This window comes from Chitinophaga chungangae (genome assembly GCF_017742215.1).
Taxonomy (GTDB): domain Bacteria; phylum Bacteroidota; class Bacteroidia; order Chitinophagales; family Chitinophagaceae; genus Chitinophaga; species Chitinophaga chungangae.
The window spans coordinates 819,094-875,788 of sequence record NZ_JAGHKP010000002.1; the positions used below are offsets into that span (position 1 = coordinate 819,094).

Annotated in this window: 55 protein-coding genes and 1 tRNA gene (2 of these 56 running past the window's edge); 30 read left to right on the top strand and 26 right to left on the bottom strand. The window is 51.2% G+C overall.

Features of this window, described 5'->3' with window-relative positions; genetic code table 11:
• From polA to J7I43_RS11470, 3 genes are all read left to right on the top strand, one after another.
• On the top strand, positions 1–83 hold the 3' end of the coding sequence (polA, locus tag J7I43_RS11460) for a DNA polymerase I (protein ID WP_209145811.1). It extends 2,749 nt beyond the left edge of the window; only the last 83 of its 2,832 coding nucleotides appear in the window; its start codon lies off the left edge, out of view; the stop codon is at positions 81–83.
• 122 nt (positions 84–205) lie between these two features.
• On the top strand, positions 206–766 hold the full coding sequence (locus J7I43_RS11465) for a GNAT family N-acetyltransferase (RefSeq protein WP_209145812.1): 561 nt from the start codon (positions 206–208) through the stop codon (positions 764–766).
• A 47-nt stretch (positions 767–813) separates the two neighbouring features.
• The gene (locus tag J7I43_RS11470; RefSeq protein WP_209145813.1) at positions 814–1,962 is read left to right on the top strand and encodes a C1 family peptidase; all 1,149 of its coding nucleotides are present in this window, start codon (positions 814–816) and stop codon (positions 1,960–1,962) included.
• A gap of 50 nt (positions 1,963–2,012) precedes the next feature.
• Here the strand turns inward: J7I43_RS11470 and J7I43_RS11475 are convergent, their stop codons facing one another.
• Entirely contained in the window at positions 2,013–2,630 is a 618-nt protein-coding gene (locus tag J7I43_RS11475; protein ID WP_209145814.1) for an L-threonylcarbamoyladenylate synthase, read from the bottom strand.
• A gap of 129 nt (positions 2,631–2,759) precedes the next feature.
• Here J7I43_RS11475 and mtgA point away from each other — a divergent pair, with 129 nt between their 5' ends.
• A complete protein-coding gene (gene mtgA, locus J7I43_RS11480; RefSeq protein ID WP_209145815.1) occupies positions 2,760–3,467 on the top strand; it encodes a monofunctional biosynthetic peptidoglycan transglycosylase in 708 nt (235 codons plus the stop codon).
• Between the two features lie 46 nt (positions 3,468–3,513).
• On the opposite strand, the gene J7I43_RS11485 is transcribed toward mtgA, so the two are convergent.
• The 4 genes from J7I43_RS11485 to J7I43_RS11500 all read right to left on the bottom strand — a co-directional run bounded on the left by J7I43_RS11485 (position 3,514) and on the right by J7I43_RS11500 (position 7,007).
• On the bottom strand, positions 3,514–4,029 hold the full coding sequence (locus J7I43_RS11485) for an AAA family ATPase (RefSeq protein ID WP_209145816.1): 516 nt from the start codon (positions 4,027–4,029) through the stop codon (positions 3,514–3,516).
• Positions 4,026–4,649 (bottom strand): nicotinamide riboside transporter PnuC, encoded by a 624-nt coding sequence (gene pnuC, locus J7I43_RS11490; RefSeq protein WP_209145817.1) that lies wholly within the window; start codon positions 4,647–4,649, stop codon positions 4,026–4,028. Before pnuC ends, J7I43_RS11485 begins: the two co-directional genes overlap by 4 nt.
• A 3-nt stretch (positions 4,650–4,652) precedes the next feature.
• A complete protein-coding gene (locus J7I43_RS11495; RefSeq protein ID WP_209145818.1) occupies positions 4,653–6,323 on the bottom strand; it encodes a PNGase F N-terminal domain-containing protein in 1,671 nt (556 codons plus the stop codon).
• Between the two features lie 102 nt (positions 6,324–6,425).
• Positions 6,426–7,007, bottom strand: coding sequence for a NifU family protein (locus tag J7I43_RS11500; RefSeq protein ID WP_209145819.1), 582 nt, complete (start codon positions 7,005–7,007; stop codon positions 6,426–6,428).
• A gap of 91 nt (positions 7,008–7,098) precedes the next feature.
• On the opposite strand from J7I43_RS11500, the gene J7I43_RS11505 reads away from it, so the two are divergent.
• Positions 7,099–7,551 carry a methylglyoxal synthase gene (locus tag J7I43_RS11505; protein ID WP_209145820.1) on the top strand — a complete coding sequence of 151 codons (453 nt, stop codon included), beginning with the start codon at positions 7,099–7,101 and terminating at the stop codon, positions 7,549–7,551.
• A gap of 159 nt (positions 7,552–7,710) precedes the next feature.
• On the opposite strand, the gene J7I43_RS11510 is transcribed toward J7I43_RS11505, so the two are convergent.
• Positions 7,711–8,724, bottom strand: a complete 1,014-nt coding sequence (locus tag J7I43_RS11510; protein ID WP_209145821.1) for a DUF3500 domain-containing protein — start codon at positions 8,722–8,724, stop codon at positions 7,711–7,713.
• 190 nt (positions 8,725–8,914) lie between these two features.
• Between J7I43_RS11510 and J7I43_RS11515 the strand changes: the two genes are divergently transcribed.
• The 5 genes from J7I43_RS11515 to J7I43_RS11535 all read left to right on the top strand — a co-directional run bounded on the left by J7I43_RS11515 (position 8,915) and on the right by J7I43_RS11535 (position 18,342).
• A complete protein-coding gene (locus tag J7I43_RS11515; RefSeq protein WP_209145822.1) occupies positions 8,915–10,453 on the top strand; it encodes a glycoside hydrolase family 10 protein in 1,539 nt (512 codons plus the stop codon).
• A gap of 284 nt (positions 10,454–10,737) precedes the next feature.
• The gene (gene gltB, locus J7I43_RS11520) at positions 10,738–15,267 is read left to right on the top strand and encodes a glutamate synthase large subunit (protein WP_209145823.1); all 4,530 of its coding nucleotides are present in this window, start codon (positions 10,738–10,740) and stop codon (positions 15,265–15,267) included.
• A gap of 36 nt (positions 15,268–15,303) precedes the next feature.
• Entirely contained in the window at positions 15,304–16,779 is a 1,476-nt protein-coding gene (locus J7I43_RS11525; RefSeq protein ID WP_209145824.1) for a glutamate synthase subunit beta, read from the top strand.
• 163 nt (positions 16,780–16,942) lie between these two features.
• The gene (gene ypfJ, locus J7I43_RS11530) at positions 16,943–17,791 is read left to right on the top strand and encodes a KPN_02809 family neutral zinc metallopeptidase (RefSeq protein ID WP_209145825.1); all 849 of its coding nucleotides are present in this window, start codon (positions 16,943–16,945) and stop codon (positions 17,789–17,791) included.
• Positions 17,788–18,342, top strand: a complete 555-nt coding sequence (locus J7I43_RS11535; RefSeq protein ID WP_209145826.1) for a putative glycolipid-binding domain-containing protein — start codon at positions 17,788–17,790, stop codon at positions 18,340–18,342. Before ypfJ ends, J7I43_RS11535 begins: the two co-directional genes overlap by 4 nt.
• Here the strand turns inward: J7I43_RS11535 and J7I43_RS11540 are convergent.
• Positions 18,339–19,385, bottom strand: a complete 1,047-nt coding sequence (locus J7I43_RS11540; protein ID WP_209145827.1) for a lipase family protein — start codon at positions 19,383–19,385, stop codon at positions 18,339–18,341. The two genes, J7I43_RS11535 and J7I43_RS11540, sit on opposite strands and share 4 nt — an antisense overlap.
• Positions 19,386–19,496: 111 nt before the next feature.
• Between J7I43_RS11540 and J7I43_RS11545 the strand changes: the two genes are divergently transcribed.
• From J7I43_RS11545 to corA, 7 genes are all read left to right on the top strand, one after another.
• Complete coding sequence (locus J7I43_RS11545) at positions 19,497–19,994, top strand: GNAT family N-acetyltransferase (protein WP_209145828.1); 498 nt, start codon at positions 19,497–19,499, stop codon at positions 19,992–19,994.
• A gap of 7 nt (positions 19,995–20,001) precedes the next feature.
• Positions 20,002–20,370 carry a septal ring lytic transglycosylase RlpA family protein gene (locus J7I43_RS11550; protein WP_209145829.1) on the top strand — a complete coding sequence of 123 codons (369 nt, stop codon included), beginning with the start codon at positions 20,002–20,004 and terminating at the stop codon, positions 20,368–20,370.
• 99 nt (positions 20,371–20,469) lie between these two features.
• Positions 20,470–21,000, top strand: a complete 531-nt coding sequence (locus J7I43_RS11555) for a hypothetical protein (RefSeq protein ID WP_209145830.1) — start codon at positions 20,470–20,472, stop codon at positions 20,998–21,000.
• A 76-nt stretch (positions 21,001–21,076) separates the two neighbouring features.
• Positions 21,077–22,348 (top strand): DUF3472 domain-containing protein, encoded by a 1,272-nt coding sequence (locus tag J7I43_RS11560; protein ID WP_209145831.1) that lies wholly within the window; start codon positions 21,077–21,079, stop codon positions 22,346–22,348.
• Between the two features lie 110 nt (positions 22,349–22,458).
• Positions 22,459–22,908, top strand: coding sequence for a hypothetical protein (locus J7I43_RS11565; protein WP_209145832.1), 450 nt, complete (start codon positions 22,459–22,461; stop codon positions 22,906–22,908).
• Positions 22,892–23,092, top strand: coding sequence for a helix-turn-helix transcriptional regulator (locus J7I43_RS11570; RefSeq protein WP_209145833.1), 201 nt, complete (start codon positions 22,892–22,894; stop codon positions 23,090–23,092). The genes J7I43_RS11565 and J7I43_RS11570 overlap by 17 nt, the downstream gene beginning before the upstream one ends.
• Positions 23,093–23,198: 106 nt before the next feature.
• Positions 23,199–24,296: a magnesium/cobalt transporter CorA gene (gene corA / locus J7I43_RS11575; RefSeq protein ID WP_209145834.1), complete on the top strand. Its 1,098-nt coding sequence runs from the start codon at positions 23,199–23,201 to the stop codon at positions 24,294–24,296.
• A gap of 66 nt (positions 24,297–24,362) precedes the next feature.
• On the opposite strand, the gene J7I43_RS11580 is transcribed toward corA, so the two are convergent.
• A complete protein-coding gene (locus tag J7I43_RS11580; RefSeq protein WP_209145835.1) occupies positions 24,363–24,866 on the bottom strand; it encodes a DUF2480 family protein in 504 nt (167 codons plus the stop codon).
• Positions 24,867–24,996: 130 nt separating this feature from the next.
• Entirely contained in the window at positions 24,997–27,123 is a 2,127-nt protein-coding gene (locus J7I43_RS11585) for a peptidylprolyl isomerase (protein WP_262898701.1), read from the bottom strand.
• Between the two features lie 753 nt (positions 27,124–27,876).
• On the opposite strand from J7I43_RS11585, the gene nadA reads away from it, so the two are divergent.
• On the top strand, positions 27,877–28,884 hold the full coding sequence (gene nadA, locus J7I43_RS11590; RefSeq protein ID WP_209145837.1) for a quinolinate synthase NadA: 1,008 nt from the start codon (positions 27,877–27,879) through the stop codon (positions 28,882–28,884).
• A gap of 961 nt (positions 28,885–29,845) precedes the next feature.
• On the opposite strand, the gene J7I43_RS11595 is transcribed toward nadA, so the two are convergent.
• The gene (locus J7I43_RS11595) at positions 29,846–30,076 is read right to left on the bottom strand and encodes a FeoA family protein (protein ID WP_209145838.1); all 231 of its coding nucleotides are present in this window, start codon (positions 30,074–30,076) and stop codon (positions 29,846–29,848) included.
• 132 nt (positions 30,077–30,208) lie between these two features.
• Between J7I43_RS11595 and ybeY the strand changes: the two genes are divergently transcribed.
• Positions 30,209–30,634, top strand: a complete 426-nt coding sequence (ybeY, locus tag J7I43_RS11600; RefSeq protein ID WP_209145839.1) for an rRNA maturation RNase YbeY — start codon at positions 30,209–30,211, stop codon at positions 30,632–30,634.
• Positions 30,635–30,845: 211 nt separating this feature from the next.
• Here the strand turns inward: ybeY and J7I43_RS11605 are convergent, their stop codons facing one another.
• Positions 30,846–30,995 (bottom strand): hypothetical protein, encoded by a 150-nt coding sequence (locus tag J7I43_RS11605; RefSeq protein WP_209145840.1) that lies wholly within the window; start codon positions 30,993–30,995, stop codon positions 30,846–30,848.
• Positions 30,996–31,157: 162 nt separating this feature from the next.
• Here J7I43_RS11605 and mnmG point away from each other — a divergent pair, with 162 nt between their 5' ends.
• The 3 genes from mnmG to J7I43_RS11620 all read left to right on the top strand — a co-directional run bounded on the left by mnmG (position 31,158) and on the right by J7I43_RS11620 (position 35,168).
• Positions 31,158–33,026: a tRNA uridine-5-carboxymethylaminomethyl(34) synthesis enzyme MnmG gene (gene mnmG, locus J7I43_RS11610; RefSeq protein WP_209145841.1), complete on the top strand. Its 1,869-nt coding sequence runs from the start codon at positions 31,158–31,160 to the stop codon at positions 33,024–33,026.
• Between the two features lie 385 nt (positions 33,027–33,411).
• Positions 33,412–33,990: an RNA polymerase sigma factor gene (locus J7I43_RS11615; protein WP_209145842.1), complete on the top strand. Its 579-nt coding sequence runs from the start codon at positions 33,412–33,414 to the stop codon at positions 33,988–33,990.
• Entirely contained in the window at positions 33,987–35,168 is a 1,182-nt protein-coding gene (locus tag J7I43_RS11620; protein ID WP_209145843.1) for an outer membrane beta-barrel protein, read from the top strand. Before J7I43_RS11615 ends, J7I43_RS11620 begins: the two co-directional genes overlap by 4 nt.
• Here J7I43_RS11620 and J7I43_RS11625 read toward each other — a convergent pair.
• The 3 genes from J7I43_RS11625 to J7I43_RS11635 are packed head-to-tail and all read right to left on the bottom strand — an operon-like array spanning position 35,165 to position 38,004.
• Positions 35,165–35,698 carry a CopD family protein gene (locus J7I43_RS11625; RefSeq protein ID WP_209145844.1) on the bottom strand — a complete coding sequence of 178 codons (534 nt, stop codon included), beginning with the start codon at positions 35,696–35,698 and terminating at the stop codon, positions 35,165–35,167. The two genes, J7I43_RS11620 and J7I43_RS11625, sit on opposite strands and share 4 nt — an antisense overlap.
• Before the next feature lie 42 nt (positions 35,699–35,740).
• A complete protein-coding gene (locus J7I43_RS11630; RefSeq protein WP_209145845.1) occupies positions 35,741–36,691 on the bottom strand; it encodes a carotenoid biosynthesis protein in 951 nt (316 codons plus the stop codon).
• Positions 36,692–36,702: 11 nt separating this feature from the next.
• Positions 36,703–38,004, bottom strand: a complete 1,302-nt coding sequence (locus J7I43_RS11635) for an MFS transporter (RefSeq protein WP_209145846.1) — start codon at positions 38,002–38,004, stop codon at positions 36,703–36,705.
• A gap of 47 nt (positions 38,005–38,051) precedes the next feature.
• Between J7I43_RS11635 and J7I43_RS11640 the strand changes: the two genes are divergently transcribed.
• Complete coding sequence (locus J7I43_RS11640; RefSeq protein WP_209145847.1) at positions 38,052–38,234, top strand: hypothetical protein; 183 nt, start codon at positions 38,052–38,054, stop codon at positions 38,232–38,234.
• Here J7I43_RS11640 and J7I43_RS11645 read toward each other — a convergent pair.
• Positions 38,231–39,304 carry a winged helix DNA-binding domain-containing protein gene (locus J7I43_RS11645; RefSeq protein ID WP_209145848.1) on the bottom strand — a complete coding sequence of 358 codons (1,074 nt, stop codon included), beginning with the start codon at positions 39,302–39,304 and terminating at the stop codon, positions 38,231–38,233. The genes J7I43_RS11640 and J7I43_RS11645 overlap by 4 nt on opposite strands.
• A 29-nt stretch (positions 39,305–39,333) precedes the next feature.
• Here J7I43_RS11645 and J7I43_RS11650 point away from each other — a divergent pair, with 29 nt between their 5' ends.
• Positions 39,334–40,584, top strand: a complete 1,251-nt coding sequence (locus J7I43_RS11650) for a hypothetical protein (RefSeq protein ID WP_209145849.1) — start codon at positions 39,334–39,336, stop codon at positions 40,582–40,584.
• Positions 40,585–40,630: 46 nt separating this feature from the next.
• Here J7I43_RS11650 and J7I43_RS11655 read toward each other — a convergent pair whose 3' ends face one another.
• The 5 genes from J7I43_RS11655 to J7I43_RS11675 form a co-directional block, all read right to left on the bottom strand.
• Positions 40,631–42,040: a Gfo/Idh/MocA family protein gene (locus J7I43_RS11655; protein WP_209145850.1), complete on the bottom strand. Its 1,410-nt coding sequence runs from the start codon at positions 42,038–42,040 to the stop codon at positions 40,631–40,633.
• 21 nt (positions 42,041–42,061) lie between these two features.
• Positions 42,062–42,817 carry an SDR family NAD(P)-dependent oxidoreductase gene (locus J7I43_RS11660; RefSeq protein ID WP_209145851.1) on the bottom strand — a complete coding sequence of 252 codons (756 nt, stop codon included), beginning with the start codon at positions 42,815–42,817 and terminating at the stop codon, positions 42,062–42,064.
• Positions 42,818–42,822: 5 nt separating this feature from the next.
• Positions 42,823–44,193 (bottom strand): putative oxidoreductase C-terminal domain-containing protein, encoded by a 1,371-nt coding sequence (locus J7I43_RS11665; protein WP_209145852.1) that lies wholly within the window; start codon positions 44,191–44,193, stop codon positions 42,823–42,825.
• 15 nt (positions 44,194–44,208) lie between these two features.
• A complete protein-coding gene (locus J7I43_RS11670; RefSeq protein ID WP_209145853.1) occupies positions 44,209–45,009 on the bottom strand; it encodes a ThuA domain-containing protein in 801 nt (266 codons plus the stop codon).
• A gap of 338 nt (positions 45,010–45,347) precedes the next feature.
• The gene (locus J7I43_RS11675) at positions 45,348–46,352 is read right to left on the bottom strand and encodes a class 1 isoprenoid biosynthesis enzyme (protein WP_209145854.1); all 1,005 of its coding nucleotides are present in this window, start codon (positions 46,350–46,352) and stop codon (positions 45,348–45,350) included.
• A 45-nt stretch (positions 46,353–46,397) separates the two neighbouring features.
• On the opposite strand from J7I43_RS11675, the gene J7I43_RS11680 reads away from it, so the two are divergent.
• The 3 genes from J7I43_RS11680 to J7I43_RS11690 all read left to right on the top strand — a co-directional run bounded on the left by J7I43_RS11680 (position 46,398) and on the right by J7I43_RS11690 (position 47,426).
• Positions 46,398–46,613, top strand: coding sequence for a hypothetical protein (locus tag J7I43_RS11680; protein ID WP_209145855.1), 216 nt, complete (start codon positions 46,398–46,400; stop codon positions 46,611–46,613).
• Positions 46,614–46,684: 71 nt separating this feature from the next.
• Positions 46,685–46,915, top strand: a complete 231-nt coding sequence (locus J7I43_RS11685; RefSeq protein WP_209145856.1) for a helix-turn-helix transcriptional regulator — start codon at positions 46,685–46,687, stop codon at positions 46,913–46,915.
• 139 nt (positions 46,916–47,054) lie between these two features.
• A complete protein-coding gene (locus J7I43_RS11690; RefSeq protein ID WP_209145857.1) occupies positions 47,055–47,426 on the top strand; it encodes a hypothetical protein in 372 nt (123 codons plus the stop codon).
• Here J7I43_RS11690 and J7I43_RS11695 read toward each other — a convergent pair.
• From J7I43_RS11695 to recQ, 3 genes are all read right to left on the bottom strand, one after another.
• On the bottom strand, positions 47,397–48,200 hold the full coding sequence (locus J7I43_RS11695; RefSeq protein ID WP_209145858.1) for a hypothetical protein: 804 nt from the start codon (positions 48,198–48,200) through the stop codon (positions 47,397–47,399). The two genes, J7I43_RS11690 and J7I43_RS11695, sit on opposite strands and share 30 nt — an antisense overlap.
• A gap of 263 nt (positions 48,201–48,463) precedes the next feature.
• Positions 48,464–48,536, bottom strand: a tRNA-Phe gene (locus J7I43_RS11700).
• Between the two features lie 85 nt (positions 48,537–48,621).
• Positions 48,622–50,823 (bottom strand): DNA helicase RecQ, encoded by a 2,202-nt coding sequence (gene recQ, locus J7I43_RS11705; protein ID WP_209145859.1) that lies wholly within the window; start codon positions 50,821–50,823, stop codon positions 48,622–48,624.
• Between the two features lie 171 nt (positions 50,824–50,994).
• Here recQ and J7I43_RS11710 point away from each other — a divergent pair, with 171 nt between their 5' ends.
• The gene (locus J7I43_RS11710; protein ID WP_209145860.1) at positions 50,995–51,969 is read left to right on the top strand and encodes a KpsF/GutQ family sugar-phosphate isomerase; all 975 of its coding nucleotides are present in this window, start codon (positions 50,995–50,997) and stop codon (positions 51,967–51,969) included.
• A 3-nt stretch (positions 51,970–51,972) separates the two neighbouring features.
• The gene (locus tag J7I43_RS11715) at positions 51,973–53,064 is read left to right on the top strand and encodes a mannose-1-phosphate guanylyltransferase (RefSeq protein WP_209145861.1); all 1,092 of its coding nucleotides are present in this window, start codon (positions 51,973–51,975) and stop codon (positions 53,062–53,064) included.
• A gap of 66 nt (positions 53,065–53,130) precedes the next feature.
• Here J7I43_RS11715 and J7I43_RS11720 read toward each other — a convergent pair whose 3' ends face one another.
• From J7I43_RS11720 to J7I43_RS11730, 3 genes are all read right to left on the bottom strand, one after another.
• A complete protein-coding gene (locus tag J7I43_RS11720; protein ID WP_209145862.1) occupies positions 53,131–53,802 on the bottom strand; it encodes a carbonic anhydrase family protein in 672 nt (223 codons plus the stop codon).
• 70 nt (positions 53,803–53,872) lie between these two features.
• On the bottom strand, positions 53,873–55,522 hold the full coding sequence (locus J7I43_RS11725) for a SulP family inorganic anion transporter (RefSeq protein ID WP_209145863.1): 1,650 nt from the start codon (positions 55,520–55,522) through the stop codon (positions 53,873–53,875).
• A gap of 242 nt (positions 55,523–55,764) precedes the next feature.
• Positions 55,765–56,016, bottom strand: a complete 252-nt coding sequence (locus J7I43_RS11730) for a hypothetical protein (RefSeq protein WP_209145864.1) — start codon at positions 56,014–56,016, stop codon at positions 55,765–55,767.
• 405 nt (positions 56,017–56,421) lie between these two features.
• Here J7I43_RS11730 and J7I43_RS11735 point away from each other — a divergent pair, with 405 nt between their 5' ends.
• Positions 56,422–56,695: the 5' portion of a PadR family transcriptional regulator gene (locus tag J7I43_RS11735; protein WP_209145865.1), read on the top strand. The gene runs 65 nt beyond the window's last position; 274 of the gene's 339 nt are visible here — the first part of the coding sequence; the start codon lies at positions 56,422–56,424; its stop codon lies beyond the right edge, outside the window.

Genomic DNA, 56,695 nt, shown 5'->3' on the forward strand with positions numbered 1-56,695 from the left:
GCAACGCCATGCCGAAGCTGGCCGAAAAACTGCCCATCGAAGCGGAGATCGGCACTGGTAAAAACTGGCTGGAAGCACATTGATCTCACTTGAAATAATGGCAGGGGACATCGTTAGTACCCCTGCCAATATGCCCCCAAAAAACTGTCAATTCTTTCCTGGCATACCCCTTGCATTTCCGGAAATCGTTTACTAGTTTTCGTATATGATCCAAACCACGAGGTTACAATTGTTGCCCTGCACGTTAAAATATTTCGAAGCGGTTTTGCATGGGAATGAAGCATTAGCGCAATTACTGGGGGCAGATGTGCCTGAAGACTGGACGGAATTTCCTGAGATGGTGCTGGTAGCGTATGATAAAATGCGCAATGATCCGACTTTGTTGGGATGGTTCTTTTACCTGGCCGTTCACCGGGCAGACAACCGGTTGATCGGTACCGCCAGTTTTAAAGGACGGCCGGATGCCAACGGCGCGGTAGAGATCGGTTATGAAGTTTCTTCCGCATACCGGGAACAGGGTTATGCCACCGAAATTGCACAAACGCTTATCCGTTTTGCCTTCAGCCATCCGCAGGTAACGAAGGTGATCGCCCATACGCTCGAAGAATATAACGCTGCGGTGAAAGTGCTGCAAAAAGCAGGCATGCATTTCGCCGGCACGGTGAATAGCACCGATGCGGACGAGCTGTGGCGCTGGGAGATCGCGCGCGAACAATACGAAACCAGTAACGATAATACCGCTCATCAATCCGCCGGAGGCCAGTAAACACCCGCTTCTTACATTTGCTTTTCTAAACCAACTAAAGCAAGCGCATGAAGAAATTGTTGATGAGCGCAGCAGTATTATGGAGCATTACTGCCGCAGCGCAAACCACCCTTCCGCAAACCAACCGGGAAGGCAGCCAATACCAGTTCACCGTTCTGAAAAATATCGACGCCTATGCCGTGCAGAACCAGGGCCACACCGGCACCTGCTGGTCTTTCTCCGGACTTTCATTTTTTGAATCAGAGCTGCTCCGCAACGGGAAAGGCAATAATCTTAATCTCAGCGAAATGTTCGTGGTACGTAAGATGTACCCGCTCAAAGCCGCCAACTACGTGCGTATGCACGGCAAAGCCAATTTCGGCGAAGGCGGCGGCTTCCCGGACGACCTGCTGTGCCTCCGCAAATACGGCCTCGTACCGCAGGACGTGTACGACGGCAACCGTGAGAAAACTTATAACCACTCCGAAATGCTCGGCCTCCTGGAACCGATGCTGAAAAAGATCGGCGAGGCGCAAACCATAAATCCCAGCTGGCAAAAAGCCCTGGACGGCGTGCTGGACGCATATATCGGCGCTACACCCGAAAACTTCCAGTACAACGGCAAAGCTTACACCCCGCAGTCTTTCGCCAAAGAGCTCGGCCTGAATGCAGATGATTACGTGATCGTTTCTTCCTTCACCCACCACCCTTTTTATCAGCAGTTCGTGCTCGAAGTACCGGATAACTGGAACTGGGAAAAAGTATACAACGTGCCGCTGAACGAATTCACCAACATCGCGGAGCAGGCCGTCATGAACGGCTACACCATTGCGTGGGCGGCAGACGTGAGCGAAAAAGGATTTTCTTTTAAAGACGGCCTCGCTATCGTTCCTGAAAAAGACTGGGCGGACATTTCGCCGAAAGAACGCGAAACGCTGTTCACCCAGCCCGCGAAAGAAAAAACCATCACGCAGGAAAACCGGCAGCTGGCTTTCGACAACTACGAAACGCAGGACGATCATGGCATGCACATCACCGGCCTGGCAAAAGACCAGCAGGGCAATAAGTTCTTTATCGTGAAAAATTCATGGGGAACCGCCAATTCCTGCGGCGGTTACTTCTATGCTTCCGTTCCGTATTTCGCCTACAAAACCACCTGTTACATGGTGAACAAAAAAGCGATCCCGGCAGCGCTGGCGAAGAAAATGGGGATCTGATCCTCCGGAGAAGAAATTTTGAAAGTCCCGGCGCAGTGCCGGGATTTTTTTTATGCGATGGCTTCCCAGCTGCCCGCGCCTTCCCTGATCAGTTCGGGCTCGGGGCCGGTGCAGTCTATTACCGTGGAAAACACCATTCCGCCGGGGCCGCCGTCTACCACGATATCTACCAGGTTGCCAAATTTGTCGTGAATGATCTCCGGGTCGGTGTATTCTTCCACGTATTCGTCTACCGGCAATGAAGTGCTCATGATCGGGTTGCCCAGTTCTTTCACGAGCGTGCGGCAAATAAGATTATCGGGCACGCGGATGCCCACGGTATCGCGTTTGGTCTTGAGCATTTTCGGCACCTGCCTGCTGGCGGGCAAAATGAAAGTGTATGGCCCGGGAAGGGCTTTTTTCAGAAGGCGGAACAGCGGTGTGTCCACGCTTTTGGTGTAATCGGTGAGATGGCTGAGGTCGTAGCAGATAAAAGAAAAATGCGATTTTTTCGGATCGATGCCTTTGATGCGCGCGATCTTTTCCACGGCTTCGTGTTTGAAGATGTCGCAGCCCATGCCGTACACGGTGTCTGTCGGGTAAATCACCACGCCGCCGTCGCGCAGGCATTCGATGATGATCTTCAGATTTCTTGGGTTCGGATTTTGCGGATGCAGTTCTAGTCTCATGAGCCTTGGTTTGTATTATAATAACAAATTACTGCGTTGTTATGTTGCCGGTGGAAATTACGCATTCGCGCGCAAAGATAAAATCCAATAATCTTGTTAACTTTCCGCCCGGTTACAGAAAACTACCCGATGAAATTAAAAGGTATCGTCCCCAGAACCTGGCGGCTGTTTAAAAAAATCTTCCTCATACTGTTCGTTGCGCAACTGTTGTACATTATCCTGCTACGCTGGGTGAACCCGCCCGTTACCGTTACCATGATCAGCAGCTGGTTCAGCCTTTGGGGTACCGATAAAAGTTTCAAAAGGGATTATGTGAACCTCGAAGAAATGAGCCAGCATGTAAAACTGGCGGTTATCGCGAGCGAAGACCAGCTGTTTCCCGACCACGACGGGTTTGATTTCAAATCTATCGAAAAGGCGATGAAACACAACCAGAAAAGCAAAAAGATCCGCGGGGCCAGCACGATCAGCCAGCAGGTGGCGAAAAACGTGTTTCTCTGGCAGGGCCGCAGTTATATCCGGAAAGGGCTGGAAGTATATTTCACTTTTATGATCGAAAAAATCTGGGGGAAAAAACGAATTCTTGAAATGTACCTGAACGTGGCGGAAATGGGGGAAGGCGTATTTGGCGTGGAAGCCGCTGCACAGGCGAACTATCATAAACCCGCATCGAACCTCAACCGGGAAGAATCCGCCATGATCGCGGCCTGCCTGCCCAACCCGGTAAAATATACCGTAAACCCACCGGCACGCATTACGGCCGCGCGCCAGCGGAAAATACTGGTGCAGATGCGCAACCTCGCGCCTGATCCGGATGTGGCGGCTTTAGTTGAATGATCCTTCTTCCGTGTTTTGTAATTTTTCGATCGTGTCCCTGTAAAAGCTAGCGTATCTGGTTTGCAGCTTCCACCGCAATTTCCAACCGCTGTTCATAATCCCCGCGAACGTCCGCCCAGGGAATGCCGGAGTTGATCACAAGGTCGCGGTAAATGTTGTAAAAATATTCCCTTTCAGACGGCAGCGGATGTTCGCGCAGCGGGTCATCCGTCCAGGGGATGTCGATATAGGTGAGCAGGTAAAGATCGTATTTCCGCTCCGCGATCATTTGCAGGATGCGGGCATCGCATTCGCCGTATTTCGCTTCGCTCCACACTTTGATCACGTACAGGTCGGTATCGCAAACGATGAGCTCCTTTGCGCGGGAAGCGGTTTCGTCTTCCGATTGCAGCTGCCCTTTCGCGATCTGGAGCAGGTCGTGCTGTTCATACGGCCTGCCGAGACTTTCGAGGTATTCACGCGCGTATTCCCGCACCCATTCGGTTTTGAAATGCGCGGCGAGCTGTTCGCTCAGTGTGCTTTTGCCGGTAGATTCCGGACCTATGACTACGATCCGCTTCACGCTTTATTTTCGTTTAGCTGTTGACGGTAGAGCTTTTTCCAGTGGAAATAACCGTTCACCGCAACAATAAAAAGGAATATCGTTAAAAGCGCCGTCAGCGCATAATGTTTGTAAAATAACAGCGGCACGGCCACGAAGTTGGAAATGTTGAGCAATATCCAGTTTTCAATTTTTCTTTTGGCCAGCAGCCACATGCCGCTCCATGCGGCGGCAGACACGAACGCGTCCATCACCGGCACGTCAGAATCAGAAAACTGGCTCAGCAGCAGGTAAATTATTCCCCACCCGATAACCACAATGCCCACCGCAATGCCAAGCTCACGGCGGGTTACCGGCGATATGCCCAGGTGGTCGCCGGCGGCGTTCCTCGCTCGGCTCCAGTTGTACCATCCATAAACGCTCATGATAAAATAATATACGTTCAGCCCGGATTCCGCGTACAATTTCCCCTGCGCCATCACGTAAATGTAAATGCCGGTGCTGACGATCCCCGTCGGGTACACCCACACGCTGTTCTGCCGCGAGCACAAAACGCTGATCACGCCGAAGAGCACCGCGATGCCTTCGAGCCACGTCATCTGCTGAAATCCTTTGATTATTTCCTGGTAGATCTGTTCCATATGTTATTCCTTATCGCCGATCAGCACGCCCGAAACGTTCCAGAAACTGAAGCTGCCGCCCTCCGGCTTGCCCAGTGGAATGGCCACCTGCAGCGTATGTTTACCCGGCGTAAGCTCCGGCAGCGGAATGTCTACCGGCAGCGTAAGCGTGCCGGGGCACCAGTTGCTCCTGCTCAGGTCCGACGAAGAAAGCCCGTTGCCGAAGTTGCCCGACGCGGGATTGAGCAAACGGTATGTCGCACAGTCTTCCCGCCATGGGAAAAAATGATATGTTCTTTTACCGTCCGCGAATATTTCGTTGAGTTTGGGATTAAATTCATCGCCGCCGCCCCAGCCGCCGTGGCCGGTGGTGATGTAACGCAGCTTCAGGTTTTTAACGCCCTGCGGAACGTCTACCGTTACGGTCAGCGAATCCAGGTCGAACAGCGTGGCGTATTCCTGGCCGGCCATTTCCATGAGATTAGTGGAATTAAAAACGGGCATCACCCATTTTTTGTTTTCCGTTGCGGCTTCGTCGCCATTGTAACCGGGGTAATATTTGAAGCTGAGACTGGCTGTATGGCCGCCTTTGTCGTAGTTGCCGATGTACACGCCGATCCATACTTCGCCCTGCAGTCGCGGCGAAAGATCGGTGATGTCTTGTTTATACACGGCGGAATCCGCCCAGTCGTAACCTTTGATGCGGGCCTGTGCGTTGAAATGCCTTACGCCGAAGGGCGTGAAAAAGCGCATCAGTTCGAGCGGCGCCACGTAGTTGTCCGTCGTAATGTAACCCTGGTATTTTTTCCCGTTGCGGCCGGTGAAGACGGGCAGCACGGACGCGTTTTGCCGCAGGCCGTTGAGGAAGGAAATTTCTTTGTCTGTGGGGATCATAAAAACAGAGCCGGTGCGGTCGTAGGCGTCGCCGTTGGAATATTGCACGAGCTCGGCGAACAGGCGCTGGCCGGGCTTTACGGCCGGCAGTTTTACTTTTTTGAGGATCACCGTGCCGCCCGCGAATTTGTAAGTGGCGTTCAGCGTTTCGCCGTCGGGGTTTTTAATGTCATTGCCCCAGCTGATCTGTTCCCGTTCGAAAACAGGCAGCGTTACATAACGGCTTTCGATCACCTGGCGCTGGTAGGCAGGTTCGTCTACGATCTTTCCTTTATTGGCGGGCCATTTCAGCTCGTCCGCCGTTATGGTTCTATATTCGATCTTTTTGGCGTAGGTTTCCGAGTTGCCGTTACGGATGGTTTTGAGCACGAGGCCCAGGCCCGGCGCAATGGAAATGGACGGCGTGCCTTTTATTTTGAGATCGTTGGTGTACCAGATCTCGATGGTGTTGGAGCGGATGATCGCTTTGGCTTTTTTGCAGGGAATGCCGGCAATGGTGTCTATACCGGGGATCAGTTCCGGTTTGATGTATTCGGAAAAGGGTTTCTTCAGCGTAAACACTTCCCCTTTGCTGTCGAGCACCTGGTAGCTGGCTTTTTCGCCGTAATGAAGGAATTGCTGTTCGGTTTGCCTGCCCATGGGGGCCAGCCTCACCTGGTTGCCTTTGATGTACAGCTGCTGTTCCCCGCGGGATTCTTTCCCGTTGTTTTTGAAGCCGTAGGTAATTACCGCTTCAGACTGCTGCGCAAACAAAGACGCACTGGTCATTACCAATGCGCATCCCAATAAAATCCCTCTCATAAACATTTTTTGATGATTGCAGGCTGTAAAGCTAAGGATCAAAAACGAAAAAGCGCAGCCTGAGGCTGCGCTTTCTAACACTATCATTCACTCAACTATGGCTTATTCTGCTTCGGCCACTACCTCTTTTACTTCCGGGATCATGCGTTTCATCATGCCTTCGATGCCGGCTTTGAGCGTGATCATGGAAGAGGGGCAGCCTGAACATGAGCCCTGCAGCATAACGGTCACCACGCCTTCGTGGTAATCTTTGAACTGGATGGCGCCGCCGTCCATTTCCACTGCGGGTTTCACGTAGTTTTCGAGTAATTCCTTGATCCTTTGTACAACGTCGCTTTCGTCGCCGCTGAACACGGGAGTGGTCACAATTTCTTCTTCGTTGATAACTGCGCGGTTGTCTTCCAGGTATTCCTTGAGGAATTGTTTGATGGTGGGGATCACGTCCGCCCAGTCTGTATCGTTGGTTTTAGTAAGCGTTACAAAGTTGCTGCAGATAAATACGCCCCTGATGAAGGGGAAAGTAAACAGTTCTGCGGCCAGGGGAGACGGGGTGGTGCTGGCAGCATCGGGGAAATCGATAGATTTATTCGGATACAGGAGCTTGTTCACCACAAACTTCATCGTTTCCGGGTTCGGCGTCATTTCCGTATAGATACTGATAATGGGATTTCCTGTTTTAATCATTATATACAATTTTCTCCTGCAAAATTAACAAAAAATGGCGAGATCGGCCGGTTAATCTTGCAGTGTTGGGAAAGGCGTCTATTTTTGCACCATGGTACACACTAAATCCCTTCATGCCCGCAAAAGGATTGCGCTGATCGCTCACGATCATAAAAAAGCGGAATTGCTGGAGTGGGCGATTTACAACAAAACGGTGCTCACCCGGCATGAGCTGTATGCCACGGGCACTACGGGCAAACTGCTGGAGGAATCGCTGGACGTTTCCGTGCGGAAACTGCTGAGCGGCCCGCTGGGCGGCGACCAGCAGATCGGCGCCGCGGTTGCGGAAGGGCGTATTGATGTGATCATCTTTTTCTGGGACCCGATGGAGGCCCTGCCCCACGACCCGGACATCAAAGCCCTGCTGCGGCTGGGTGTGGTCTGGAACATCCCCATGGCCAGCAACCGGGCTTCAGCCGATTTCCTGATGACCTCGCCGCTGATGCACCAGGAGTACACCGTGATACTACCGGATTACAGCCAATACCTTGGCCGCAAGGTATAACCGGCGTGCATTTTCTGTCAATAATTCCACATACGGCCTGTGAAAATACGGCTGCGGAAAAAGACCTCCGCCGGCCTGGAATCGTTTTTTCTTGTATTATTTTAGGATAGATATAGAATAGGTATAGGAGAAGCGAAATAGAACAATGGTAAAATACCATCAGTTTTTAGCGCTGTGTGCGCTTTCATAATGTTCTTTCAGCAAATCTTCCCCAAAATCGTTCTTTAAATCGCGGAAGGTAGTATGCACATGGTTGCCGTTGTTCTGTGTATTGTCGTATTCGATAATAAACGATGGCCCCTGGATGCGGTAATAATGACCGGTTCCCCAACTGTTGCCGCCCGCCCAGGCGAAATGCACGTTTTCCCAGCCTCCGTCCGCAATTTCTTTCCAGAGGATGTCCGCCATCAGTTTGGTGTAACGGTCTACATACACCGCCACCAGCATTTTCAACTGCTTTTGCTGCGCCGCGCTGAATTGGGGGAAACCGAGGCCGGGAGGTTCCTGCAGCCATGCTTTTCTTTTATTGCCGGTGATGATGTCTGCCGGGGCTTTTTCAGCCACCACGGCCTCTTTCCGCTGCTGTTCGTTCAGCCCGCGGAGCAATTCGAACGCCATCGCCGTTTCTTCCTTCAATATTTGCTGCCCTTTTTTCGGCCCATCCGGCACAATGCCGGGGTTGGAACCGAGGAACATCGGGCTGCCGGTCATCCACTTGTTTTCCACGGCGGTAAAGTTAAGCGACAAATGATGCCCTTCCACCCGCCAGCCCCAGGGTTTTCCCGCCACGGGCTCGCCGAATACGGAGAAATAATACTTGCCCGGGTCGCGGTAATCGTCGTTTTCGCCACGGCCTTCCAGCGCCCGCAGCACGTATTCCATTTGCACGATGGCCGTGGCTTTGGCGTAACCGCCGTTGCTCATGCAGCGTTTGAGCAGGGCATAAGCGGCCGAGCGCTGGGCCTCGTTCATTTCCTTCAGCGGCAGGCCTTTGCGGGCGCGGGGCACAAAGTGCCAGTTGAAACGTTCGGCATCGTCCCAGGAAAATAATGTTTTGGAACGCTGCGCGGTGTCGAGCGAGCGAAGGAACTGCTGCGCGGTTTTTTCGGCGGTTTGCGCCGGGGCCTCGCAACAAAGGGCGGCGAAGACGATCGTGAGGAAAAATCTGTGCATATCCGTGGAATCTGTTCCGTTAAAGTACAAATCTTTTACGGTGGTTTTATTCGTTACTCCATGTGCGGTTTGTTCCCGGGAAAATTTGTTTTGCAACTGGCCTTACTTTTGAACATAAGCTGTTCATCCCATTGGGGATTTCGCTTTGGAATTCTATTTTCGCAGTTTACGGTTTTTAAAGTATCAGGAAATGGTGAAGTACTTACTGGCAGGATTACTCTTTTTCAGCCTCGTTCAGCAGTCGTACGCACAGCTGCCGCCCAAGCGGGAACTGCGCGCCGTGTGGGTCGCGACGATCGAAAACATAGACTGGCCTTCGCGCAAAGGGCTTAGCCCGGATGAACAGCGGCGGGAATTTATCGCCCTGCTGGACCAGCATCAGCGCAATGGCATGAACGCGGTCGTGTTCCAGGTAAGGCCTGCGGCCGATGCTTTTTACCCGTCGCCATACGAGCCCTGGAGCGAATACCTCACGGGCAAACAGGGCCAGCCGCCCATTCCGTACTACGATCCGCTGGAATTCATGATCACGGAAACGCATAAACGGGGCATGGAATTTCACGCCTGGTTCAACCCCTACCGCGCCGTGGCCAACACCCGCTCCAGCAGCGTAGCCGCCAATCACATCACCCGCACGCGGCCGCAGTGGTTCGTTACCTACGGCACTATAAAATATTTCGACCCGGGCATTCCCGAAGTGCGCAGCTTTCTTACGGACGTGATCCGCGATGTAGTGAAACGCTACGACATCGACGCCGTTCATTTCGACGATTATTTTTACCCGTACCGCATTCCAGGCCGCAATTTCCCCGATAACAATTCTTACCGGCTCTACGGCAATGGCCGTTACCTCGACGAATGGCGCCGTTTTAACGTAGACACCATTATCCAGATGCTGAGCACCGCCATTAAAGCGGAGAAACCCTGGGTGAAATTCGGGATCAGCCCCTTCGGCGTTTGGCGCAACCGCGACCAGGACCCGGATGGCTCGGCCACCCGCGCGGGCGTTACCAATTACGACGATCTTTATGCGGACGTTACCAAATGGCAGCGCCTGGGCTGGATCGATTACCTGACCCCTCAGCTTTACTGGGAGTTCGGCCACCGGCTGGCGCCTTACGAAACGTTGGTAACCTGGTGGTCGGCGCACGCATACGGCCGCCACATCTACATCGGCCACGCGCCTTACCGCATCGGCAGTACGGCCGGCTGGAAAGACCCGCGGGAAATGGGCCGCCAGATCACCGCAGCCCGTTCGCTGGCCAATGTGCAGGGCAGCGTGTTTTTCAGTTCCAAATCTTTCAACGGCAACCCGCTGGGGTTTGAAGACACTTTGCGGAACAACCTGTACCATTACCCGGCTTTGCGGCCCACCATGCCATGGATAGACAACTCCGCCCCCGCCGCCCCTTATTTCATCGACGCTTTCGAAAAGCCCGAAGGGCTTGAAGTTCGTTGGGCAGACAATGATACTTCCCACGAAACCAAACAATACGTGCTGTACCGTTTTAAGGAGGGGGAAGTGGTCAATGTGAACGACCCGACGAAGATCATCGCCATAGTTCCGCAGATGCCGGACCCGGTGCATATGGACAGAACATACATTAAAGGACAGGCATATATTTATCTCGTTACTTCACTTGACCGTATGCAAAACGAAAGCATGATCAGCGATCCGTTGCGGGTAGAAATCGTGAATGGCAGGACCCGGTTCGAGTTCGAGCCCTGAGCCTGAGAGTTTTACACAATTTATTACCACGGCCGGGAATTGCTCCCGGCTTTTTTCGTCCCGAGGGGGCTTCGGGCGGGGTTCAATTTTTGTTTTTTTCAAATGAAAGAACGGCCATTTTTAAATTTTTCTAAATTTTGGCCCTTTAATAGAACTTTCTGTAAAAAATACCGCATTCTCTTAGTATCTTTAAACCGTTCCCAAAGCAATTACGGTACCTAAGCCTGGGGCATAAACGCCTGCGGGAGGAGTGTATCTGATAAAAAGGAAAAATTAGAAAGCCAATGGAAAAAGTGAGCCAAGAGTTGGGTTTGTATCGTGCGGAGTTTGAACATGATGCGTGCGGTACGGGCTTTACCGCCCATATTAAAGGTAGGAAGTCGCACCAGATTATCCGTGACGCGCTGACCATGTTGGAAAACATGGAGCACCGCGGTGCGTGCGGCTGTGAACGTACTACCGGTGATGGGGCCGGCATTCTCATCCAGATGCCGCATGAATTTCTGTATGCGGAATGTCTGAAATTAGGTATCCGCCTTCCCGAAACCGGTAAATACGGCGTGGGAATGGTGTTCTTCCCGAAAGAGCCCCGCTGGCGCGAAGAGTGCCGCGAGATCATACAACGCTGCGCGGAAAAACTGGGCCTCGAAATTCTCGGTTACCGTAAAGTGCCCGTTCGCCCGGATGGCATCGGCGAAACCGCTTTGTCCGTAGAGCCGGAAATCGAACAGCTGTTCATCGCTTGTCCTTACCAGATCTCCGATCCGGAAGAGTTCGAGCGCAAATTGTTCGTACTGCGTAATTATATTACCAAAACCGTTCGCAATTCCATCCCGAAAGATAAAGCCGAAATTTATTTCGCATCGCTGTCCAGCAAAACGATCGTTTATAAAGGACAGCTCACCACTTACCAGGTAGGTCATTATTATACCGACCTCCGCGACGAGCGCATGGTATCCGCCTTCGGTCTTATCCACAGCCGTTTCGCCACCAACACCTTCCCCAGCTGGAAGCTCGCGCATCCGTTCCGTTACATCGCCCACAACGGCGAGATCAACACGCTGAAAGGCAACCTGAACTGGCTGCGCGCAGGCGAAACCAGCTTCGTGACCAAATATTTCACGCCCGAGGAAATGGAAATGCTGTCGCCGATCGTAGACGAAGGCCAGTCTGATTCCGCCTGCCTCGACAACGTGATCGAACTGCTGAACCTCACCGGCCGTTCCCTCCCGCATGTAATGATGATGCTGATCCCCGAAGCATGGGATGGCAACGATGCGATGGACCCCGTGAAAAAAGCATTCTACGAATACCACGCTTCCCTCATGGAGCCCTGGGACGGCCCCGCTTCCATCTCTTTCACGGATGGTAAGCTGATCGGCGCTACGCTGGACAGGAACGGCCTTCGCCCTTCCCGCTTCGTGGTAACGAAAGACGACCGGGTGATCATGGCTTCCGAAGCCGGCGTATTGCCCATCGATCCTAAAAATGTAAAAGAAAAAGGCCGTCTCCAGCCGGGCAAAATGTTCGTGGTGGATATGGAACAGGGCCGCATTATCGGCGACGAAGAGCTGAAGCAGGGCATTTGCTCCCAGCAGCCTTACGCCGAGTGGCTGAATAAATATAAGATCCGTCTCGACGAACTGCCCGAGCCGCGTGTGACTTTCACGCACCTCGAGCAGGAGCAGATCTTTAAATACCAGCGCGCTTTCGGTTATTCCACCGAAGACCTGGAAACGATCATCGCGCCGATGGCGATAGATGGTAAAGAGCCGATCGGTTCCATGGGCACAGACGTTCCCCTGGCCATTCTCAGCGATCAGCCGCAACACCTGGGCAACTATTTCAAACAACTGTTCGCGCAGGTAACCAATCCGCCGATCGACCCGATCAGGGAAAGACTGGTGATGAGCCTGGCCACTTTCCTGGGCAACAACGGCAACCTGCTCGACGAAGATCCGCTGCACTGCCACAGCGTGGCACTGCCGCACCCGATCCTGACCAATTACGAGCTGGAAAAGATCCGCAGCATCGATACCGGCATCTTCCAGGCTAAAACTTTACATACTTATTTCAAGGCAGACGGTAAGCCCGGCTCTCTCGAAAAAGGCCTCGCGCGCCTTTGCCGTTACGCGGTAGACGCAGTGGAAGACGGTTTCGAGGTGATCATCCTGTCAGACAGGGCGATCGATTCCGAGCACGCCGCTATTCCTTCCCTGCTGGCGCTTTCAGCCGTACACCACCACCTCATCCGCAAGGGTTACCGCGGGCAGGTTGGCCTGGTAGTGGAAGCGGGCGATGTTTTGGAAGTGCATCACTTCGCGTGCCTGCTGGGTTTCGGCGCCACCGCCATCAACCCGTACCTGGCGCTCAGCACCATCCGCGACATGCGCCTGAGAGGCAAGCTGCAAACGGACCTGGACGTAGACAAACTGAAAAAGAACTATATCAAAGCCATCTGCGAAGGGCTCTTTAAAGTGTTCTCCAAGATGGGCATCTCCACCCTGCAATCTTACCAGGGCGCGCAGATCTTTGAAATACTCGGCATCAACAAATCCGTGGTAGACAAATATTTCACCGGCGCCGTTTCCCGCATACAGGGCATGGGCCTCGATGAGATCGCACAGGAAACGCTCGCCAAACACTGGACAGGTTATGGCCGGAAAGAAACGCCGGTACAGCGCCTCAGCACTGGCGGCGTATACCAGTGGAAACGCAAAGGTGAATTCCACCTTTTCAACCCCACTACCATTCACCTGCTGCAGTATTCCACCCGCATGAACGATTACGGCATTTTCAAAAAATATTCAAAAGCCGTAAACGACCAGAGCGAAAAAGCAGCCACGCTGCGCAGCCAGTTCACCTTCAAACGCAACCGCAACCCGGTGCCGATCGAAGAAGTGGAATCCGCTGAAAGCATCCTGAAACGTTTCGCCACCGGCGCGATGAGCTTCGGCTCCATCAGCCACGAAGCCCACTCCACGCTGGCCGTAGCCATGAACCGCATCGGCGCGAAAAGCAATACCGGCGAGGGCGGCGAAGACGAAATGCGGTATGAGTTATTGTCCAACGGCGATTCCATGCGCTCCGCCATCAAACAGGTAGCATCCGCCCGCTTCGGGGTAACCAGCTACTACCTGACCAATGCGGACGAGCTGCAGATTAAAATGGCGCAGGGCGCCAAACCCGGCGAGGGCGGCCAGCTGCCCGGCCACAAGGTAGACGATTGGATCGGCAAGGTTCGTCATGCTACGCCCGGCGTAGGTTTGATATCGCCGCCGCCGCACCACGATATTTATTCCATCGAAGATCTGGCCCAGCTGATCTTTGACCTGAAAAACGCCAACCGCGCCGCGCGCATCAGCGTGAAGCTGGTATCGAAAGCCGGCGTGGGCACCATTGCCGCGGGCGTTGCCAAAGCGCATGCCGATGTGATCCTGGTTTCAGGGCACGACGGCGGTACGGGCGCATCTCCCATCAGCTCCATCAAACACGCTGGTTTGCCCTGGGAGCTTGGCCTGGCTGAAACGCACCAAACGCTCGTTCGAAACAAACTCCGCAGCCGCGTAACGCTGCAAACCGACGGTCAGCTGAAAACCGGCCGCGACATTGCGATCGCCACGCTGCTGGGCGCCGAAGAATGGGGCGTAGCCACTGCCGCTCTCGTAGTGGAAGGCTGCATCATGATGCGCAAATGTCACCTCAACACCTGCCCCGTGGGCGTTGCCACGCAAGATCCCGATCTGCGCAAACGCTTCAACGGTTCGGCCGATGCCGTAGTGAACTTCTTCCGCTTCCTGGTCGCCGAGTTCCGCGAGATCATGGCCGAACTGGGCTTCCGCACCGTGGAAGAAATGGTGGGACAGGTAGACGTGCTGAAAGTACGCGAGAACATTACTCACTGGAAATACAAACGCCTCGACCTTTCTCCCGTACTGTACCGCGAACCGGCTTCTGACGAAACCGGCCTGTACAAACAGGAAGAACAGGACCATGGCCTGGCGGAAGTGCTCGACTGGCAGCTGCTGAAAGCCGCTAAACCCGCGCTGGACAATAAAACCCGCGTGTATGGTACTTACAAGGTGAAAAATACGGACCGTACCATTGGCACCATTCTTTCCAACGAAATTTCCAAACGTTACAAAAGCGAAGGGTTACCGGAAGACACCATTCACAATAAATTCACCGGTTCCGCCGGCCAGAGCTTCGGCGCGTTCAACACCAAAGGCGTAACGCTCGAGCTGGAAGGCGAAGCGAACGACTACTTCGGCAAGGGCCTTTCCGGCGCCAAGCTGATCCTTTACCCGTCTACCGAAGCGGGCTTCAAAGCGGAAGAGAACATCATCGCGGGCAATGTGGCGCTGTACGGCGCAACATCCGGCGAGGCGTACATCCGCGGTAAAGCCGGCGAACGCTTCTGCGTACGCAACTCCGGCGCAACGGTGGTAGTGGAAGGCACCGGCGACCACGGCTGCGAATACATGACCGGCGGCAAAGCCGTGATCCTCGGCGAAACGGGCCGCAACTTCGGTGCGGGCATGAGCGGCGGTATCGCTTTCGTGTACGATGTGAAAAATACCTTTGCGGCGCAGTGCAACCTGGATATGATCGACCTGGACCCTGTGGGCGAAGAAGACGCGGCCATTCTCCAGGACCTGATCACCAAACACCACGCTTATACCAACAGTACGGTGGCCAAGTTCATCCTGAAAGACTGGGAGAACCAGCTGCGCCACTTCGTGAAAGTGTTCCCGAAAGAATACAAGGCGGCCCTCAAGGCAGCGGCCACGAAAAGCGTGAAGAGCAAAGCGTAACAAACAAATTTTAAAAGCGGACAAGCAGAGACAGATATGGGTAAACCAACAGGATTTCTGGAATTTACAAGGGAGCTTCCCGGCAAAGCTGATCCCAAACAAAGGGTGAAGCACTACAATGAATTTGTGGAGCGGTTCAGCGAACCGAAGCTCAACGAACAGGCGGCGCGTTGCATGAACTGCGGCGTTCCCTTCTGCCACAGCGGTTGCCCGCTGGGCAACGTGATCCCGGAATTTAACGATGCCGTTTACAGGAAAGACTGGCAGGAAGCATACGACGTGCTTACTTCCACCAACAACTTCCCCGAATTCACCGGTCGTATTTGCCCGGCTCCCTGCGAAAGCGCCTGCGTACTGGGCATCAACCAGCCGCCGGTAGCCATCGAGGAGATCGAAAAACATATTATTGAAGTTGCTTTCGATAAAGGACTGGTAAAAGCCAAAACACCGCGCGTGCGCACCGGCAAAAAAGTAGCCGTGATCGGTTCCGGCCCCGCTGGGCTGGCCGCCGCCGCACAGCTGAACTATGCCGGCCACAACGTAACCGTGTTTGAAAGAGACGATAAGCCCGGCGGCCTTCTCCGCTATGGCATCCCGGATTTCAAGCTGGAAAAATGGGTGATCGAGCGCAGGATATCGCTGCTGGAAGAAGAAGGCATCGAGTTCCGCTGCAACGCCAACGTAGGCGTAAACGTGAGCGTGAACGACCTGCTGCGCGAATACAATGCCGTAGTGCTGGCGGGCGGTTCCACCATTCCCCGCGACCTTAACATTCCGGGCCGCGAACTGAAAGGCGTGCATTTCGCCATGGACTTCCTGAAACAACAGAATAAAAGGGTAAGTAACATAAAAGTAGACGGTGAAGACATTCTTGCAAAAGGAAAGAATGTAGTGGTGATCGGCGGTGGAGACACCGGTTCGGATTGCGTAGGCACTTCCAACCGCCATGGCGCGGTCAGCGTCACGCAGCTGGAACTGTTGCCGAAACCTCCGGGCGAAAGAACGGAGCTGATGCCCTGGCCTACTTACCCGATGGTGCTGAAAACCTCTTCTTCCCACGAAGAAGGCGCGGACCGCAAATGGGCCATTGCAACGAAAAAATTCGTGGGCGACGACAAAGGCAACCTGAAAGGGCTGCTGCTGGTAGACCTGCAATGGTCGCTCGGCGAAAACGGCGCACCGGCAAGGTTCACCGAAGTGCCTGGCTCGGAAAGAGAAGTTCCCTGCGAACTGGCTTTCCTGGCAATGGGTTTCTTACACCCGCAATATAAAGGACTGCTGGAAGACCTCGGCGTTGAAACAGACGACCGCGGCAATGTGAAAGCGACTGAAAAAGCTTATCAAACCTCCATCCCCAAGGTATTTGCAGCGGGCGACATGCGTCGCGGGCAATCCCTGGTGGTATGGGCGATCAGTGAGGGGCGCGAATGTGCGAGAAAGGTAGATGAGTTTCTGATGGGCAGTTCCCAATTGGAAAGCAAGGACCATTCGTTGATGTTCTTGTCTATGTAACCCGATTTTTAAGTCTTCTCATAAGCAGGTTTAGATTTTGTTGTAACCTTCAGCCGGGCCGGGTTTTTACCCGGCCTTTATTTTTCCCTGAACCTTCGGCCGGCCATGAATTTGATATTGTTTTTATTTGTTAAATTTATATTCCTAACCAAATTGAAACTCTATGCGTTGGCAAGGACGCCGCCAAAGCGGTAACGTTGAAGACCGTCGCGGTTCATCGCGCGGGGGCCTGGTGGCAGGCGGTGGCATCGGCGCCATCGTGATCGCCGTGATCATTTATTTCCTCGGCGGCGATCCCTCACAGGTGCTCGACATGCAACAACAGCAAGCCGGCCCGCAACAACAACTTTCGCCGGAACAGCAGGCTGCCGAAGCGGAAGCCGATTCACTGGTGCGCGTAGTGCTGAAAGAAACAGAGGATGTCTGGAACAAAGAGTTCGCGCAGATGAACCAGCAATACGTGGAACCAAAACTGATCCTGTTCTCCGGGATGGTGCAATCCGCCTGCGGCGGCGCATCCGCGGCATCCGGCCCGTTCTACTGCCCGGCAGATCAGCAGGTGTACATCGACCTTTCTTTTTACAACGAGCTGGAAAACCAGCTCAACGCCCCTGGAGATTTTGCCATGGCATACGTGGTAGCGCATGAAGTAGGTCACCATGTGCAGAACCTTCTCGGCATCTCCGAAAAAGTACAAGCACAGCGCGGCCGCCTCAGCGAAGCGGAGTACAATAAACTCTCCGTGAAACTCGAACTGCAGGCCGATTTTCTCGCCGGCCTCTGGGCCCATCATACCGCGAAACTGCAAAACGTGATCGAGCCGGGCGACATCGAAGAAGCGCTGAACGCCGCCAACGCCATCGGCGACGACCGCCTGCAGAAACAGTCGCGCGGATACGTGGTGCCCGACGCATTCACACACGGAACTTCCGCCCAAAGGATGTACTGGTTCAAGAAAGGTTTTGAGACCGGCGACATCCGCCAGGGCGATACCTTCAATAACGAACGATGAAAAAACAGATCGTCTGGAAAGCGCTCCATTACGAAATGATGGAGTATTGCAACGTGGAGATCACGGAAACGGATATACGGATCGACGGGTCCATTGTCGGGTTTGGAGACGACACGCCTTTTTCCGTTACCTACGATATTATTACAGACCGCAACTGGGAAATAACCGCCCTCGAAATGGCCGTGGAGCGCTCGGGCGATTGCACCTGGATCTCCATCCAGCGCGATCCTGACGGTAAGTGGACCCAAAGCGGCCACCCGCGCCCCGAATGGTTCGAATGCACCGACATCGATATTTCCCTCACCCCTTTCACCAACACCCTGCCCATCCGCCGCCTCAACCTGCCGCTGAACGAAAAACGCGAACTGCAGGTGCTTTACATCAACGTTTTCGACAACGAGATCAAACCGCTTTCGCAATGTTATACCCGTCTTTCAGAAAATAAATATCTCTTCGATGGCGTGGCGAAAGATTTTAAAGCGGAGATCACTGTAGACGAAGATGGCCTGGTAACGGACTATCCCGGGCTTTTCACCCGCGTGAATCCTTAATATTTGTAATGTTTTTTCAGCAAAAAAAGATAGGCTTCCGGCGCATGATGCACAAAAACATTTTTGCCGTCGAAAGGAAAATGCTGATGATAATCTGCATCCGCCAGCAACACGACGGGCGTGCCGCAAGTCATGTAATTATTGCTGAAAGCGTACGCCGGCTGTTGCATTTCTTTCAGATGCCGGTGTGAGATCTTGTACATAAATCTTCCCAGGTACTTCTGAAACCTGCGCACAGAGCGGTTGGTAGTCCGCTGCATTTTGTTGTACACGCCCCGCGCATACCACCGCACGATCAGGTTTTGCTGTTTGATCTGTTTGTCCGCATTCAGAAAAGGATTGATCCTGTTAAAGTCTCCTTTGGTTTGCAGGGAGAGCGGCGTTTCCGGCACCCAGTCGTCGCTGTTCACGATGCGGAACGCCCAGCCGTTGGCGGTGATGCTTTCAAAATCGTACGCATAATACAGGTTGCCGGGTTTGGGCGCGGCGCTGCAATAGGTTTTGTATCGAATGTCTGAAGGCATGCCGGGCAAATATTGCAGGTACGAGCGCGTGAGAAAAGCAATCGCGCCGCCCTGGCTGTGGCCGACGATGATAAATTCTTTCACGCCTCCGGCATACATGGCTTTGATTTGTTTTACGATATCAGGTGCCATAAAACCGAGCGCGACCGTCCAACCCACATGCACATACGCGGTGCTGTCGTTGGCCGCCAGTTTGTAATCCCAGTGGGTGGAATCGTTCAGCTGCAGCGTGCCGTTGGCGGGGATCATGGCGGCGTAGAAATTAGCGAGCCAGCTCACGTCTTTCGGAATAGTGCCGCGGATGCGGATCACGCCCACGCCGTCGTTTCTTTTCCACACCGCGAACCGGTTAAAAAATCCTACTTCCGGGGAAAGGTATACGAGCGAAAATTTTTCAGGGTGTTTTTTACTGAAGCTGGCGCTGTCTCCCCGTTCGGGAAGGCTCATCACATCAACATATTCCTGGGGATCGAAACCGGGTTTCAGTTGCTGTGCCTGGATGGGGAGGAAATGCAGCACAGGAGAACCCACAAAACAGGGCGCATGCGTTTTTTTGTAAACATAACAAAAAAGATGTTCTATTGTTGATATCGCGTAAATTGCAAATCTCGTACCCTTATCCGAAACTATATGCTTACGATTTCCATGGCAACGCCGGAACAAACCCACATCATCCGCGGGATCGCGCAAATTACGTGGCCGGTTACGTTTGGCGATATTCTCACCAAAGACCAGCTGGATTACATGATGAACATGATGTACAGCGAAACATCGCTGCACGACCAGATGCGCAACAAAGGCCATGTGTTCCTGCTGGCGCAGGCTGACGGCGAGTTTGGCGGTTATGCTTCTTACGAATTGAATTACCGGGGCAAACCGGTATCAAAGTTGCATAAAATATACGTGCTGCCGCATATGCAGGGCAAAAACATGGGCCGGGCGCTTGTGAGCGAAGTGGCCGCCATTGCGAGGAAAGCCGGGATGGAATACCTTTCATTGAACGTGAACCGCCAGAATAACGCAGTCGGTTTTTACGAACGGTACGGTTTCACGAAAGTGGGGGAAGAAGATATCGATATCGGGAATGGTTATTTTATGAACGACGCGGTGATGCAAATGAAGTTATAAACAGGCTATGATACCAACAAAAAACCTGATGCCAATTCTGGCGGTGATGCTGCTGCTCACCGCTTCCTGTTCACGCAAAGTGACGCAGAGCGGAAAAGCGTCTTATTACGCAGACAAGTTCCAGGGCCGGAAAACCGCCAGCGGCGAGACTTTCAAACAAAACCGGATGACAGCCGCGCATCAAACCCTTCCTTTCGGCACCAAAGTAAAAGTAACCAACCTCGACAACGGCAAAACCATAAAAGTTCGTGTAAACGACCGCGGGCCCTTCGTTTCCGGGCGCATCATCGACCTGTCCAAAAAAGCGGCGCGCAAGCTCGGCATGGTGCAGGCGGGCGTTGCGAACGTAAAGATCAAATACAAAAAGAAACGGTAAAACCTTTCCGCGCTTGTTAATTCTCCTTTAAAAACAGTGCCCTCCGCTTTCTTTTAACAAAATTTCGTCATATATTCGGGTAAAGTGATGTGTTCACCCATGGATAGCTGGTTTTATCTTCCCACCGTTTCCGATGAACGCCCTCCGATGACCAACTTGCCCACTTACCCGGATTTTACCCTTACCCTTTCCGGCAACGATTGGCGGCAGGCAGAATTTATCAACATCAGCAAACTGTGTGCAGTTGGCGAGGAGGTGGATGAGATCAAGGAAGTATGGATCAATCACAGCCGCGAATTTACCGACGGCGTCCGTTCCTTTCATCGGCTTCATATCCGCCGCCACATTGGCGCAGCGGAACTTTTTATTCCTTTGTTCGAACTGAAGGCCCTTCTTAAAACCCACACCCTTGGCAGCATTGCGCTCGACGACCGGCCGGGTTTCGTTAAACACGGTTTTGCCCTCAACACGCCCACCGGCTACTTTTACGGTCTTGAAGAAAACGGCGTCGTAAAATCTCTCGGCGTACATACGGCCACCGGCCTGGCAGACCGCGAGATCGCCCGCCTCGTTAAAAACTTCTCCCTCATTTACGTTCACTGGTGCAACTGCAACATCCTCACCCCATGAACCGATGTCTCAGCCAATTGTCACTTTTTACCCGCCGCGCTTGCATCTGCGGTAACTCTCGATTTTATTTGTAATCATGAATAAGATAAGCTACTCTTTCCTGCTGCTGGCGGCGCTGGCAACAGGCCATACCCTGCGGGCCCAATCCCCTGCCGCTTCTTCGGAAGTTGTGCTGCCCGGCTTCACCGCGTACGCCGTTCCCGAACAGGAAGGCGTAGATATCTCCGGCCGGCGCGGCGTTACCAATTGGAAAGACAGTTCCAATGCCGTTAATTTTTATTTCCATGCCGCCAGCACCGGTTCGCTTAAGATCGGCCTGCAAGCCAAAAGCGACGCCCCGGCTAAAGTGCGTGTAAGCATAAACGGCACGGAAAAGATCGTGAACATCCCCGCGGGTGCAGACTTTGCGGCTATTCCCGCATTGCAGACCAAACTGAAACAACCCGGATTTTACACCATTTCGCTGAAAGGCGTGGAAAAACAGGGCGGCGTGTATGCAGATATCAAAGGCGTAACGCTCGAAGGCGCGGCCACAAAAGATATCCAGTTCAACCCCAAACCCTGGCGGCGCTCCGCTTCCGTGCACCTCAACTACACCGCGCCCGAAGGCGCCGAAGTGGAATGGTTTTACGGCGAGATCAAAGTGCCGGAAGGGCAGGACAAACTCGGCACTTATTTTATGTCCTGCGGCTGGCACCGCGGTTATTTCGGTATGCAGGTAAACAGCCCCACCGAAAGAAGGATCATTTTTTCCGTATGGGATTCCGGCAAAGAGCCGGACGACCGTTCGAAAGTACGCTACGAAGACCAGGTAACGCTGCTGGGTAAAGGAGACAGCGTGGTGGCGCAGGGTTTCGGCGGCGAAGGCACCGGCGGCCACAGTCACTGGGTGTACAACTGGAAGGCGGGCGAAACCTACCGTTTCCTCATGCATGCGGTTCCCGTGGGCACTACCACGCAATACACGGCGTATTTTTATGTGCCCGAGCATAAGGAATGGAAAATGATCGCGAGTTTCCGCGCGCCAAAAGACGGCAAATACATGGGCCATCTGTATTCTTTCCTCGAAAACTTCAGCTTTGAGAACGGCTATCAATACCGCAAAGGATATTACGGCAATCACTGGGTAAAAACCAGTAAAGGCGAATGGATCGAGCTCACGAAAGCGCGTTTCAGCAACGATGCAACGGCCCGCGCCAAAGACCGTCTCGATTTCGGCGGCGGCTCCGAAAACGGCATGTTTTATCTTTGGACGGCCGGTTTTGTGCCTGCCGACGCCAAAATGAACGATGTTTTCGAACGCGCGCCGCTCGGGAAAGCCCCGGAGATTGAGCTGCCTAAATTCTGATCTTCATCTTTTTATAATAGGAAATCCCGCCAAATGGCGGGATTTTTTTGTCAAATAAACACGTCATGATGTAAAAAATATTTTACATTTTGTAAAATAAACCTATCTTTATGAAAACCGATTACATGAAACCAAAATATCTCTTGCCTCACCTTTACAAAAAGATCGGCTGGGCGCTTACCGTCCCGTTTTTAACGTACGCCGTATATGCGTACATTCTCGGCGATATTTTCAACCTGCCGTTCAAGGCAGAGAACCTTGAAAACAAATTCCCCTGGCTGGGCACGATCGTGCTGATCGGCTTGCTGGGCGGATTGCTGCTGGTATCTTTCAGCAAAGAAAAAACGGAAGATGAATACATCAGCCGGCTGCGGCTGGAATCGCTGCAAGTGGCCGTGATCGTGAATTACGTGCTGCTGATCCTCGCAGCGCTGTCATTTTTCGGGCTGGATTTTTTATCCGTAATGGTGTACAACATGTTCACCGTACTGCTCATTTTCATTATCCGTTTTCATTTTTTACTTTACCGCAACAAGTCCGCATATGAAAAACAGCATTAAGGTGGAACGTGCCCGCAAAAACCTGACGCAAGACGAGCTGGCGCGGCTGACGGGCGTTTCACGGCAAACCATCAATACCATCGAATCCAATAAATATGTGCCTTCCACCATTCTGGCCCTGAAAATTTCGCGGGTATTCGGGAAGCCGCTGGAAGAGATCTTCGAGCTTGAAGAAGGGGATTGATTTTACCGGCTTCTTTTCGCTGCCCGGCCGCCGTTGTGTCACTCACTTCAGCGGCCGATCTTTTTTCATCCCCTGTAAAATCATACTTTAGCATAAAATCCCCGGTATGGCTAAACACGCACTGCTGCCGATCCCAGACGCGATCAATCCTTTCAGGGTACGCAAGCAACGGCTGATGAACTTTAACCCGGTAACGGCCACCACTTCCCGGAAACCCGTAGATCATGTGCGCATCACCGTTTTCGAATATTCGGCGGAAACCGTGAAAGAAGAAGTGATGGAAAAAGTTTCCGACTGTTTTCGTTTCCGCGAATCGGATTCCATCAAATGGATCAATGTAGACGGCATCAGGCGTGAAGAAGTGGAAGCCATCTGTAAAAATTACCACGTTCATTTCCTGCTGATGGAAGATATTCTCAGCGAAGGCCAGCGCGCCAAGATGGACGAGATCGGCGACAATCTTTTTTGCCTGTTGCCCATGATGTATTTCCAGCCGCAAAGCTCCACCGTCAACGAGGAACAGGTCAGCATCGTGTTGGGGAAAAACGTGGTCATCTCTTTCCAGGACGATCCAGACCGCGACGTATTCAATCCTATCCGCGACCGCCTTCGCACCGGCGGCACCAAGCTGCGCGCTTCCGGCGCCGATTATCTCTTTTATTCCCTGCTCGACGTGATCGTGGATAATTATTTTATGGTGATGGACAATCTCGGCGAAAGGATCGAAGTGCTGGAAGAGATCATCCCGCGGCAGCCGACCAACCGCACGCTGGCGCGCATCAATTTTCTCCGCAAGGAAATGCTCGTTTTCAAACGCGCTATTTTCCCCGTGCGCGAGGTGCTGAGCGGACTGCTGAAATCAGACAACTTCCTGCTGGAAAAAAACACAGAAAAATATTTCAAGGATGTGTACGATCATATCGTGCAAGCGGTAGACATGGCCGAGAGTTACCGCGACCTCGTGATGAACCTGCAGGAATTATATCACGCGCAGATGAACCAGAAATTAAATGAAGTGATGAAAGTGCTGGCCGTTGTAACCACGCTGATGGCGCCGCTCACGGTGATCACCGGCATTTACGGGATGAATTTCGAACATATGCCCGAACTGAAAACGGCGAACGGGTATTTCGTGGTGCTCGGCGTGATGCTCGTTATGTTCGTGGGCATGATCATCGTTTTCAGGAAACGAGGCTGGTTTTAAAAAAATAATTCCCCTGAAATCGGCCATGATAAACCGTTCCAGGGGAATCAAATATTATTTCCCGGATTATTTTTTCTTATACACCGGCACGGTGGAACAAGGTTCGCCGTACATAATGCTTTTCGCAACGGGCCGCAGTACGCGGGTGATTTCCACGTAAGCCACCTCGCTCACCGTTTTATCTCCGCAACCCTTTATCACGATCCGCTGATCCCTGAACTGTTCGGGGTCCAGCGCCGCGATGTTTTTCATGTACAAGGTTTTATGCACAAACTCCGCGTCGCCAAAAGCATAAAATTTCGCAACGGGCTCGAGGTAACTGGCAACGAGCATGTACGCCCACAACGGTACGATGGCATCTGCCGTGCAGGTGATGGCTACGTTTTTATCGCGGTATTGTTCCCAGTCGAGGTTTTGCAGGTCCGCACGGAAATCTTTTTCTTTCAGGATCAGTTCCATGAAAAGATGATTTTTCATGTCGAACACCACAATTTCCCCCTGCGGGTAATAATTCTCCAGGTCTATAGTGGTAAGCGCGCTTTGCGCCACTTTATTTACGATCTCTTCCATACTGCAAATTTACGGATTTCCGGGGTTCGGCGCTTCCCTGCGGTAAGCGGGAGACGTTTTTCACAACGGTTGAACCAATAAAAAAAGCCCCGGCGAATGCCGGGGCCTTCAGACTATATTTTTTCAAAGATCAATTGCCGCGATAGATCTCGGCGCGGTTGTCTTTGATATTGCTTTTCTTTTTCAGGATCAGCGGGAACAGCAGCTGGTCCACCATCTGACGGGTATCGCGCTCCTGCGCCAGGCGCTGGGTGGCGTAATCGTAAGCGGCGGGTTGCTCCGCGTCTACATAGTTGTTCACTTTGATCACATACACGCCGCTGAGGCCCTGGATGGGGGAAGAAGATTTCGCGGTACCCCATGCTTTGTTGAAAGCGGCGCCGGCGATGCGCGGTTCGGGACCGAGCGCGGCTACGAACGGAGAAGCGAAACTTACGCCATCGGCGGTAAGCACCGGTTGGTTGGTAGCGGTAGCGGCTGCTTCGATCGTGGCGGGATTGTTCATCTTCGCGATGATCTGGTCGGCTTTTTTGTTTTTCCTCACTTCAGCTTCCACCTGCGGGCGAACGTCTTCCAGCGGTGCGGTGCCTTCTTCGCGGGCGCCGGTCATTACAGCGATCACGAATTTATCTTCGAGGGTGAATACGGGGCTGATGTCGTTCACATCCGCATCGTAAGCCCAGGACACGATATCGCGGGCGCTGCCGAGGCCGGGCAGTACGTAGTCCATCGGGCGGATGTTGTTAGCCAGTCTTTTGTTCAGGCCTTGTTCCTGGATGGATTTATCGAAAGATTTACGGTCGCGGTTTTTGGAAGCGAACTCGTTCGCGGCTGAAAGCGCTTCGGTGCTGGTGGCGGAGCTGGCGTCTACGCGTTTGGCGAGGTACGCTACTTTCACTGCGGGACCGGGGTTGATCTGGGCGGTGATTTTCATCACGGAGTAACCGAGGTTCGGCAGTTTGATCACTTTCACCTGTCCAACGGAACCTTCATACGCCGCTTCTTTTACGGGAGCGAATTCGTTGGGCACGCGGGCGAGGCCGGCCAGTGTGTATTCGCCGCCGTTCTGTTTGGAGTACGGGTCTTGCGAGAACACGGTAGCCAGGGCGGCAATGTCGCCACCGCCGCGGATCACGGCTTCGAGGCTGTCAGCTGTTTTTTTAGCGATGGAATCGCCGTTGGCTGACTGCAGCGGTATAAATATATGTGAGAACTTCAGGGTGTCTGCCTGGATTTTGCGCGCGAGCATTTTTGCGAACACGATTGCGTTGCCGTCGCGGTAAGGACCGTACATGCCGCCCACCGGCAGGTCTACGATGGAATCTTTTTCCGGCACCTGGATGGCGTTGCGGGAAAGAAAAATATCGTCGAAGCCAAGTTCGGAGTTCAATTTGGTAAAGCTGGCGGGATCGGAAGTAGTGTCCAGCTCTTCTTTCAGTTTCACCAGGTCCGCGAGTGCGGCGGCGGTATCGGCGGCGGAAGGAATTACATCAAAAGAGAGGTATTCGATCCTGCGGCTTTCTTCCACCTGGAAAGAAGCTTTGTGGTCCTGTATATATTTATTGAGCTCGGCGTCGGTTACTTTCACCGTGCTGTCTGCAATCGTAACATAAGGAACGTGCACATAGCTGATAGTAGCGGTTTTCGCGTTATCGGCCTGCTGCATGTCTGCCATCCATTTGGGATAGTTGATAGCCTGGTTGATCAGGGTGATATATTTATTCCTCGCCTGGTAGTCGTGCAGTTCGCGGTCGAGCATTTCCAGCTGTGCGGTCATCTGGCCAGTCTGGTCCTGGCGGGCGTTTTCCCTTACACGGTCGATCAGCGTAGGATCGTACTGGCCGGTTTCGGGATTCACGAAATAACGCATCATCACGGGGTGCGGGGTTTTGCTCCTTACGATATCCACCAGTTCTGTTTCGGTCACTTCGATGCCGAGTTTTTCAAACTGGCCGCTCATGATCTGTTCCTGCAGAAAACCGTCCCATGCCTGTTCGCGGATACGCTGGATATCTTCGTCGCCGAGCGAAAGGCCGCCCATGTTCTGCTGGGCGATACGCTGTGCGTTCTCGATGCGGTTCTGGTATTCCGCGGTTTCAAGTTCAACGCCGTTTACTTTGCCCACAACATTGGACTGGCCGAACATGGAATTTCTTCCGAAGAAAACGTCCTGTAACAAAAAGCTCACAATAGCCACACAGATCAATACAATGATCAAAACGGCGTATTTGTCCCTGATTTTCTGAATAACTGACATATAATATATAGTCTAAATTTTAGAGGTAGCAAAAATAGAATAATTTAGTTGGAACTGCAAAATAGCTTTTTTTGAGCCGAAAGCCAATACAGCAAAGGGTTTGAGCGGTGCCGGGAGGGGCGGTTTTTCAGCTTCATTCACACCTTTTCCACATATTCATCATTTTTAATACACAGGTATTGGTTGTTTAAAATTGGTTGATTCCCCCGCTCATGGGTTATTTCAAGCCGTCGTTGGCCAAAAAAATTCATTGCGGTTATTCACAAAATAAACATATAACTGATATAATCCACAACAATTTGTGAATAGTTCGACGTAAAAACAGAAAATTTTTGTTGTGTTGCTGTTTCAGCAAAAGGTGGCTTTTTTTCCACAAGTTCTGTGAATAACCATGGGGCTAACGTTGTTTTTTATGGGAAAACGGCTATTCCGGCGGAGGTAAAACTAAATTTGTTTTTATGCGCCGGGTTGGTCGGTGAATTTTGAAAGTAGATAACCCTCATGTTTTAACATTTTCTTAATATACACAACCCGGAAAAGTTGTTCAGGTTTTTGCCCGTTCACACTGTGGATAAAAGCTATGAAATTCAATAGCGACGCGAAAAACCGGTGTTAATTTGATGTGGATAGCGGCTAAAAAAATAATAACAACTACATTTGTATCAGGAGGGAAAAACGAGTTTCCCCCAAATTCACACCCCTAATAGTAGTGGGCTTTTTCTTCTTTTTAAAAAGAAAGTTAAATCTATAGTTATGTTTATGGCGTTAACGGAAGCAAAAAAAAATTTGCAGAAAAAAGGTTTCCTGGATATGGAGGTAGACGTGAAGCTAGACCTGTTCGCGGAAATTGAAAGGCTCAAAAAAGAAAAAAACGCGATCATTCTCGCGCATTATTACCAGGAGCCGGATATCCAGGACGTGGCGGATTATATTGGAGACAGCCTGGGGCTCAGCCAGCAGGCTGCGAAAACCGACGCCGACATTATCGTGTTCGCCGGCGTGCATTTTATGGCTGAAACCGCGAAGATCCTCAGCCCCCAGAAAAAAGTGCTGCTGCCCGATCTGAAAGCGGGCTGTTCGCTGGCAGACAGTGCGCCGCCCGAACTGTTCGCCAAATTCCGCGAGAAATATCCTGATCACATCGTAATATCTTATATCAATTGTTCCGCGGGTATCAAAGCGCTCTCGGATATCATTTGCACGAGCTCTAATGCCGAAAAAATCATCGAAAGCGTTCCGAAGGACCAGCCGATCATTTTCGCGCCGGACCGCAACCTGGGGTCTTACCTGATCAAAAAAACGGGTCGTGATATGGTGTTATGGAACGGGGCCTGCATGGTGCATGAAATTTTCAGCCTGGAAAAGATCACGAAGCTGAAGGTACGTCACCCGGATGCGAAGATCATCGCGCACCCGGAATGTGAAGCGGCGGTGTTGCAGGTGGCGGACTTCATTGGTTCTACGACGGGACTGCTGAAATTCACGCAGCGTGATTCCGCGCAGGAGTATATCGTGGTAACGGAAACAGGCATTCTGCACCAGATGCAGAAGGAGAACCCGGGCAAAACGTTCATCCCTGCGCCGCCGAACAATGCGTGTGCATGTAATGATTGTCCGCATATGAAACTGAACACGCTGGAGAAATTGTACTTGTGCATGGAATACGAGGAGCCGGAGATCACGATGGATGAGGAGCTGCGTATTGCGGCGAAGAAACCGATCGACCGGATGCTGGATATCAGTGCGAAGGCAGGGCTCTGATTTTTGCTGGAAATAATTTTAGAACCGTCCTCTTTGAGGGCGGTTTTTTTATGCTCTTTTATTTGTTTATGATATTATTTTCTATGTATTAGATTGATTGCATTCATAATATATATTATGAAGTTTGTTTTGGCGGTTTTATAGCTGGAAATTTTGGAGTTTGATTGATTTAACCTTTTGCATTTTCGGCTCCAATTTCTACGACGGGTAATTGTGGAGGATTTGAGATAGATGTAATTCAGGTTTGCTGGTGATTATTATTTTGGAAATCGTGGTTTGTGAAATGATGTCTTTTTTGCGATGATTTTGAGTAAATCAGATCTTTATTGATTTTAGAAAGTTTGGTTGTGATTTTTCGTTTGAGTGGAATGTTGTCTTTGGTTTTAACGTATTACTTTTTGAAAGAATTTTTGATGGTTGAATAATGGGGACTTTTCCGAGGAAACAGGAGGTGGAGTTATTAACTGAAATTTGTTTTGGAAAGATATTTTCCTGCAGGTGGATTTTCCTTTTGAGATGTTGAGGTATTCTTTGAATTTTTGTTTGTGGATGTAGTTGAGGAATCTGGTCGCGGGAAAGTCTTAGTTCGGGAAATATCGAAACGGGCTTTTTGTTTTTCATTTGGATGAGTGTATTCTACGTTCTTCCCTCCTTCTTTCTTTTTCGATGGCGAAATGAACTCGTGTTACTTTTTTAGAGCTGGGAATTTTATAACGTCTTGTCAGGATGTTTGGATAATAGAGAAGATGTTAAATACTGCCGAAAAGTTTAGGATTACTCCAAGTGATAATGTTGCTTTTTTTTATTAATGCCTGTGAAGACAGTACCTGAAAAGTGAGGTTGAATTTTTTTGGATCTCGGTTTTTATTTGACTGAAGTATTAGCCTCTCCCATCCCCCCATCCCAAATAAAAAAAGGCTGCTCCATCAGAACAGCCTTTTCAAAAAATATCCTTCAGTGATTACACTGCTATTTCTTCCACCCAGATATGATCTGCTTCCGTTTTACGCAGTGAAAGATTATAACCAGCTACGATAATGCAGATAGGATCTCCCAAAGGAGCGATCTTTTCTACCTTGATGGTTTCGCCAGGCACACATCCCATCTCCATGAGCTTTATATGAATGTCGCTTTTTTCAAATTCCCGGATTACCGCACTTCTGCCAATTGTTAGAGACGAGAGTTTAATCATAAATATTTGTTGAGCGAGTTAAAACCGATCTGTGACCAAGGCCCCAGCTATTACAGCGCAAAGGTATTGCACAAAGGGCAATATCCAAAAAATGACCGCCCCGGAACGGATTTTTCACTATAATTTTACACTATGGCAGTACATTTTTCCGCTCACGAAGTAAAGGTGGGCCTCAAACACCGCACGAAATTAAAAGAGTTCATCCAGGAGTTATTCACGAAAGAAGAACAAGGCCTTTCCAATCTCCGGTATGTTTTCTGTACAGACGATTACCTCCTGCAGATAAACGAGGAATTTCTGAAACACGATACCTATACCGACATTGTTACTTTTGAGCTTTCGGATGATCCGGAGGTAACCGAGGGAGAGATTTATATCAGTATCGACCGGGTAAAGGAAAATGCGGAGAAGTACGAAGTGACGGAAAACTACGAATTGCACCGGGTTATTTTTCATGGCGCCTTGCACTTGTGCGGTTACAAAGACAAATCAAAAAAGGAAGAAGAACTGATGCGGAAAAAAGAAGATGAATATCTGAAGCTGTATTTCCAGGATTGAGATCCTGAATAGAATAAAACAATAGTTGTTTTTAAAAGGATGTTCCACGTGGAACATCCTTTTTGTTTCCCCGAAAATCATGTGGATGTTCCACGTGGAACATTATTTTATGGTTTGGAGCTTTTACAGCATTGGAAAATAAAGGAAAGAGACGGCGATTGTCGGATTTGGGAATGATTGCTACCAACGAAAACGAGGTAGTTTTGAAACATTACTCATCCTGGCCGCCGGATTGATTGCAACGCTTGAGACTTTCCAGCGCCACTTTTGCCGGTTTCCTGGTAAACGGGTGGTCCGGTGGACTGGTCCACTGCCGGTATTTTTCCTTCCCTCCTTCTTTTTCTCCTTGTTTCTCTATCATTTATTGGCTTCTGCAAGGAAAATTATCATCCCCCGGGCATTCCTCGACGGGCTAAACGCCGCATCGATCGCCGTAATTGCCGCCGTAGGGTTTCATCTTTTTACGGCTACTTACCCTCCCATCAATCTTTTGCCTTAACTTTGCAACTCTCAAAATCAAAGTATGTTCCCTTCTTACGATGTTATTGTTGTGGGCGCCGGTCATGCCGGCTGTGAAGCAGCAGCCGCTGCCGCCAATATGGGGTCAAAAGTGCTGTTGGTTACCATGAATATGCAAACCATCGCGCAAATGAGCTGTAACCCCGCTATGGGCGGTATCGCAAAAGGCCAGATCGTTCGTGAAATTGATGCGCTTGGCGGTTACTCCGGCATCGTTACAGACCAGTCGATGATCCAGTTCCGCATGCTAAACCGGAGCAAAGGTCCAGCGATGTGGAGCCCCAGGACCCAAAACGACCGCATGCTCTTTGCCGCCAAATGGAGAGAAGCCCTCGAAAACACGCAAAACGTAGACTTTTACCAGGATATGGTAAAGGGTCTTATCATAAAAAACGGTACCTGCCAGGGCGTGATCACCGGTCTCGGCCATGAGATTTCCGCCAAAGCGGTTGTGCTTACCAACGGAACTTTCCTCAACGGCGTCATCCACATCGGCGATAAACAATTCGGCGGCGGTCGTGTAGCTGAAAAAGCAGCCACCGGAATCACCGAACAACTCGTTTCCCTCGGTTTTGAAAGCGACCGCCTCAAAACCGGAACACCTCCCCGTATCGACGGCCGCTCCCTCGATTATTCCAAAATGGAGGAACAAAAAGGAGACGACGATATTGTAGGGTTCTCTTACATGGATGTAGAAAAGATCCGTCCTGAACAACAACGCAGCTGCTGGATCACTTACACTTCCGAACAGGTACATGAAATTCTCCGCACCGGTTTCGACCGTTCCCCCATGTTCCAGGGTCGCATCCAGGGAATCGGACCGCGTTATTGCCCCAGCATCGAAGACAAGATCAACCGTTTTGCGGAACGCGAACGCCATCAATTGTTCGTAGAGCCCGAAGGTTTTAACACCGTGGAGATCTATGTGAACGGATTTTCCACTTCCCTCCCCGAAGACGTGCAGTTGAAAGCGCTGAAACTTGTACCCGGTTTCGAGAACGTGAGAATGTTCCGTCCCGGTTACGCCATCGAATATGATTATTTTCCGCCTACCCAGCTGCAGTTTTCCCTCGAAACAAAACAGGTCAGCAACCTGTTTTTCGCAGGTCAGATCAATGGCACTACCGGTTATGAAGAAGCCGCCTGCCAGGGATTGATGGCCGGCATCAACGCACATCTCAAAGTAAAGGAGCAGGAACCGCTGGTATTGAAACGCAGCGAAGCATATATCGGGGTGCTGATAGACGACCTTATCAACAAAGGCACAGACGAACCGTATCGCATGTTTACCTCCCGCGCGGAGTTCAGAACATTGCTTCGCCAGGATAATGCAGATCTCCGCCTCACCGAAAGAAGTTATAAACTGGGACTGGCTACGGAAGAAAGAATGGAAAAAACCCGGCAGAAATTAGCCGGTGTGGAAAAAGTAAAAAACATCCTGAAAGAATTGCCGCTGGAACCGGAAGAAACCAACACCTGGCTGCAGGAAAATAATTCCGCTCCCCTCACCCAAAAACAACGCGCGCACCAAATATTGCTTCGCCCCGGACTGGATATTATGTCCATGAAAAACAACCTGCCCAAGATCGCCAAAGCGCTGGAAGGTTTCAGCCGCGAAGTATTGGAACAGGTAGAGATCCAGGTGAAATACGATGTGTATATCGAAAAGGAAAATGAGCTGGTGCAAAAAATGAGTCAGCTCGAAGACCTGATCATTCCCGATACTTTCGATTATTCGAAACTGTTTTCTTTATCCAACGAAGCGCGGCAAAAATTTACGCGCATCAAACCAAGAACTTTGGGACAGGCCAGCAGGATCAGCGGCGTAAATCCGAGCGATGTGCAAATCCTGATGGTTTACATGGGACGATAATTTTCAACATTCAATTTTTCGAAAGAGCATCCACGCGATGCTCTTCTTTTTTGCAAAATTTCCTGGAAAATCATAATTAATTGATTTTCAATAAAATAAAAACACGCCTAAATTTTGATGATCTCGACCTGTATGGGGCAAGGCTATCAAAAAAAGGGAAAATCTGTTAAAAGGCTTAAAAATCCCCTTAAATTTGAATCAGTGATTTTTGCTCCCAAAACGGCTGTTATTTTTACCTTGACAGAAATTTTTTCCGTCGCCAGGCAACCGAGAAAGTAAAAGACCCGTAAACTGTAAAACAACAAAAAAAACAGAGCGGTACCTGGATAAAAAATTTTGTGCCTGGTTGATTGAATCAAAAAAGAACAGGTAGTAACCAAAAACAGTGCAGGACATATCTGACATCATAGCGGGCTGCAGGTCGTGGAACCGGAGCAGCCAGGAAGCACTTTACCGGCAGTTCTTCGGATATGCCATGGCTATCTGTTTGCGTTACGCGAATAACAAGAATGAGGCGATTGAAATTTTAAATGACGGGTTCTTGAAAGTATTTCAACACATCAACTCTTACGATACATCCCGACCGTTTAAAAGCTGGCTTAGCAAGATCATGGCAAACACCGCGATCGATCACCTGCGGAGCCGGAAAAAAATAGCTTTTGCGGAAGATATCTCCCAGGCCTATGATCTGGGCGTTTCCGACGATAAAGCTTTAGACAAATTATCCTACGATGAAATTCTGCTTCTTGTTCAGAATCTCCCCCCGGCTTATAAGACAGTTTTCAATTTATATGTGATGGAAGGTTTTCAGCACCAGGAAATCGCGGACATGCTCGGCATTTCCGAAGGCACTTCCAAATCGAATTTGTTTAAAGCAAAAAAGATACTGAAGGAAAAGATCGAAGAATTATCATCCCTTAAAATACCTGGCACCGGCACGTTCGGTGCAACCATGAAAAAATGAGCGAACAGTTTGAAAATATTATCCGTAAAAAGCTGCAGGAAGCTGAACCTTCATTTGATCCCTCCGCCTGGGACCAGATGAAAAAGAAGCTGGACGATGCAGACCGCCGCCGGCCGTTCTTCTGGTGGTGGGCCGGAGGTTTGCTGCTGATCTTGGGCCTGGGCGGCTGGTGGTGGTTCGCCGGCACACCTGCTATGAATAACCCGGCCGGAAAGAATCATACCATAACCAGGAACGAGTTTTCAAAGAATACACCGGCCGACGCCACGAATTTTCAAACCTCATCCAACGGCGGAAATGCACAAACGCAAGGCACTACTACTCCGGCGAATGTGAATAACCCGCAAAACCCGTCTTCATCCGTTCCGGGAAATACCGGAACGCCTGGAAATCTGCATAACCAGTCGACTTCTTCTTCCTCCGAAACAGGAAATACGCCGCCGCCCGCCGCTACACCGGCAAATGTGCATAACCCGGTCATAGCAAACCCGCTGCCCGCGGTCATTCCAACTACTCCCGCGAATGTGGATAACCCTGCGCAAAAAACATCAGATTCAACCGAAAACAAAGAGGACCAAAAAGAAAAACGCCCCGCGAAAAAACAAAAACGCGGTTTCGACGGCGGGCTTTTCCTCGGGCCGGACTTCAACGCCACCCGCTCTTTTAAAGGCGTGCCCATCGGCGTCACCGGCGGACTGATCGTACGGTATCATGTGAATAACCGCTGGTATCTCAGCAGCGGCGTGGGATACGCCAAAAAATTATATGGTGCCACGCCTTCCGAATATTCCACCAGCTACCCGGCAACGTTTTATGCCATCGATGCGGATTGCGATGTGATAGACATCCCGCTGAGTGTAAACTATACGTTCGCGCAGGGCAAAACCAGCAGCTGGAGTGCAATGGCGGGCGCATCGTCGTACTTTATGCTTAAGGAAAGATATGAATACTATTATCCCAACGACGTAAAATATACCCGCGAGTATAACAACCAGAACCAGCATTATTTTTCAGTCATCAACCTCGGCGTGACCTGGGAAAAACAAACGCGGAGCCGCCTCAGCTGGGGCTTGCAGCCATATGTAAAAATACCCGTGGGCGGCGTGGGCCAGGGCAAAGTGAGAGTGTACTCCGCCGGGATAACGGTGCAGGCTATACTGGGAAAGAAAAAAGATTAGGAAGATTTTTTCTCGCGGATGTTCTTGTAGATCTTTATCGAGAGCATCAGCACGATCACGAATATCACCAGGCCAACCAGCGCCCAGATCATGCTCAGAAAACTTTTCAGCACTACCAGGAAAACGATCGCCACGAGAAAAATGGTGGCTACTTCATTCCAAACGCGCAGCTGCGTGGAAGTATGTTTCACGATCCCTTTCATGAGGTCTTTGTAAATGCCGTTCAGGAAAAAGAAATACGCATACAGGCCAAACACGAATCCCAGTTTTATCCACAGCCAGAGGGGAACGTTTCCCAGCAAGATCAGCATCCACGGCCCGAAAATGAGCGTGAGTATGGCGGAAGGCCATGTAATGCCGAACCAGAGCCGTTTCATCATGACGCGGTATTGTTCCTGCAGGATCTGCCGGCGCGGCTCTTCCATCGTTTCCGCCTCCGTGTAATACACGAACAAACGCACGATGTAAAACAGCCCGGCAAACCAGGTGACGATAAAAATGATATGGAGCGCCTTGATGGTGAGATACATACCCGGCAAAAATACATAAAATCGGCTACCGCCCGCAACACTTTACACTGCCCGCAATTCCCGTTGGTGCAGCGAACGGTAAATAAACCAGTGAAGAATAATACCCACGATAAAATTCAAAGCGCACCAGAAAGTCATCCAGCCGTTTTCCAGGTAAAAACCCGCTGCGAAAAACCAGCAAAAGAAATACACGTGGAACCATCCCGGCACGAGCCAGGTTACCAGCGGTAAGCGTGTACGGGTCACCGTTCCTTTTTTGGTGATACCGATCACGGCCAGAAAAATGAAGATCACGAAAAGCGCTACCAGCCTGTGCGCGCTGGTTACGCCAAATGTGCGCAGCCAGTCGCTGAGCGGGAAAAGGGAAATATACAACGCGATCTGCGAGATCAGGATAGACAGCAGCGGCGTGGCGATACGCCAGGCTTTGCTGCCTGCCCATTTTACCTTTTCCAGCAACCGAGCAAAAACGGAGTAATAAAAAACGACCAGCAGCCAACCGTAAAAATTTCCGTACGGAATGCCGAACCATTGCCCGGTGAGCGAAAATTCGACTCCGCTGCGGTTTTCCCAGTCCCAATGCCACATGTGCAGCCGGTAAGCCACCACGTCCATACTGAGATCGATGTTGATGGCCAGCAACGTGTCTACCGCGGCGGCGGCCCATACCGGCATGTTCAGCGCGTCCGTCACCAGTCTTGCCGTGTACATGATCACGCCCCAGCCCATACCGATGCAAAGCGGTATGTCTTTCGGCTCGGCGCCGAACATCACCCAGAATTTCCCGTACACATAACCCGCGCTGGCCCGCACATTCACGTATTCGAGCAGCAAACCGAAGCCGAGCCCGCCCAACAGGTAAGCCAGGTGACCGGGGCCTTTTTTCCAGGCATGATAGATACACATCAGGAACAGCACGTACATGCACAGTTCCGTAAGCGGGTAACAGAAAAAGGGAGGATAGCCGTAAGGCATGCCGGCAAAGGGTTTCATGCGAAAAGTATTTATAATTGCTCTTTGTCCATATACGAATCCTTCCGGCTGTCTTTGGAAGTGGTGTATACGATCAGCGAAATAAAAATGCAAAATGCCACGTACCAGTAAAACCAGGGCTCATGCCCCGCATCCTTGAACCACAGCGCGACGTATTCCGCGGTTCCCCCGAAAAGGGCCACCGTTAAAGCATACGGAAAACCAACGCCCAACGCCCTTACTTCCGAAGGAAATAATTCCGCTTTCACCACCGCATTGATCGAGGTATAACCGCTCACGATCACGAGCGCGGCAAGTATCAGGAAAAACGCCATCCACGGCGAAGTGGTTCGGCTGATCGCCGAAAGAATGGGCACGGTGAAAATGGTGCCGAGTATGCCGAAGCCCATCAGCAAAGGTTTCCGGCCAATCCTGTCAGACAACATGCCGAACAGCGGCTGCATCAGCGCGTATATCAGCATCAGCCAGAAAACGATCATGGTGGATTGTTCCTTGGAAAGGTTCACCGTGTTCACCAGGAACTTTTGCATATAAATGGTGTAAGTATAAAAAGCGAGCGTTCCTCCCAAAGTGAGGCCCATCACGGTCAGCACGGCTTTTGGATGTTTTCTGAAAAGCACCGTTACGGAGCCGCGGTCTTTCTTTTTGATTTCCACGTTCACGGATTCGTGCATGTTTCGCCGGAGGTACAAAGCCACCAGGGCCAGCACCGCGCCGATCACGAAAGGAATGCGCCAGCCCCATCCGGCCAGCTGTTCTTTATCGAGAAAAACTTTTTGTAAAAGCAGCTGGATACCAAGCGCCAGCAGTTGCCCGCCGATGAGCGTTACATATTGAAAACTGGAAAAGAACCCGCGCCTGTTTGAATCCGCCACTTCGCTGAGATAGGTGGCGGAAGTGCCGTACTCCCCTCCCACGCTCAGCCCCTGCAGCAATCTTGCCAGCAAAAGTAATACCGGCGCGGCTATACCGATATTTTCGTAGGACGGCGTGCAGGCGATCATAAAAGATCCGAAAGACATGAACAGCACGGAAAGCGTCATCGCATTCCTGCGCCCGCGTTTGTCCGCAATGCTGCCGAACAGCCAGCCGCCGATGGGCCGCATCAAAAAACCGACGGCGAAAATTGCCGCGGTGTTCAGGAGCTGCGCGGTGGGATTTCCTTTCGGGAAAAATACCGGCGCGAAATACAATGCGAATGCTGAATAAGCATACCAGTCGTACCATTCCACCAGGTTGCCGATGGAACCGGTGAAAATGGCTTTGATCCGCCAGGCAGTGCTTGCGTTTTTAGGGATCGTGGAAGAGGTCATCTTCCAAAAATAAATAATTCCCCATCAAATGGTTATATTCGGGAACTATGAAAAACACAAGACTGGCTGTTAACCGCAACTTCAGGATACGCATGTGCCAGATGCGCAAGGCCGTACGCAGGATACGGCAAATTCAGCACCAGCAACAGGTTTCGTTGTATGAGAGTTTCAGGAAAGCGGACCGTCTGCACGAGCGCCTCCGGGGACTGTGGGAATTTCCAGGAGCTTAACCGGCCTGTTCCGGCGGAAGGCCGAGGAATTTGCAAAATTTTTTTTCGGCGTCCTTCAACGATTTTTGCTGCGCCGCGGTAAGCGGTTTGAACGGCTGGTATTCCATGCCGACGCAATTCTTTTTGATATTCCGCCGCCAGGTGCCCGCAATTTTTCCGTTCAGCAAAATGATGTAAGGCAATAACCCGTTTGGCGGGGACATGGATTTGGAAAATGTTTTGTCCAGCAGCAGGCTTTTGTCTTTAAAACCCATGTAATATTCGTCGAAGCCGGAGAGCAATTTTAGGCCTGTGGCGGGTTTGCCGGTTTGCGCGCCGGGAAGCATCCAGTATTCCTGTTTGTCGATAGTCTCGTTTTGCAGCTCGCCTTTGAGGGAAAGGAAAGCGGTTTTGCATGCGGTGATGGGGTAACCCGTCCACCAGGAAAGGTCTTGCGCGGTGGCCGGGCCATGGCCGGTAACGAACCGCAGCGCAAGCTGGTACAGGGCGTCTTTCACCGGCACGGATTTTCCGGCCGGCACGTAATCGTCCAGCAGGGCGTATGTAAATTCTTTACCGCGCCGTTTGCCGAAACATAACACTTCGTCCATGCCGGCGCGATACAGCATATGATTGAGCCGCTGCGATTCGCAATCGATCTTTTTCTTTTCCAGCAAGGATTTCAGCTCGTCCCGCGTAAGCTCTTGCCCGTCCGCGAGCCCCTTGCGGATAATGGAATTGCTTTTGGAAAATGTTTTTTCATCCAGCTCCAGCTTGCGGTGAAGACTGGCGCTGGTGATAATATAACGGTTACGGGCAAACGAGATCAGCCACCGCGCGTCTTCGGGATGCATAACGTGTATGGTGCCGCGGATGCTGTAAGCCCTTACCAGCGATTTGTTGGTAAACGCCGCGTCCGCCATTTCATCTGTAAAACCGGGCATGCGCAGGCCGATGGCCCATTTGGCCGCCGCGTAATCCTGCGCCTGAATGGCGCAGAGGTGCCAGATCAGCTCAGGAGCCTTTCCGGTAAAGGGTTTGGTAATAAATTGTTGTTCCAGCCGCAGCCGGAGAATGTCCGCCGTTGTCATACCCTTCGAAATTATATTTATTTTAGTGTATGCGGAAACTGATAATTGTTTGCAGCTGGCTGACGGGAATGTTTTTCACCGCATCTGCCCAGCAAAACCCCTTCACCGGCACCTGGAAAATGAGCCGCAAACCCTGGCCGCATATCCCGGCAACCATTATGGAGCTGGAGATCGGCGAGCCGGCGGACCAGGTTTTGTTTCCCGCGAAGCTGAATATCAAATTCGGGAATTTCTCCGCTTCGTACAAAGTGCTGCTGGTAAAAAAGAACGACCGGCAATTGGGCATCGGCAGGAATAAAGTGCCGATCAGCGAAACGCCCTTCAGGCTTGGTATTTGGCTGATGTACCTGAACGGCACGCTGGACCTGGAGGGGAAAAACCTGGAGCTGAAAAGAATGTGGATAGACAATTTCGGCATCTGGATGAAAGGTTTGTACGACGATGACGAGATTTATGTCAATACCAAAGTAACGCTGCGCGATCTTCTTTACCGGGATTCCATTTCATTCCGCAAAACCTCCGCCGCGCCCTGGAAAGACAGTGCCACGCAGGAAATTCTCCACCCGGAAAACAGGGATCTTTTTTACGGCATTTACGACCGCATCGTTACGCACGATCCTTCGATGATCGTACAGGTGAACGACGAGGAAACGCTGGACAAGGACACGGTGACCCTTGTGCACAACGGAAAACCTTTGCTGGACAAAGCGGAAGTGAATGAAGACAACCGCCGTCAAAATATCCGGCTGGACAGCGGGATGAACATCCTCGCGTTTTTCGCGGACAACTACGGCCGCCTTCCGCCTAACACCGGCCGGCTGTACATGGGCATCAGCCAGCAGGAATACGCGTTGGACTTCACTTACCGGGCCAATGCCTTTGCGACGTTCATGGTAGCGCAGGTGTTATACGAGCCCGGCAAAAAAGATACTTCTACCGGAAGCCGCAAAACCGAACCGCTCGGCTCATTTGAAGTGAAGGATAAAAACCTAGTGCTGGAACTTTGGGATGGGCAGGTGGAAGATGGCGATAGTGTGACCCTCCGCCTCAACGGTCACATTGTTCAATCCGGATTCCCGGTGAGGAAGAAATTAGCGCAAGTGCCGGTGGAGTTGCGGCGGGGAGAAAATGTGCTGCTTTTCACCGCGGACAATCTCGGCAGCATCCCGCCCAATACGGCGGAGCTGCGCATCCGTTACGGCGGGCAAACAAAAAGCTTCGGGCTGAACACCGATATGAAAAGAAATAACGAGATCCGGATCAGGTACGTTCCGGAATGAAAAAGGGCGTACCTGGATAGATACGCCCTGGTTCCTTCCGCCAGCGTTAAGCAAGGATGTAGGGCCAGCGTTGTGGCCTGCTTAACAAAAGATTTGCTTCATCGTCATTTTTGAAACGTTCCAGCACCGGGTCCCAGTAAAGTTTGCGTTTCAGCTTCATGCCGGCGTGGTTCAGCAGGCACACAGTACAGGCGCGGTGCCCCACCTCTATCGGCGCGATGGGCGGAACGCGGCTCACGATAGATTCGAGCCAGTTTCCATGATGATCTTTACTGTCAACCAGTTTTATTTCGTTTTCCCCGATCACGGAGGTTAATATTTTCGGATCGCTCGCGTCGAGGGCTTTGCTGTTTTTCGCAGCCTGCCCGGGATCGTTGGCCGTAGCGGAATAGTTGCCGCGGGACACGAAGATCCAGCCGTCGGAGCCGACGAACTTCACGCCGTTAGGATAGCTGTTGCTGGCCAGAACTTTCACGCCATTGGCATAAATATTCTCGGCTTTGAAGGGCCCGTGCACGTCCCAGAGATTTCCCGGCTTGGGAAATTCCGCTTCCGCGGTGATCTCGATCGGGCCCGTGTATTCGGTGCCCATGCCCCAGTTCACGATATCGAAATGGTGCGCGCCCCAGCCGGTGATCATGCCTGCGCCGAACTGCTCGCAGCGGAGCCAGCCCGGCCGGGTGAAATCGTTTAGCGGGTGTACGCGTTTGAGCGTGTAGGGCACCACGGGCGTTTCGCCGAGCCATTTTTCATAATTGAGCGAAGCCGGCACGGGCATCTCGTGCTCCACGGTGCTTTGAGTAGGATCGTCTACGGGCAGGCCCACGTAAATGGTGTGCAGTTTGCCGATGCGCCCGTTGCGCACAAGCTCGCAGGCCCTTTTGAATTGCGGCTGGGAGCGTTGCTGACTGCCGATCTGCAGGATGCGGCCGGATTTATGCACTTCGTTGCTTAAAAAGCGGCCTTCGGCGATGGTGAGCGACGCGGGTTTTTGCATGTACACGTCTTTCCCCGCGCGTACGGCCGCAACGGCCGGCATTACGTGCCAGTGGTCCGGCGTGCTGATGATCACCGCATCGATGTCTTTGTTAGCCAGCAGGTCCTCGTAATTTTCGTACGTGGTAACGGCGTTGGAAGATTGCCCGGTTTTTTTGGTGTAATAATCGTTCACCAGTTTCCGCGCGGATTCCACGCGGTTTTTATCCAGGTCGCAAACCGCAATTATCCTGGCCTGGTCGTGTTTCCAAACGCCGGGCATGTCGTGTTCGCGGGAAATGCGGCCGTTGCCGATGGCGCCGATGTTGATGCGGTTGCTGGGCGCCATGGGGCCTTTCACTACGTGAGCGGGCACAATGGTAGGCAGGTTGGTAAGCGCCAGCGTGCCTACAGCGCCTTTGATGGAATTTTTCAGGAATTTCCTGCGGGACGATTCCTGGCCAGTTTTCTTGGAATGCATGTGGAATATGGATTTAGAATTTTAAAAACCGATGGAATTTCCGCCGTCTACCGCCAGGCTGGCGCCGGTGATAAAACCGGCCGCGTCTGAGGCGAGGAAAACGGCAGCCAGACCTACATCTTCGGGCTTTCCGAGTTTCTGCATGGGCGTTCTGCCCAGCACTTTGTTTTTACGTTCGGGATCGTTGTTCAATGCCTTTGCAGACATTTCCGTTTCGATAAATCCCGGCGCGATGCAGTTGATGCGCACGCCGGCAGGCGACCATTCCACCGCCAGCGCCCGCGTCATGCCTTCGATGGCCGATTTGGCAGCGGTGTAAGCGATCACTTTCGGGATGCCGTAGCGGCTCGCCATCGAGCTCACCATTACGATACTTCCTTTTTTGCGCGGGATCATTTTACGGGCTACTTCGCGGGAAAGGGCGAATACGGCGGATTGATTGGTGCGCACCACGTTTTCGAACTCGGCGTCTGAAACGTCCAGCGCGTCTTTTTTGAGATGGATGCCGGCATTGTTCACCAGCACGTCCAGCGGGCCGTATTCCTGTTCGATGCGGTTTACCAGCGCGGGGATGTTTGCCAGTTCGGAAAGGTCGGCGGTGATAAAGGAAGCCTGGGGACCCAGTTTTTCCACGGCTTCGCGCAGCACGTTCTCGCGGCGGCCGGAGATGATCACCTTTGCGCCGTAGCGGATGAAGGTGCAGGCCATGGAAAGGCCCAGGCCCGAGCCGCCGCCCGTGACCAGTACCAGCTTGCCTGACAGATTAAACTCGTTCATGTTCACTATTTTTCTTTTGCCATGGCCTGGCCGGCAGTCGTAACGTAATATTTTGCGATCATGTTAGACACTTCCCAATCGGGCACTTTACCTGCTTTCAGGAACTGCATGTAACGTTGCAGCACTTCCGCAAAGTGAGCTTCATGGCCTGTTTTCAGATTTTCGGGTATTTGTATCTTCCAGCGTTTGTCCTGTTTTTCCAGGGTGATGCCGGGGTATTTCCCGCCCAGCTGCTGGATGGCGGCCTGCAGGGCCTGCTCGAAACCGGCGTCGGCGGTTACGGGCTCCACGTAGATCTCCGGCTTCCAGTTTTCGTCTTTGCCCTGGCGGATCACGATGTTGGCCTTGGTGCCGCGCGCGATGGCATAATGCGAATCGCCGCCGCCCTGGGGCGCTTCGAAGTTCCATAACGCAGACGCACGTACGTTAATTCCTTTTACCGCGTAATGCAAAGTGCCGTTAGCCGCCACTTCCACGATGGTATCTTTTTTCACGAAGGGTTTCATAAAGTCGGGGAAAGCGGCCGCGCCCGTGATGGTGCTGAATTGGGCGAGGGTGAGCGGCGTTCTCCATTTTTCAGCTTTGGTCAGTTTGATGTCCGATTCGTAATTGAGCGCCGTGGTGTCGAAAAGCATCCACTGCGCGAGGTCTACCAGGTGCGTGTTTACGTCCACATTGGCGTCGCCCTGCTGAGAAGGGTCGAAGAACCAGGCCGGGCGGCGGAGCGGTTTGCCGGAAACCATTTTATAAAAATGATGGATGCTTTCGATCTCGATGGTCGGTTTATCCACCGTGCCTTCTTTTAATTCGCCGAATACGGAAGGTTGATGGATCAGTTCCTTCTGCAGGATATTCGTGATCTCCGAGCGTTCGGTCATGATGTCGTACAGCAGCACTTTTTTCTCTGCGGCCGCGCTGAAAGAGGTTTTCAGCGATTCGAAATCTTCGGTGGTGATGGCCATCGGTTTGTCTGCAAGCACGTTCATGCCGGCCTGTACCGCGGTGCCGATATATTTGGTTTTATCGTGGTTGTTGCCTGCGATCACCACTACGCTGCCTTTTTTGCCGGCGGTCATTTTTTCAAGGAAGTCCGCGCCTTTGTACACTTCTTCTTTCCAGTGCGTCGGATTATCGGGCCGCGAATTATACTGGTCGATAAGGGCCATGTGCGCATCCAGCTCGGGCCCTTCGGGCGCATACACGTTTACCACGCTGTCTATGCCGGGCGTCGTGCTTTTCTGTACCAGCGCGGCATGAAAGTGGCCGGGCGCAAGTGTGATCAGATGTACCATTTCCTGTTGTTCGTCTTTCGGTGCCGGGTTGTTGCAGGCTGCCATCAGCATGCCCGCACCCAGGATGTAGCGGTTGTATTTCATGGTTTGCGTTTGTATTTATTGATACCGCACCGGTGTGGCCGGGCTGGTAGCATAGGCTTTGGAAAGATCGCGGTGGCCGCTCTGGCTTACCACCCAGCGGAGACCTTCGTACAGGTGGTTCACAAAAACCGGTTCCGCGTAATCGAGTTTGTTGTGGCCGAGGGAAGTGAACCAGATATTGCCGCCATCGAATTGCTGGTACCATACCGCGGGATAATTATTGCCGAAAGAGCCCTGGTTTTTGGTAAGCACCGTGTCGTTCACGATTTTAAGGCTCGCCACATCATGCGCGATGAGCGTTTTGATGCCGGGATACATTTCTTTGGAGAAATAACATTCGTCCTCACGCTCCCAAACATTTGGCACATTAGCCATAGACGGGTGTTTGGGGTCTATCACCTGGAGGCGGAACTTCTGGTACTTGGCATGCCAGGCGAAGGTGCCGCCGATCATTTTTTTGAACCAGTCCCATTTCCTTTCGGTACCGATGGCGGAATGCACGCCCATAAAACCGCCGCCAGACTGGATATACCGCATGAACGCCACTTTCTGCGCATCGGTGTCGAACACATCGTTGTTGGTGCTGGTGAACACGAGCGCGTCGTACCGGCCAAGGTTGGCGTCGGTGAATACGGACGGGTTGTCAGACACGTCCACGGCGAATCCGTGATCCGCGCCCATTTTCTGAAAAGCCGCCACCGCACTGGGAATATTGTCGTGTACATACCCTTTCCCGTTTTTGGTATACACCAGCACCCGGGTCTTTTTCCAGTTCACTTCGCTGCTGCCCGCGCCGGCGGCAGTGCGGCAAGCCATGCCGTAAACGGAGAAACAAAAGAGAACCAATAAAATGAGTGAACTGCTAAAGCGTTTGCCTGTCATATCTGAGAAAATATTTAATGTGGAATACTAGCGGCTTTCTGTTTTCATAACGCGGCCCTTCGTTAAAAGTAAGGATCAGTTGCCGGGAATACAATAACTGCGTGGCAATTAACCGGTTTGTGGGCTATTACAACGTTTGAACTTCCGGACGACCGGGGGCGCCGGGGTTATTATGAATTTTATTTTACCGCTAAAAAGCGTTTTTCCACAGAAAAAAAGCAGCTTAACACCACAATTGCAATCGATTGTACCGGCGGGAGACAAAAAACAATTTATTGGTGATTGGAGAGCTCTTTCACCTGTTTTATCCAACGGAGTTTTTGCGGGAAATTGTCCATGTCGCACACCAGCTGTTTGCGGCTGAGCAGGCTCAGCGCTTCGTGATTGCCGGCGTGGCGGGTATTTTCCTTTAATTGTTCCAGCGCCATCCAGCCCATGGCGTGCAGTGCATGAATGGTGATTTTGTAATTGCCTTTTGCTTCGGGAATAAAAGGAAGCCGCGCCAGCGTGCGGTTAAATTCGGCAACGTCGCGGAGGAACTTTTGCTGGATGCGGTCGTAATCCAGGTAAAGATTGGGAATGGTATAGATGCCGCTTTGAATGTCTTTGTACACGTCGAATGCATCGTTGGTGAGTTGCAGCAGCCCTGCCATGGGGAAAAGCATTTCAAAAACGGCTTCGGAAGGGTAATGATCGAGAATGGAATGAAAAAGCAGGATGGAATGATAACTTTTGCGGTAGGTGATCTGGTACAGTTCTTCTTCTTCGATGCCGCGGTGCAGTTGTTTGAGGGAAGCTTTTTGCCACACGAACACCAGGTGCATATGCTGCAGGAGTTTCTGCCTGTCCGGCGCCTGGCTGAGCAGCAGCAGGTAGATTTTCTGCAGCGCGTGTTCTTTGAATGAGGCCGGCTCGTGGTTTTCGGGGTGCAGGGTAAACGCTTCTATTTTTTCGTGGCTGAGAATATTGTCGTCGAACAGGTCGTCGTACAACGGCCCGAAAACGCTCATCATCAGGATGCGTTGGTGTTCCTGCCGGCTGAGCTGTTTGCCCATGAGGTCGTAAAAGCTGTTGCAGACAAGGTTAAGGGCGAGCTGCCAGTATTTATTGAATCTTTTTACGGAAGAGGGATCGAAAGCATCCGTTTGCCCGGCTTCGAGCGAAGCCAGCAGCGGCGGCAGGTGTTGCCGGAAATAGCTGTTTTGTTTCCTCAGCTGCCGGCGTAATTTGTACAGGTGCGCAGCTGTTTTTAACAGGGTAACCGGAGTGTTTGGCATGGTGTGTTGCAGGTATAAAGGAAAGTCGAAATATAAAAGGTTTTGATGGAAAAAGAAAACATCCGGGGAATGGAGATTAAGAATCAAAAAAAACACTTTAAAGCGCTAAAAAATTTCCATACAAGCGACAAAAGCGAAGCTGACGGCGATAAATGTAATTTAAAAGTAAATTTTATTAAATATCCGAAAAAAAGAGTTGATAAGCGACAAATAGTGCCTGTAAGATATTATTTAGTAATAAAAGTTGTATTTATCTTTTAGATTTAATAAATTGCATTAAAGTATAATTACACCCGGTTAAGTAATAAATTTCAGGTTTCTATCTTTGGCGCATGGCTAAAGATAGGATCGAGTATAACCGGATTCGCGTAATACTGGCGGAAAAGAACCGGAAAAACAAAGATATAGCGGAGGCGATAGGTGTAAGTGAACAAACAGTCAGCAAATGGGTAACCAATACGTCACAGCCAGCTTTGCAACAGTTGTTTGCAATTGCCGGTTTCCTGGGGGTCGATCGCGCGGAACTTCTGGGCAGTGGCAAATTGCTGAATGATAACCAGTGACATATTTTCTTTCAAAATGAGTGCGTGGCTCTCAAAAAGGCTATATCTTTGAAAGGCTTATTCGTCCGCTATAATCGCAGATAACTTCTGTGAACCACATGAAAAGGAAATTCACTTTGGAATCCAGAACTGCTGAATTATGAACACCAATCGCAAATCACCCCGCGCATTCAGGATCGATTCGTCCAAAACATCGTCAGGGCCGCAATATACAAGCTATCATTCCCGTGCATACCGCTGCAGCGCCAACCGGCCTGTCGGTGATGGAAAGATCGGCTTCCGCGCCCATGTAAAAAATGATGCTGCGAAAGAAGAATATGTGGCGGTTTTAAAACAGATCGGGTTATTGTCTGATGTTGCTGTAATGGGTTTCGACAAAGCATTCGAACATTCTTCCCCTGGTGACAGGAAGTACATGAGCTCCATTAAAAATGAGAATATCGAAACGCTGCTGGATGCACTGAACGAACGCCGTGGCGCTTTAATAAAGCAGATCTACATTAGCTGCTAAATAGCGGATAGATGTTTCCCTGTCTTTAAGTTCTTTTTCCATCTTTTCCTTTTCAGGCCCCTTTGCCCGTTCGAAATCCCGCCTGCGGTCTTCCAGCTTTTTCTCCAGTTCTTCTATTTTGGGTTTTACGTATTCGAACAATATTTTCCTGTTATCAGACCCTTTGCGTGTATTAAATTCACCAAGCCAGGAAAAACCGTTACCCGGCGTAGTCCAGTATGTATATCCACAAGCGATTTCGCCGCCGCCTTTGCAGGGTATGTTTTTAGCCTTGATGAAAAGATGGATCGGCATATATTCAACACCCAGTTCCGCAAGCCGGTTACGGTACTTTTCAAGACTGTGACCAACCAGGAAGTATCCGACTTTCGCCCAGGTAATATGCCCGTTGAAAAAAGTCAATGCCTCCGTTCCTCCTGTGGCTGAAACAGAAAGCAGTGTAAATCCCTGCCTGTCCGCCGTGAGCACTTGGTTTACAAAAATGCAAGTACCCTTCCCTGTCTTATGCTGGGTCAATATAAAATCATCGTTTCGGATCGTTTTTGCGGAATAGTTGATCGTGCGCTGTAACCGCATATTGTCGTAATCAATCGTAATTGTTACCCTGGGGAAGTCATCCGCCGCTATCAGCACGCATTTTTCCGAACTCGCACACAATTCGGCATAAGAATAAAAATCATAGGCTCCCGTCAGTGAAATGGCGTCTTCACAACTTTGACCGGTAAGACTTTTATAGCCGGCCTCGTTTTTACACGGCCCCGAAAAATAAATCATCTTTGTCTTTTTAATTGGTTGATTATTATCACTGTTTTATAGATACATACCCAATAAGGATACGCGCCGAATCGCTGTTTTTTATCATATTACAGCGGTTTTGCCGTGCATAAGCAGGTGATAGGTACCGAAAAACCAGAATTTCAGGAGGGATAATTAGAACATTGTTATATAAGAAGACACAAAAAAAACCGCAAGGGGTGAATGACGGCTATAAAAAGAAAAAAGCTTCGAAGTGATTACTTCGAAGCTTCAATTTTCTGTGGTGAGGGCCGGGATCGAACCGGCGACACAAGGATTTTCAGTCCTTTGCTCTACCAACTGAGCTACCACACCGGGCACCCCGTTTGTAAAGGGGAATGCAAAAGTAAGACAATCTTTCAAAAAACCAATAGGTTATGAAAAAATTGTTTCACCCGCGTTAATTGCCGTATTCGACGAGAAACTTGATACGAACGAGTTTCAGCTGTTCGATCGTATAGTTCCCTTCTTTCAGTTCGTCTTTCGCCACCTGCAGGCTCGACGTTTCGCAGCCTTTGAAATATTCGATGATCTCATCCTGCGCATAATCGTCCAGCTCTTCATCGATGCAATAATCCAGGTTCAGCTTGGTGCCGCTTGCCACGATGGTTTCCATTTCATCGAGCAGCTGCGGTATGCTCAGCTCTTTGTTTTTTGCGATGGTTTCCAGCGGCATCTTTTTGTCGATGTTCTGGATGATGAAAACTTTCAGCCCGCTTTTGTTCACCACGCTTTTCATCACGAAATCGTCCGGCTTCACAATGTCGTTTTCCTCCACGTATTTCGAGATCACGTCCACGAACTTTTTACCGTAACGGATAGCCTTGCCTTTGCTTACGCCCTGGATCTTTTCAAGCTCCTGTACGGTGGTGGGATATTGCGTGGCCATGTCTTCCAGCGAGGTTTCGAGGAAGATCACGAACGGCGGCAGGTTCTTTTCCTTCGCTACTTTTTTGCGGAGCTCTTTCAGCATTTCGAACAGCACGGTGTCTGCCGACTGAACGGTTTCCCCGCCCGCGTTTTCCTCTTCTTCTCCCCCTTCTTCGTCGAACTGGTGATTGAGCGCCACGTAAATCGAGAAGGGTTTTTTCATGAATTTTTTACCCTTTTCCGTGATCTTGAGCAGCCCGTATTCTTCGATATCCTTTTCGATAAGGCCTTCGAGCATCATCTGCCGCAGCAGCGAGTTCCAGAAATGCGCGTCGAATTCTTTTCCTTCGCCGAACACGTCCAGCTTGTCGTGCTGGAAAGTGCTGATCTGCGGATTGGATTTACCCGTGATGATATTGATCACATAATCGGAGCCGAAACGTTCCTCGAGGCGGGAAATCGCTTTCAGGGCGATCACCACGCGGTTCTTTACTTCTATTTTTTCTTTCGGGTTGCGGCAGTTGTCGCATTTTCCGCAGTTTTCCGTTTCGTATTTTTCACCGAAATAATGCAGGATCACTTTGCGGCGGCAAACGGCGCTTTCGGCGTAAGCTACCGTTTCGTTAATGAGCTGGGCGCCCATTTCGCGTTCAGACAGCGGTTTGTCGCGCATCAGGTGCTCCAGTTTCTGCACGTCCTTATAAGAATAAAAACAGAGGCAAAGCCCTTCCAGCCCGTCACGGCCGCCGCGGCCGGTTTCCTGGTAATAATTCTCCAGGCTTTTCGGAATGTTGTAATGTATCACGAAACGCACGTCCGGCTTGTCGATCCCCATGCCGAAGGCGATGGTGGCCACGATCACTTCCACTTCCTCGAGCAGGAACATGTCCTGCCGCTGGGCGCGCGTGCCTGAATCCAGCCCGGCATGATAGGCTACGGCCTTGATGCCGTTGGCCACGAGCATGTCTGCCAGTTCCTCCGTGGTTTTGCGGTTGAGCGTGTAAATAATGCCGCTTTTGCCTTTGTGCAGGTGGATGAATTTGACAATCTCCTTGATCGTCTGGTCTTTTTTGCGTTTCGGCCTGATCTCGTAATAGAGGTTGGGGCGGTTGAAGGAGGAAATGAACACTTCGGGCGTGCGCAGCTCGAGGTTCTTCACGATATCGCTCTGCACTTTGGGCGTAGCGGTGGCCGTGAGGGCGATAATAGGCAGATTGCTGCCGACCAGGTCGATCATTTCCTTCAGCCGGCGGTATTCCGGCCTGAAATCGTGACCCCATTCAGAGATACAGTGCGCCTCGTCTACCGCAATGAAGGAGATCTCCAGCTCGCGGAAAAAGTCAATGTTTTCCTGTTTGGTAAGCGTTTCCGGCGCTACGTACAGCATTTTGGTCTTGCCGGACTGGAGGTCGGTGCGCACTTTTTTGATCTGCGCCTTGGTAAGGGTGGAATTGAGAAAATGGGCCACATTGTCTTTGCTGCTGTATGAACGTATCAGGTCCACCTGGTTTTTCATCAGCGCGATCAACGGGCTCACGATGAGCGCCACCCCGGGGCTCATCAGTGCCGGCAGCTGGTAACATAACGATTTACCGCCGCCTGTTGGCATGATCACGAATGTATCTTTTCCGGAAAGTATGCTTTTAATAATCTTCTCCTGATTCCCTTTGAAGGAATCAAACCCAAAATGTTCGTGTAATGCATCCAACAAACTAACCTTTGCAACAGCCATCACATTAAGATTTTACTTGTAAACCAGGGCGATAATCCGCCCGTCCATAGATGAAAAATATTCAACATGTATTTTTGGGGGACACGAAATTACCAAAAAAACCCCTTTGTGTCAATATAATTTATATGATCGTTGCCCTTGGCTAAAAAATGATAAATTTGCAGCTGTCGCATGAAACAGAAGACTACCGTAAATATCCGGGAAACAGGAAAAAGGACCGTCAGGCTGGAATCTGCCGCCATCGGGAGTTTGGAGCAATTTATCAATGAAGACTTTGAACGAACGGTGGAGCTGATCGCCAGCTGCCAGGGCCGCGTGGTGATCACCGGCATCGGTAAAAGCGCTATCATCGCCCAAAAGATAGTGGCTACTCTTAATTCCACAGGTACGCCTGCCTTGTTTATGCACGCCGCGGACGCTATTCACGGCGATCTGGGGATGATCACCCCGGACGATGTGGTGGTATGCATATCCAAAAGCGGGGAATCGCCCGAGATAAAAATATTGGTGCCCCTGGTCAAAAACCTGGGCAATATCCTGGTCGCGATCGTCGGCAAACTGGATTCTTACCTGGCGCAATCGGCACATTTTGTGCTGAATACGTATGTGAGCCAGGAAGCCTGCCCCAACAACCTGGCCCCAACATCCAGCACCACGGCGCAGATGGTAATGGGCGACGCGCTGGCGGTGTGCCTGATCGAAATGAAAGGGTTTACGGCGGAAGACTTTGCCAGGTTCCATCCCGGCGGCACTTTGGGGAAAAAACTCTACCTCCGGGTGGGCGACGTCAGCCGGCTGCACCAGGTACCGAAAGTAAAGCTGAACAGCAGCCTGCGGGAAGTGATCCTGGAGATCTCCTCCAAAATGCTCGGCGTTACCGGGGTAACCGATGAGGAGGATCATCTTCTGGGCATTATTACAGACGGCGACCTGCGCCGCATGCTCGAAAAGAACCTGGACGCGACAGAGGTAACGGCGGCCGACATTATGAGCCGCAACCCCAAAACCATCCGGCACGACGAGCTGGCCGTAAACGCCCTCGAACTGATGCGGGAATACGATATAACGCAATTACTGGTCATGAAAGATGAGCAGTATCATGGAATTATACATTTACACGATTTAATCCGAGAAGGAATTATTTGAGAGATGACACCGTTGAACAAGCATTTTTATGTGGCCATCATGGCCGGAGGTATTGGTAGCCGTTTCTGGCCGTATAGCCGTACAGACTACCCCAAACAGTTCCTCGATATCCTTAATACGGGCAAAACGCTTTTGCAATGGACCTATGAACGGTTCACGCAGTTTATCCCCGAAGAGAATATTTATATCGTCACGCATCACCAGTACGTGGACCTGGTGGGCAAACAGCTGCCCAACCTCCCGGCCGGCAATATCGTGGCCGAGCCTTCACGCAAAAACACGGCGCCCTGCGTGGCATATATTTCCCACAAGATCCATAAAAAGGACCCCAAAGCCAGCATGATCTGCGCCCCGGCGGACCACCTCATTATGGACCCCACCAGCTTCACCAGCACCTGCCTCAACGCGCTGCTGTTCGCCCAGAAAAACAACGCCCTGCTCACCCTGGGCATCAAACCCACCCGGCCAGACACCGGTTACGGGTATATCCAGTTCGAAACCGAACAGGTGGCGGATAATGTCTATAAAGTGAAAACGTTCACCGAAAAACCGAACCTCGAACTGGCCAAAACTTTCCTCAAAAGCGGGGACTTCCTCTGGAACGCGGGCATTTTCGTGTGGAACTCCAAATCCATCCTGCAGGCGTTCGCCGAGCACCTGCCCGAAATGGACGAGCTGTTCGTTGCCGAAAAAGAAGTGCTCAACACCCCCGGGGAAAAAGACGTGATCGACCGCATCTATTCACAATGCACCAACCTTTCCATCGACTACGGCATTATGGAAAAAGCGGACAATGTATACGTGATCCCTTCCAACTTCGGCTGGAGCGACCTTGGCACCTGGGCTTCCGCTTACGAGAACCTGGAAAAGGATTATCTCGGCAATGCCGTGCAGGGAAAAAACGTGATGGTGATAGATGCCACAAAATGTATGGTGAAAGCGCCGAACGACAAACTGGTACTGCTTCAGGGGCTGGACGATATGATCGTGATAGATACGCCGGACGTGCTGCTGGTCTGCAAAAAGGAAAACGAACAGCAGATCAAGGAATATGTAGCGGAAGTGAAACGCCACAAGGGCGACAAATACATGTGATCTCAGGAACGAAAAGACATAAAAAAGCCGGAAGTGACTGCTCTTCCGGCTTTTGCTTTTTCAGATTCAGGCGGTTTGGGCTTCCACTTGCTGCGGCTGTCCTATCCGCTTGGTATGCTCGTGGAAAGTAACCACGCCCGTTTCAACATCATACATGGCTCCTATGATGCCTGCTTCACCGCGGTCGATCAGGTCCGCGAGAATGCTGCTTTGCTCGAGTATGGCTTGTACCGAGCGTTCAGTATGTATATTCGCAACCGCGTCCACAAACTCGTGGTTCTTGGAATTGCGGTTTTCCTTAAAAGTTTTTTCCTGGAACACGGCCGGGCGGATCTTGCCCAGCAAACCGGTGAGGTTGCCCATTTCGACGCCGTCGCAGGCGCCTTTGATGGCCCCGCAGTGAGAGTGGTTCAGCACCACGATGATCTTTGAACCGGCCACTTTACAGGCATATTCGAGGCTGCCCAGCACATTGTCTGAAATAACTGCGCCGGCTAAACGAATGCTGAAAATGTCTCCCAGGCCCTGATCAAAGATCAGCTCGGCGGAAGTACGGCTGTCCATACAGCTTACGATGGCGGCGAAAGGCCATTGTCCCTCCTTTGTTTCATTCACCTGTTCAAGCAGGTTGCGGTGCGCGCGAAGGTTTTGAACGAACCTTTCGTTGCCGTGCCTGAGCAGTTCAAGTGCGGTGGCCGGCGTAAGGCTGCTTAAGACGGTTTTATTGAGTGTTTTCATGATCATGGGTTTTTTACTGATGATTTTACGTTTACTGATTCACTTTTCTGAAAAGGCCCTTGCCGTATGTTTAGTTGACTGATAATTCTTTCAAAAGGTCTTTGTGCGTGCCGTTCGTGATCGCCACAACCGGTTTTTCCTTTTCTTCCTTGTTCTCGAGGAAAAGATGGTCGGTATTGTTGACCTTATATGCATCCTTGAAACCTTTCAGCACCACTTTGATGTTTTTTTGCGGCGCCTTGATCTGCGTGAACTCGCGGATAATGTCCAGCACGTCCTGGTCGATGTAGACGGTTTTGCTGGCGTCGATCACCACGGTGCAGTTCTCCGGCATTTTGTCCAGCGTAAGCAGGATGTTGGCTTTGTTGAGGAAGGACACTTCCTGGCTCAGCTCGAGGTTGAACAGGTCGCCGGTGCGGTATCTTTCTTTATGGAAAAAATAAGGCGCTTTCATGTTGCCGACCATAATGAACAGCACGCTTACGCAGAGGCCTACCGCCACGCCCACGAGCAGGTTGGTGAATACGATCACGCCTACGGTAACGAGGAAGGGGATCCACTGGTATTTGCCTTTGGCGAACATGCTTTTGAAAACCGTGGGTTTACACAGTTTGTAACCGGTTACCAGCAGCACGCCCGCGAGGGTAGACAGCGGGATGTGGTTCAGCAGCACGGGGATGAGCGCGGCGCACACCAGCAGCAGCGTACCATGCGTCATGGTAGCGAGTTTCGTACGGCCGCCGGCGTTGATGTTGGCGGAAGAACGAACGATCACCGAAGTGATGGGCAAACCGCCGATCAGGCCGCTGGCCATGTTGGCGATACCCTGGGCACGCAGTTCCCTGTTCGGGTTCGAATATCTTTTGAGGGGATCGAGTTTGTCTGTGGCTTCAAGGTTCAGCAGCGTTTCGATGGAAGCTACCAGCGCGATGGTGCCGGCAACGATCCAAACCTGGCCGCTGAGGAGGTGGCTGAAATCGGGCAGGGAGAACTGGCTGATGAAACCGTTGAAAGATTCTGCTACGGGCAGCGTTACCAGGTGCGATTGTTCGAGCGCGAGGCTGGAGCCTGTAGCGATGAACAGTTCGTTGAGGCCAACGCCGGCCAGAACGGCCACCAGGGCTGCGGGAATGGCGCCGGCTTTCGGAATTTTTGACCAGTAAAGCAGTATGAGGATAGACACGATCGTAATGATGGTGGCGCCTAACTGTATATGTCGGATACTGCTCAATGCGGAGGAAAGGATGTTTTCCCCGCTCACCTGGATGAATGCCAGCTGGCCTTCCGCCTGTTCGTCGTGCCCAACGGCATGCGGGATCTGCGTTAGGATGATGCTGATGCCGATAGCGGTGAGCATACCGGTAATTACGTTGGAAGGAAAATAGTTGGCGATCACGCCGGCTTTAACAAAGCCCAGCACCAGCTGGATCGCACCGGCGAGAAAAACCGCGAGCAGAAAGGTTTCCCAGGAGCCCAGTTTGAGGATCGCCGCGGCCACGATGGTGATCAAACCAGCCGCGGGGCCGCTTACGCTAAGTTGGGAGCCGCTGAAAAAGCCTACCACGATACCCCCGAGCATACCGGAAATAAGCCCGGCAAACAGGGGCGCGCCGGAAGCGAGGGCAATGCCCAGGCACAACGGGATGGCAATAAGAAAAACCACAAGGCCGGAGGACATATCGCCCTTGATATTGGAGAAGATAGAAGTCTTCGTACTCATCTGATGAATGGTTTATACAGATCGCGGCACTGAAGCCGTTCCTGGGAGGCATGCAGTCATTGGATGCAGGCAGGACCGGGTCCGCCAAAGCCGTGCTGATATACGGAGCCGTGCATCCGCCGCGCGTCTGCGGTTATGCACATCGCCATAGCATCAGCCGCAGTTGCGGGATCGGTGCTGGATCTGTTCTTGGAATAATAATGAAACGGAAAAACATGGCGGATACGCCACGTATGGGTTAATTAAGCACGGGCCACGTTGGGGGGCGGCGTTTGGATTTCCTGGATCGGGCTCGCAGGGATCTCCTCGTAATAATTATAATTTAATGTGCTTAGAAACAATTCGGGGCTCATGGCTGCTTCCAATTCAGACTGGCGGTGAAAGCTGAGGTCGCTGGTGAGCTTCGGGCCTTTGGAGGAACACCCGCCTTCCACATGCTCTTCCACGATCTGGTTATTAAACAGCAGTTTCCCTACTTCCTTGATAGGAAGCATCTGAATACACATCAGACTAACGAGAAATGTACTGAGTAACTTTTTCATCAAAATCTTATACAAAAGCAAAAATAACCTCCTAAATCTACAAATCATATTCCCTAAGGTCAAAAAAATGTTAAATCGTTTTGCAATTGATTCTAAACCTGCCACTTATAGTTGTTCGTCCTGGTATATGTTCATCCTCCCTACAAACCGTTCATCACAAATCCCGTTTCCTTTTCCGGCCGGGGGAATTCCGTAAAACCAGCCACCGTAGCGCATTTTACGCTCTTTCAACGGTAATATTTAAAGCAAATTAGTTTGCAACGTATGGTATTGTGTATTGCATAGTAGTAAATAGTTCATATCTTTGTGTCGTCAGGCTGATAAAACCGTCGGCCTTTTAATAAAAGCTCACTTGCCATGAATATAGACAACACACAATCACAGATGAGAAAAGGGGTGCTCGAGTTCTGCATCCTTTCCATCATCAAGCAAGGCGAGGCTTACCCTTCAGACATTATTGAAAAAATGAAAGAAGCGAAGCTGGATATCCTGGAAGGGACCTTATACCCGCTTTTGACACGTCTCAAAAATGCGGAACTGCTCACCTACCGCTGGGTGGAAAGCAGTTCGGGCCCCCCGCGGAAATATTTTTCCATGACCGAAAAGGGTGAGCTCTTTTACCGGGACCTGG

Bases quoted from the DNA above. Each gene is read 5' to 3' on its own strand.
- corA (WP_209145834.1), top strand. From the start codon at position 23,199: ATGGCTAAACACGCACTGCTGCCGATCCCAGACGCGATCAATCCTTTC.
- J7I43_RS11550 (WP_209145829.1), top strand. From the start codon at position 20,002: ATGATACCAACAAAAAACCTGATGCCAATTCTGGCGGTGATGCTGCTG.
- J7I43_RS11545 (WP_209145828.1), top strand. From the start codon at position 19,497: ATGCTTACGATTTCCATGGCAACGCCGGAACAAACCCACATCATCCGC.
- J7I43_RS11605 (WP_209145840.1), bottom strand. From the start codon at position 30,995: ATGATAGAGAAACAAGGAGAAAAAGAAGGAGGGAAGGAAAAATACCGG.
- J7I43_RS11675 (WP_209145854.1), bottom strand. From the start codon at position 46,352: ATGCCAAACACTCCGGTTACCCTGTTAAAAACAGCTGCGCACCTGTAC.
- J7I43_RS11570 (WP_209145833.1), top strand. From the start codon at position 22,892: ATGAAAAACAGCATTAAGGTGGAACGTGCCCGCAAAAACCTGACGCAA.
- J7I43_RS11690 (WP_209145857.1), top strand. From the start codon at position 47,055: ATGAACACCAATCGCAAATCACCCCGCGCATTCAGGATCGATTCGTCC.
- J7I43_RS11720 (WP_209145862.1), bottom strand. From the start codon at position 53,802: ATGAAAACACTCAATAAAACCGTCTTAAGCAGCCTTACGCCGGCCACC.
- J7I43_RS11655 (WP_209145850.1), bottom strand. From the start codon at position 42,040: ATGCATTCCAAGAAAACTGGCCAGGAATCGTCCCGCAGGAAATTCCTG.
- J7I43_RS11470 (WP_209145813.1), top strand. From the start codon at position 814: ATGAAGAAATTGTTGATGAGCGCAGCAGTATTATGGAGCATTACTGCC.
- J7I43_RS11725 (WP_209145863.1), bottom strand. From the start codon at position 55,522: ATGAGTACGAAGACTTCTATCTTCTCCAATATCAAGGGCGATATGTCC.
- recQ (WP_209145859.1), bottom strand. From the start codon at position 50,823: ATGGCTGTTGCAAAGGTTAGTTTGTTGGATGCATTACACGAACATTTT.
- J7I43_RS11670 (WP_209145853.1), bottom strand. From the start codon at position 45,009: ATGGCTTGCCGCACTGCCGCCGGCGCGGGCAGCAGCGAAGTGAACTGG.
- mnmG (WP_209145841.1), top strand. From the start codon at position 31,158: ATGTTCCCTTCTTACGATGTTATTGTTGTGGGCGCCGGTCATGCCGGC.
- ybeY (WP_209145839.1), top strand. From the start codon at position 30,209: ATGGCAGTACATTTTTCCGCTCACGAAGTAAAGGTGGGCCTCAAACAC.
- J7I43_RS11525 (WP_209145824.1), top strand. From the start codon at position 15,304: ATGGGTAAACCAACAGGATTTCTGGAATTTACAAGGGAGCTTCCCGGC.
- J7I43_RS11555 (WP_209145830.1), top strand. From the start codon at position 20,470: ATGGATAGCTGGTTTTATCTTCCCACCGTTTCCGATGAACGCCCTCCG.
- J7I43_RS11635 (WP_209145846.1), bottom strand. From the start codon at position 38,004: ATGACCTCTTCCACGATCCCTAAAAACGCAAGCACTGCCTGGCGGATC.
- J7I43_RS11695 (WP_209145858.1), bottom strand. From the start codon at position 48,200: ATGATTTATTTTTCGGGGCCGTGTAAAAACGAGGCCGGCTATAAAAGT.
- J7I43_RS11585 (WP_262898701.1), bottom strand. From the start codon at position 27,123: ATGTCAGTTATTCAGAAAATCAGGGACAAATACGCCGTTTTGATCATT.
- J7I43_RS11625 (WP_209145844.1), bottom strand. From the start codon at position 35,698: ATGTATCTCACCATCAAGGCGCTCCATATCATTTTTATCGTCACCTGG.
- J7I43_RS11710 (WP_209145860.1), top strand. From the start codon at position 50,995: ATGAAACAGAAGACTACCGTAAATATCCGGGAAACAGGAAAAAGGACC.
- J7I43_RS11500 (WP_209145819.1), bottom strand. From the start codon at position 7,007: ATGATTAAAACAGGAAATCCCATTATCAGTATCTATACGGAAATGACG.
- J7I43_RS11730 (WP_209145864.1), bottom strand. From the start codon at position 56,016: ATGCTTCCTATCAAGGAAGTAGGGAAACTGCTGTTTAATAACCAGATC.
- J7I43_RS11465 (WP_209145812.1), top strand. From the start codon at position 206: ATGATCCAAACCACGAGGTTACAATTGTTGCCCTGCACGTTAAAATAT.
- J7I43_RS11680 (WP_209145855.1), top strand. From the start codon at position 46,398: ATGGAAAAAGAAAACATCCGGGGAATGGAGATTAAGAATCAAAAAAAA.
- J7I43_RS11630 (WP_209145845.1), bottom strand. From the start codon at position 36,691: ATGAAACCCTTTGCCGGCATGCCTTACGGCTATCCTCCCTTTTTCTGT.
- gltB (WP_209145823.1), top strand. From the start codon at position 10,738: ATGGAAAAAGTGAGCCAAGAGTTGGGTTTGTATCGTGCGGAGTTTGAA.
- J7I43_RS11640 (WP_209145847.1), top strand. From the start codon at position 38,052: ATGAAAAACACAAGACTGGCTGTTAACCGCAACTTCAGGATACGCATG.
- J7I43_RS11620 (WP_209145843.1), top strand. From the start codon at position 33,987: ATGAGCGAACAGTTTGAAAATATTATCCGTAAAAAGCTGCAGGAAGCT.
- J7I43_RS11510 (WP_209145821.1), bottom strand. From the start codon at position 8,724: ATGCACAGATTTTTCCTCACGATCGTCTTCGCCGCCCTTTGTTGCGAG.
- pnuC (WP_209145817.1), bottom strand. From the start codon at position 4,649: ATGGAACAGATCTACCAGGAAATAATCAAAGGATTTCAGCAGATGACG.
- mtgA (WP_209145815.1), top strand. From the start codon at position 2,760: ATGAAATTAAAAGGTATCGTCCCCAGAACCTGGCGGCTGTTTAAAAAA.
- J7I43_RS11715 (WP_209145861.1), top strand. From the start codon at position 51,973: ATGACACCGTTGAACAAGCATTTTTATGTGGCCATCATGGCCGGAGGT.
- J7I43_RS11580 (WP_209145835.1), bottom strand. From the start codon at position 24,866: ATGGAAGAGATCGTAAATAAAGTGGCGCAAAGCGCGCTTACCACTATA.
- J7I43_RS11505 (WP_209145820.1), top strand. From the start codon at position 7,099: ATGGTACACACTAAATCCCTTCATGCCCGCAAAAGGATTGCGCTGATC.
- J7I43_RS11495 (WP_209145818.1), bottom strand. From the start codon at position 6,323: ATGAGAGGGATTTTATTGGGATGCGCATTGGTAATGACCAGTGCGTCT.
- J7I43_RS11565 (WP_209145832.1), top strand. From the start codon at position 22,459: ATGAAAACCGATTACATGAAACCAAAATATCTCTTGCCTCACCTTTAC.
- nadA (WP_209145837.1), top strand. From the start codon at position 27,877: ATGTTTATGGCGTTAACGGAAGCAAAAAAAAATTTGCAGAAAAAAGGT.
- J7I43_RS11515 (WP_209145822.1), top strand. From the start codon at position 8,915: ATGGTGAAGTACTTACTGGCAGGATTACTCTTTTTCAGCCTCGTTCAG.
- J7I43_RS11475 (WP_209145814.1), bottom strand. From the start codon at position 2,630: ATGAGACTAGAACTGCATCCGCAAAATCCGAACCCAAGAAATCTGAAG.
- J7I43_RS11650 (WP_209145849.1), top strand. From the start codon at position 39,334: ATGCGGAAACTGATAATTGTTTGCAGCTGGCTGACGGGAATGTTTTTC.
- ypfJ (WP_209145825.1), top strand. From the start codon at position 16,943: ATGCGTTGGCAAGGACGCCGCCAAAGCGGTAACGTTGAAGACCGTCGC.
- J7I43_RS11660 (WP_209145851.1), bottom strand. From the start codon at position 42,817: ATGAACGAGTTTAATCTGTCAGGCAAGCTGGTACTGGTCACGGGCGGC.
- J7I43_RS11560 (WP_209145831.1), top strand. From the start codon at position 21,077: ATGAATAAGATAAGCTACTCTTTCCTGCTGCTGGCGGCGCTGGCAACA.
- J7I43_RS11535 (WP_209145826.1), top strand. From the start codon at position 17,788: ATGAAAAAACAGATCGTCTGGAAAGCGCTCCATTACGAAATGATGGAG.
- J7I43_RS11665 (WP_209145852.1), bottom strand. From the start codon at position 44,193: ATGAAATACAACCGCTACATCCTGGGTGCGGGCATGCTGATGGCAGCC.
- J7I43_RS11645 (WP_209145848.1), bottom strand. From the start codon at position 39,304: ATGACAACGGCGGACATTCTCCGGCTGCGGCTGGAACAACAATTTATT.
- J7I43_RS11685 (WP_209145856.1), top strand. From the start codon at position 46,685: ATGGCTAAAGATAGGATCGAGTATAACCGGATTCGCGTAATACTGGCG.
- J7I43_RS11595 (WP_209145838.1), bottom strand. From the start codon at position 30,076: ATGATTAAACTCTCGTCTCTAACAATTGGCAGAAGTGCGGTAATCCGG.